The sequence below is a fragment of the Alsobacter sp. P4_H11 genome, assembly GCF_056400925.1.
On record NZ_JBFUKI010000003.1, the window covers coordinates 392812 to 449639 of the forward strand.

Genomic DNA, 56828 nt, shown 5'->3' on the forward strand with positions numbered 1-56828 from the left:
AACCGGCCCGAGGTGATGATCGGCGCCTGCGCAAGCAAGTTCGACGAGGCCGGCAAGCTCACGGACGCGCCGACGCGCGACTTCGTGCGCAAGCTGCTGGAAGCGCTGCAGGCCGAGATCGGCCAGCGCGGCTGAGAGCGCGCCATCATGCCGGGGGCGTTTCGATCGGGCTGGCTCGCGGCGGGGCTGGCCGTTGTGCTCGGTTGCGCCGCGCAGGCGCAGACGGCTGACCCGAAGGCGCCTGAGAACGACGACAAGCCGGCCGCGCAGGCGCAAAAGGCCGCCGCATCCACGCCGGCGGCAGACGCCATCTGCCTGCTGATCGAGGCCGCGGCCGGGTCGCACGGGTTGCCGGTGCCGTTCTTCACACGGCTGATCGGCCAGGAGAGCAGCTTCCGCACCGACGTGGAGGGCCCCGTCACCCGCTCGGGCGACAGGGCGCAGGGCATCGCGCAATTCATGCCGCGCACGGCGGCCGAGCGCGGGCTGCTGGACCCGTTCGATCCCGTGCAGGCGCTGCCGCGCTCGGCCGAGTTCCTGCGCGAGCTGCGCGACCGCTTCGGCAATTGGGGGCTGGCGGCCGCAGCCTACAACGCCGGGCCCAACCGCGTGCAGAACTGGCTCGACGGCTCCGGGGGGCTGCCGTGGGAAACCCGCAACTATGTGGAGTCCATCACCGGCCACCCGGCCGAGGATTGGGCCGCCGCCCGCAAGGGCGAGGCGAAGACGCCCGAGACCTCCGCGGGCGCGGGAGAAACCTGCGAGGCCGTGCGGGCGCTGCTGCGCAACCGGGCCAACACCTATGTGGCGGCCTTGCAGCGGCGCGTGGTGGAAGGCGCGGCCCGGCCCTGGGGCGTCCAGCTCGGCGGCGGCTTCTCGCGCGGGCAGGCGCTCGGCATGTATGCGCGCGCCGAGCGGCGCTTCGCCGCCATCCTGGCCGGGCGCGACACGCTGATTCTCAGCCAGCGCCTGCGCAGCCGCGGCACGCGGGCGTTCTACCAAGTGCGCGTCGGCGAGAACTCGCGCGAGGCGGCCGAGAGCCTTTGCGCCAAGCTGCGCGGCGCCGGCGGCGCCTGCCTGGTGCTGCGCAACAACCTGCCGCGCCGCACCCGGGCGGGGTGATGATTCGTCAGCCCGCGGCCGGCGAAGTCGCCTGGGCGGCTTGGTGGCGCAGATCCAGCACGCGCTGGGCGGCCGCCCCGATGGCCTCTCCGTTGGCCCCCTGCCCGCCCGCGACTTGCACGGTCGGGAAGGCGAAGTGGATGCCGTTTTCCTCGAAGGCGCGCTTCAGCAGCGCGTAGGCCTGCCGACGGATCACGAATTGCTCGCCGGGCTTGGTCATCATCTTGAGCCTGAGCTCGATCGAGAAGTCGCCGAGGTGCTCCACGCCCTGCATCTTCAGCGGCTCGATGATCTGCGGCCCGTACTCCGGATCGGCCTGCAGCTTCTTGCCGATCTCCTTGACGAGCTTCTTCACCTTGTCGAGGTCGGTGTCGTAGGTGACGCCCACCGAGATCTTGTCGATAACCCAGTCGCGGCTGAGGTTCTGCACCGCGCCGAGCACGCCGAACGGCACCGTGGTGATCGGCCCGCGATGGTGGCGCAGCTTCACGGAGCGCAGCGAGAAGGACTCCACCGTGCCCTTGTAGGCCCCGGCCGTGATGTATTCGCCCACCCGGAAGGCGTCGTCGAGCAGGTAGAAGATGCCCGAGATCACGTCCTTCACGAGCGTCTGCGCGCCGAAGCCGACCGCGATGCCGAGCACGCCCGCGCCGGCCAGCAGCGGGCCGATCTGGATGCCCATGGCGTCCAGCACCATCAGGAAGGCCACGCCCAGCAGAATGGCGAAAATGAAGTTGCGCAGGATCGGCAGCAGCGTGTTCAGCCGCGAGCGGCGGCGGCCTTCGGGCGAGTCGTCATGCGCGGTCGCGACCGTCTCGTCGAGCCGGCCGTCGATCACGGCGCGCACCAGCTTCCACACGAGATCGGCCACCAGCATGATGATCACGACGCGGATGAACGCCCGGATTACGCGCGTGAACGGGGATTCGCCCATCGCGATGTCGGTGATGTCGATGCGCCAGATGTTGGCGAGCAGGCTGGCGCCGATCACCACGAGCCCCACGCGGGTCGCGCGCTCGATCACGACCGCCCACGCGATCGCGCTGGTGCGGCCTTCGGCGTTGGAATCCTGCGGCCCCATGATGTTGCGGATGCTGGCCCGGACGGTGCGCATCGTGAGGGGCAGCATCGAGAGCGTGATCAGCGTCCAGAACAGCTGGCGCAGATGCAGGGCGCCCAGCACCCACGCGATCACGATGAGGCTGGAGGTGAGCACCACGGCCAGGCGCGAGGGCGGCTCGGTCGTCATACGGGTGCGCACCACGAGGCGCATCAGCAGCGTCGCGGCGAGCACCGTGATCCAGAGGCTCATCACCACCTGCCGGGAGATCAGCGGCACGTCCATGATGTTGAGCAGGCTGATCGTGGCCCAGATGGTCGCCAGCAGGGCGACCACGATCATCAGCGTGCGATACCAGAACCACGCCACCGGCTGGGTGAGCGGGACGACGCGGAAATAATCGTGCCGCGCGCCCGGCGCGATGATCACCCGGCCGAAGGCCTGCGCGAGGCGCAGGATCACCACCCAGGCCAGCAGGATGATCACGGTTTCGCGGATCACGGGCGGCCAGGGCACCAGCACGAAGCCCGCGATGCTGCCGAGCAGAAAGGCCGCGAGCACGAACAGCCCGAGACTGACACGCATGCCATGCAGCCGCAGCCGCTCCTGCACGGTGTCGCCGGGCGATTCCAGGAGCCGGTTCAGCATGCCGCGGCTGCCCCACCATGCGAGGCGCTGGGCCGCGACGCCGCCGAACAGCAGCAACGCGGAGGCGAGCGCCAGCTGCAGCCAGTCGATGTTGCCGCGGGCCGCCACGAAGCCCTCCGCCGCCGCCGCGATGTCGGCCGGAACGCTGGGCGCCGCCTCGATCAGCGCGCGCGCCCGCTGGCGCAGCTTCTGCAACTCGTCCGCCGCCATGAAGGACATCTCGCTGGACGCGTTGGCGCTCATGATCGACTGCATCGGCGCCGGCTGCGTCGCGGCCGCGGGCGTCACGGCGGGCGCGCCCGCCGGCTGAGCCGCCGTGGATTGCGGCAGGTGCGGCGCGAGCTGGTTGGTGACAAAGTTCCGGCCCGCCTCGTCGTTGGGCACCTCGATGATCACGCGGATCGGCGGGGCAGGGTCCGCGGCCTTGGCTCCGTGGCCTCCAAAGGTCAGGAGCGCCAACGTGAAGGCGACAACAAAGGCGGCGAGACGCATTGGACGTTCCGGCAGGCGCGAAGGGAGGCGACCGCTCTCATATAAGCACAAAACTGCCTTTTGGCGCCGTGACGTTGCAGCTATGCGCCGCACGCCACGCTGCGCGCGCCGGGCGCTTGCGCCAGGGTGGCGCTGCTGGACAAGACGTTGGGTTCCGTTAGACGGGACAGGCCTTGACTATTACGGCGCGCCACAATAGTGAGAATGAACGTTCATTCTCATGAAGGCCTCATGTCCACAGCGCTCAAAGACGCCGCCGAACGCCACAACCGCATCCTGGACGCGGCGGAGCGCTGCTTCGTGCGCTCCGGCTTCCACCGCACCACCATGCAGGACGTGGCCGCCGAGGCGCAGATGAGCGCCGGCAACCTCTATCGCTACTTCCCGTCCAAGGACGCGATCGTGGCGGGGCTCTCCGAGCGCGACCGCAACGAGCTCGCGGCCGACTTCACGGCCCCGGCGGGCCCGGTGGATTTCTTCGGCTTTCTGGAAGCGCTGGGACGCAAGCATTTCGTCGAGGCGCCGCGGGAGAAAGCCGTGATGCTGCTCGAGATTTGGGCCGAGTCCACGCGCAACCCCGCCGTTCGCGACTGCTGCGGCGCCATCGATGGCCTGCTGCAGACGATGATGCTCGACCTGATCGCGGCCGGGAAAAACAGCGGCGCCGTGGTGGCGTCGGTCGATCCCGCCTTTGCGCTGCGGGTCCTGTTCACGATGGCGGACGGCCTGTTCAAGCGCCGCGCCCTCGAGCCGGGCTTCGACGGCGAACAGGAGCTCGCCAACGCCATGGCGGTGTTCCGCGCTGTGTTCACCGGCCAGATCCAACCAACCACATCCGCGCCTTCCGGGGTTTCCGCATGACCGCCGCCCGCCTCCTTCTCGCGTCGCTCGCAACGCTCGTCGCCGCCCCGCTGGCGTCGCCCGCCTGGAGCGCGGACGCCGCGCCCGCCCCCGCGATATTGTCAGTTCCGGCCGTCACGGTGGCGCAGGCCGCCCGGCGCGAGATGATCGACCGGGTCGTGGTGTCGGGCACCCTCACGGCGCGCGACGAGGTGCTGGTCTCGGCCGAAATCGACGGCCTGCGCGTCACCGAGCTGCTCGCCGACGAGGGCGACGTCGTGAAGAGCGGCCAGGTGCTCGCCCGGCTCTCGCGCGACACTCTCAACACGCAGCTCGCCCAGAACGACGCCGCCATGGCGCGCGCCGAAGCCGGCATCGCGCAGGCCCGCAGCCAGATCGCGCAGGCCGAGGCCAGCCAGGTCGAGGCGCAGGCGGCGCTGGGCCGCGCGCAGGCCCTGCTGAAAAGCGGCAACGTCACCCAGGAGGTGCTGGACCAGCGCGTCTCCGTGGCGCGCGTCGCCGATGGCCGGCTCGCCGCCGCGCGCGACGGCCTCGCGGTGGCGCAGGCCGACCGGGCCCAGAGCGCCGCCCAGCGCAGCGAATTGCAGGTCCGGCTCGCCCGCACGGAGATCAAGGCCCCGGCCGCCGGCGTGGTGAGCCGCCGCAGTGTGAAGCTCGGCGGCCTCAGCGCCATGGCGGGCGACCCGATGTTTCGCATCATCGCCAATGGCGACGTGGAGCTCGAGGCCGAGGTGCTGGAAGTGCATCTCGCCAGCCTCAAGCCCGGCGCGCCCGCCATCGTTCGCGTCCGCGACGGCGAGGATCTGCGCGGCGAGGTGCGGCTGCTGCCCGCCGAGGTCGACCGCGCCACCCGCGTCGGCAAGGTCCGCATCCGCCTGCCGCAGGACCCGTCGCTGCGCGTCGGCGCCTTCGCGCGCGGTGAGATCATCGTGGCGCAGCGCGAGGCCGTCGCCACGCCCTCCTCGGCGCTGGTGTTCGGGCAGGACGGCGTTTCGGTGCACGTGGTCAAGGACGACAAGGTCGAGGTCCGGCCGGTGAAGATCGGCATCGTGGCCGGCGGCTATGCGGAAATCGCGTCCGGGCTGCAGGCCGGCGAAACCGTGATCGCCCGCGCGGCCGGGTTCCTGCGCCAGGGCGACGCCGTGCGCGTCGTGGCGGCCACGCAGCCCGTCAAGGGAGCCCAGCAATGACCCTCAACATCTCCGCCTGGGCCATTCGCAAGCCGATCCCGAGCATCGCGCTGTTCGCCGTGATGCTGATCCTGGGCATGGTCAGCTTCGGCAAGCTGCCGATCACGCGCTTTCCCAACATCGACATCCCGATCGTGTCCGTCGCGGTCACGCAGTCGGGCGCGGCGCCGGCCGAGCTGGAGACGCAGGTCACCAAGAAGGTCGAGAACGCCGTCTCGGGCATCAGCGGCGTGAAGCACGTGATCTCGTCGGTGACGGACGGCTCCTCGGTCACCACCATCGAGTTCCGGCTTGAGGTGAACAGCGATCGCGCGCTGAACGACGTCAAGGACGCCATCGCGCGCGTGCGGGCCGACCTGCCGCGCACCATCGACGAGCCGATCACCCAGCGCGTCGACATCGCGGGCCTGCCGATCGTCACCTATGCGGCCTCCGCGCCCACGCTCTCGGCCGAGGAGATCTCCTGGTACGTGGACGACGTGGTGGCGCGCGACCTCCAGTCCGTGAAGGGCGTCTCCAAGGTGGAGCGCATCGGCGGCGTGGACCGCGAGATCCGGGTGGCGCTGAACCCCGACCGCTTGCTCTCCCTCGGAATCACGGCCGCGGACGTCAACAAGCAGCTGCGCGCCACGCATGTGGACCTCGCCGGCGGGCGCGGCGAAGTGGGCGCGCGCGAGCAGTCCATCCGCACCCTGGCGGGCTCTTCTTCGGTCGAGGAGCTGGCCGCCACCACGATCGCGCTGCCGGGCGGCCGCAAGGTGCGGCTCGACGAGCTCGGGACCGTGACCGACAGCGCGGCCGAGAGCCGCACCTTCGCGCGCTTCAACGGCGAGCCCGTGGTGGGCTTCTCGGTGTCGCGTTCCAAGGGCGCGAGCGACGCCGAGCTCTCGGTGGCGGTCGCCAAGCGCATCGAGGCGCTGCAGAAGAAGCGCCCGGACGTGAACCTGCGGCTGATCGACAGCTACGTCACCTACACGCTCGGCAACTACCACTCTGCCATGGATACGCTGGTGGAAGGCGCCGTGCTGGCCGTGCTGGTGGTGCTGATCTTCCTGCGCGACTGGCGCGCCACGCTGGTGGCCGCCATCGCGCTGCCGCTGTCGGTGATCCCCACCTTCTTCGCCATGGACGCGATGGGGTTCTCGCTGAACCTCGTCAGCCTGCTCGCGATCACGCTGGTGACCGGCATCCTGGTGGACGACGCGATCGTCGAGATCGAGAACATCGTCCGCCACATGAACATGGGCAAATCCGCCTACCGGGCCGCCATCGAGGCCGCGGACGAGATCGGCCTCGCCGTGATCGCGATCACGTTCACGATCATGGCGGTGTTCGCGCCCGTGAGCTTCATGGGCGGCATCGCCGGGCAGTACTTCAAGCAGTTCGGCCTCACGGTCGCGGTGGCGGTATTCATCTCGCTGCTGGTCGCGCGGCTGCTCACCCCCATGCTGGCGGCCTATTTCATGCGCGCCAAGCCGCATGTGGAAGAGCGCGAAGGCGCGGTGATGCGCGCCTATACGCGCCTCGTCGGCTGGTCGGCGCGGCACCGCTTCGCCACGGTGGCGATCGGCATCGCGCTGTTCGCGGGCTCGCTCTACAGCACGCAGCTCCTGCCCTCCGGCTTCCTGCCGGGCGAGGATTCGGCCCGCTCGCTTTTCGTGGTGGAGCTGCCGCCAGGTTCGCGGCTGGCCGACACCCAGGCGGTGACGGACGACGTCACCCGCATGCTGCGCGAGCGCCCGGACGTGAAGAGCGTGTTCGTGGACGGCGGCCGCACCCTGCAGGGCGGCGGCGCCTCCAACGGAGGCGAGGTCCGCAAGGCCACGCTGGTTGTGAACTACGTCCACAAGGACGACCGGCCCATCACCCAGAAAGCCATCGAGCGCGAGATCCTGCAGAAGCTCGCGACAGTGCCTGACATCCGCTACTGGCTGCTCAACGAGAACGGCCAGCGCGGCCTGTCGCTGCTGGTCACCGGCGACGACACCAAGGTGGTGAGCGACATCGCGGCGCGCCTGCAGAGCGAGATGCGCACCATCCCGACCCTGCAGGGTCCGATCTCCACGGCGGCGCTGGACCGGCCGGAGATCCGCATCAAGCCGCGCACGGATCTTGCCGCCGACCTCGGCGTCTCCACGGACGCCATCGCGGAGACCATCCGGGTGGCGACCCTGGGCGACATCGCCGCCAACCTGGCCAAGTTCAACGCCGGCGACCGGCAGATCCCCATCCGGGTGCAGCTCGACGAGCGCTACCGGGCCGACCAGGGCATGCTGGAAGCGCTGAAAATCCCCACCACCAAGGGCGCGCCCGTGCCGCTCGCCACCGTGGCGGAGATCGGCTTCGGCCAGGGCCCGACCGCGATCGACCGCTACGACCGCGTCCGCAAGGTGGCGCTCGAGGCCGACATGTACGGCACCGACGCGCTGGGCGAGGTGATCGCCGAGGTCATGAAGCTCCCCACGGCCCGCAACCTGCCGCCGGGGGTGGAGATCAAGACCTCCGGCGACGCCGAGATCATGGAAGAGGTGTTCCAGGGCTTCGCGCTGGCGATGGGCGCCGGGCTGATGATGGTTTTCGGCGTGCTGGTGATCCTGTTCGGCGGCTTCCTGCAGCCGATCACGATCCTGTTCTCGCTGCCGCTCTCCTTCGGCGGCGTCGTGATGGCGCTGCTGCTCACGCACCGGCCGATCAGCATGCCGGTGGTGATCGGCCTCTTGATGCTGATGGGCATCGTCACCAAGAACGCCATCATGCTGGTGGACTTCGCCATCGAGGAGCGCCGCAAGGGCGTGGACCGCGTGCACGCCATCGTGGACGCCGGCCGCAAGCGCGCCCGCCCGATCGTGATGACCACCATCGCGATGGCGGCCGGCATGATCCCGAGCGCGCTCGGCATCGGCGACGGCGGCGAGTTCCGCTCCCCCATGGCCATCGCGGTGATCGGCGGGCTGGTGGTCTCGACCCTGCTATCGCTGGTGTTCGTGCCCGCCGTCTACCTCGTGATGGACGACATCGGCCGCGGCTTCACCTGGCTCTTCGGCCGCTTCGTCGGCGAACGCGACGAGCCGGAGGGGTATGAGGCGGTGAAGCCGGAGCCCGGCCCCGCGACGGCGCAGAGCATGGGCCGGCTGCCGATGGCGGCGGAGTAGAAGAAGTAGTCCAAGGCGCCCTCGTCCCCAGCGCCCTCGTCCCCGGCGCCCTTACCCCTGCCCCTCTCGTTGGCGGGAGAGGGATCGCGCACGGCGATGGCGGCTAGCTGTTCAGGATGCTCCATCTCACCACTACCTCGCGGCCCCCCTCTCCCCCTGGGAGAGGGGCAGGGGTGAGGGCGCCGGGCGTAGAACCCTAACCGCTTCTCTCCACCAACCTCGCCCTGATCACGGCCAGCACAGCGTCGATGTCGTGCAGCACGGCTGTGTTCTCAAAGCGCACCACCTCAAGCCCCTGCGCCTGCAAAAAGCGCGTCCGCTCATCGTCATAGGCCTCGAACCAGCCATGCTGGCGGCCATCGAGCTCGACGACGAGCCGCGCCGAAGAGCAGAGAAAGTCGACGACATAGAGGCCCATCGGGACCTGCCGCCGAAACTTGGCGCCGTCAAGCTGCCGGTTGCGCAACGCCTGCCAGAGGATGAGCTCAGGCTGGGTCGGCGACTTCCGCAGATGCCGCGCGAAGGCGATTTTCTCGGTGGACATGCGACAACGTCGCCGCCTGAATCGGGTTGTGTCTACGCACGTCCGGTGGAAGCGGGTTGCGGCCCGGCCCCGGCGCCCTCACCCCTGCCCCTCTCCCGCAGGCGGGAGAGGGATCGCGCACGTTGATTGCGGCTCCTGGTCCGGGAAGCTCCCCCTACCCACCCCCTCGCGGCCCCCCTCTCCCCTTGGGAGAGGGGCAGGGGTGAGGGCGCCGGGCATAAAGCCCTACGCATCCCCCGCCGGCGCCTGAGCGTTCGCATCACCCAGAAACCCGCGCTTCCTCAGCAGCGCCTGCACGTCCGGGTCGCGGCCGCGGAATGCGCGGTAGGCTTCGGCCGGGTCCTGCTTGCCGCCGGCGGAGTACACGAAGGTCTTCAGCCGCTCGGCCACTCCGGGCGAGAAGATGTCGCCGGCTTCCTCGAAGGCCGCGAAGCCGTCGGCGTCCAGCACCTCCGACCAGAGGTAGGAGTAGTAGCCGGCCGAGTAGCCGTCGCCCGAGAACACGTGGGCGAAGTGCGGCGTGCGGTGGCGCATCACCATGGCGGCCGGCATGCCGAGGCGCTCCAGCACGCCGGCCTCGAACGCGATGGGGTCGACCGCGTCGGCGTTTTCGAGCGAGTGGAAGGCCAGGTCGACCAGGGCCGAGGACGTGTATTCGACGGTCGCGAAGCCCTGGTTGAAGTTGCGCGCCGCCAGCACGCGCGCGAGCAGCGCCTCCGGCATGGGCTCGCCGGTTTCGGCATGCACGGCGAAGCGGCGCAGCACGTCGGGCTGCATCAGCCAGTGCTCGTAGAGCTGCGACGGGAACTCCACGAAATCGCGCGACACGCTGGTGCCGGCGATGGAGGGGTACACCACGTCCGACAGCATGCCATGCAGGCCGTGGCCGAATTCGTGGAACAGCGTGCGGGCGTCGTCGAAGCTGAGCAGGCTCGGCTGCCCCTCCCCGCCCTTGGAGAAGTTCATCACGTTGACGATGATGGGCCGCACCTCGCCGCCGAGCTTGCGCTGGCCCCGATAGCTGCTCATCCAGGCGCCCGAGCGCTTGGAGGGCCGGGCGAAATAGTCGCCCAGGAAAACCGCCACGTGCTCGCCGTCCGCGTCCGTCACCTCCCAGGCGCGCACGTCCGGGTGGTAGACGGGCAGGTCCGGCCGCTCCGTGAAGCGCACGCCGAAGAGGCGCGTGGCCGTGTCGAAGGCGGCCTCGATCATGCGGTCGAGCTGGAAATACGGCTTCAGCTGCGCCTCGTCGAGGTCGTGCCGGGCCTTGCGCACCTTGGCGGCGTAGAAGCGCCAGTCATGCGGGCCGATCTCGATGTTCGCGCCCTCGGCGCGGGCCGCGGCCGCGAGGTCGTCGCGCTCCTCGGCGGCGCGGAGCTTGGCGGGCGCCCAGACGCGGTCCAGCAGGTCCTGCACGTTCCGGGGCGTCTTCGCCATGGTGTTGTCGAGCTTGAAGGCCGCGAAGGTGGGGTATCCCAGCAACCTGGCGCGCTCGGCGCGCAGCCGCAGCGTCTCGGCCACGATGGCGCGGTTGTCGGTCTCGCCGCCCATCTGGCCGCGATGCGTCCAGGCATCGAATGCCTTTTCGCGCAGCGCCCGGTTGGTGGAAAACTGCAGAAACGGCTCGATGCTGGAGCGCGACAGCGTGATCACGGCCTGGCCGGGATGGCCGCCCTCGTCGCCGGCGCGGCGCGCGGCGTCCAGCAGCCAGTCCGGCAGGCCGGCCTTGTCGGCGTCGGTTTCGAGCACGAGCTTGTAGCCGGCCTCGTCGGCCAGCACGTTCTGGCTGAACTGGGTGCCCAGCGCGGCCAGCCGCTCCACGATGGCGGCGAGGCGCTCGCGGGCCGGGCCCTGCAGCCTGGCGCCGGCGCGCACGAAGCGCTTGTGGGTGAGTTCCAGCACGCGGCGCTGCTCGTCGTCGAGGTCGAGATCGTCGAGGCGGCCGAACAGCGCATCGACGCGGCCGAACAGGGCGGCGTTCATGGCGATGTCGCTGAAATGCTTGGCGAGCTTCGGCGACATTTCGCGCTCGATGCCCTGCAGCTCGGGGTTCGTGTGCGCGCCGGCCAGGTTCCAGAACACGCCGCCGACCCGGTCCAGCAGGTCGCCCGAGCGCTCCAGCGCGTCGATCGTGTTCTCGAATGTCGGCTCGGCCGGATCCTTCGCGATGGCGTCGATCTCGGCCCGGTTGCGCTCCAGCGCGGCCTCGAAGGCCGGCCGGTAATGCTCGGGCTTGATGCGATCGAAAGGCGGCAGGCCGAAGGGCGCGGTCCAGGTTTCGAGGAGGGGATTGGCCGTGGCTGTAGTGATGCCGCTCGTCGCGCCGCTCATGGGGATCTCCTCGCCGTTGTGCTGGGGAGAGATATGCGCCGCGGGACCGGGGTGGCAAGGGCGGCCCGGCGCTTGCGACGTCGCCGGCCGCCGGGGTGCGCGTCACGCTCGCGGGAGATGAGCAGCGGTGATGGCGCCGGGCTTGTCCCGTCCAAAGGACGCCTCGTCGTCATTGCGAGCCGGAGGCGAAGCAATCCAGTCTAAATGCCGGGCGCAACGCCCGGCGCCGAGGCCAACCCCAACCAACTGGATTGCTTCGCTGCGCTCGCAATGACGGCGAGGGGCTCAATCGTGGTGCGCGTCCCTCTCCCGCCTGCGGGAGAGGGGCAGGGGTGAGGGCGCCGGGGATTTCCTGCATCTCTCCGTCATTGCGAGCGCCAGCGAAGCAATCCAGCTGATGCCGGGCGCGACGACCAGCGCAGGGCGGAATCCCAACCGCCTGGATTGCTTCGCTGCGCTCGCAATGACGGCGAGGCGCACCTAATTATGAAAATAATCCTTGACAATTTGTCCTGTTTCCCGCACCTTCCGCCTACTCTCGACCTAGGGAGGGGGCGCTTCCGGAGCGGTCCAGAGCGGGGTCGGGGCGCGGCGCCTGCGCGGGTGGGGATACCGGACCCACCCTCCCGGGAGGCCTTTCCGGAGCGGCCGGAGGGTGGGCGCGGGGGTCACAGCCCGCACAAACTCGTCACCCGGCAGTCAGCCCGCCCGCCCCACACTACGGTGGGGCCGTGGACGCGGCCACCTTAACAACCTTGCGGTCGCTGCCCACAAGGAGCGGCCCCGAGGAAGGAGCGCGGGTCGGGAAGGTTTAAAATCGCCGGTCGCGAGGCGTCGGCCCGTCCGAACCCTACGCGTAAAACCAATGATGGGCCGGCGCCTCGCGGCGCCCCTCCACACTGATTGCCTCACCTCCGCGTCGGCGGAGAACGCGGACTCATGCCGTTTAACGCGCGCTCCTTCTCCCCCCGGGAGAAGGTGGCCCGAAGGGCCGGATGAGGGACTAGAGGGAAACCAGATGGCCTCAGTCCGAGCCAGGATCTCGTTCGGCCAGACCCTCATCCGTCAGCTTCGCTGACACCTTCTCCCGGGGGGAGAAGGGGCCGCCGAGCGGGGGAGAGAGGGGCGGAGAGGCTCAACCTTTCCGCCGTCATCCCCGGCGGCGCGCAGCGCCGGGAAGGGGATCCAGGGGACTGGGTCCAGAGCCGGGCGGTGGCCCCTGGATCCCCTTCCCGACCCGCTGCGCGGGTCGCCGGGGATGACGGAGAGAGGTGAGCCTCAGCGCAGGTTGGCGCAGAAGCGCTGGATCTTGTTGCAGGCGTCCTCGAGCAGGGCGTTCGAGGTGGCGTAGCTGATGCGGAAGTTGGGGCCGAGGCCGAAGGCCGAGCCGTGCACGGCGGCGACGCCTTCCTGCTCCAGGAGGCCGGAGACAAAGTCCTCGTCCGTCTGGATCAGCTTGCCGGACGGCGTGGTCTTGCCGATCGCCTCGGCGCAGGAGGGGTAGACGTAAAAGGCGCCCTCGGGCGTCGGGCACTTGAGGTACTTGGCCTGGTTCAGCATCGACACCACGAGATCGCGGCGCTCCTCGAAGGCCTTGCGGGCCGTCGCGATGTAGTCCTGCGGGCCGTTCAGCGCTTCCACGGCCGCCCACTGGGCGATCGAGCAGGCGCCGGAGGTCTGCTGGCCCTGCACCATGTCCATGGCCTTCATGAGCTGCTCGGGCCCGGCCGCGTAGCCGATGCGCCAGCCCGTCATCGCGTAGGCTTTGGAGACGCCGTTCATCGTCAGCGTGCGGTGGATGAGGTTGGGCTCGATCTGGGCCGGGGTGGTGAACTGGAAGTCGCCGAACACGAGGTGCTCGTACATGTCGTCGGTGAGCACCCAGACATGCTCGTGGCGCACCAGCACGTCGGTGATCGCCTTCAGCTCGTCGCGCGTATAGGCGGCGCCGGACGGGTTGGAGGGCGAGTTCAGGATCACCCACTTGGTGCGCGGCGTGATGGCGCGCTCCAGGTCCTCGGCCTTGAGCTTGAAGTCGTTCTCGAGCGGGCAGTCCACGAACACCGGCTTGCCGCCGACCAGCAGCACCATGTCGGGGTAGCTCACCCAATAGGGCGCCGGAATGATGACCTCGTCGCCGGCGTTCAGCGTGCACACGAAAGCGTTGTAGAGCACCTGCTTGCCGCCGGTGCACACGATGGTCTGGCCGACCTTGTAGTCGAGGTCGTTCTCGCGCTTGAACTTCTTGACGATGGCCTCGCGCAGCGGCTGGATGCCGGACACGGGCGTGTACTTGGTCTCGCCGCGCCGGATGGCGTCGATGGCGGCCAGCTTGATGTTCTCGGGCGTGTCGAAGTCGGGCTCGCCCACCGAGAGGCTGATGATCTCGCGGCCCTGCGCTTTCAGGTCCCGGGCCTTCTGCGTCACCGCGATGGTGGCGGAGGGCTTTACGCGGGAAAGAGCGTCGGCGAGAAAGGCCATGATGGGGCTCCGAAAACGGTGTCGGTCAGCGCTGGCGCGGCCCGCGGAAGTGGGGGGCGCTCAGGCGGGCGGACCCTAGTGCGGGCACGCAATCACGGCAAGCCAAAAGCCGTGATCCAAAAGGTCAATGGGAGGAATGATATGGGCTTTTCACGTCGCGCCGCTGTGGCGGCCGCCATCCTGTGCGCCTGCGCGGCGCCGCTGGGCGGCGCATCCGCGCAAGGCTTTCCGAGCCGCACGATCACGCTGGTAGTCCCCTACCCGGCCGGCGGCCCCGTGGACGTGGTGGCGAGGCTGATCGCCCAGGAGGCCGGGGCGGAGCTGAAGCAGTCGATCATCGTGGAAAACCGCGCCGGGGCGAGCGGCATCGTCGGCTCGCAGGCCGTGGCGCGGGCAGAGCCGGACGGCTACACGCTGGTGCTGGGCACCAACCAGACGCACGCCACCAACCAGAGCCTGCTAAAGACCACGCCCTACGACGCTGCGAAGGACTTCGCCCCCGTGGCGGGCGTCGCCGACATCCAGCACGTTCTGGTGGCCCACAAGGACCTCCCCGCCCAGACCGCGGCCGAGCTGGTGAAGCTCGCCAAGGACAAGCCCGGCGCGCTCACCTATGGGTCCACCGGGAACGGATCGGCCTCGCATCTGGCCGCCGAGCTGTTCAAGACTCGGGCGGGGATCGACCTCCTGCATGTGCCGTTCAAGGGCGCGGCGCCGATGACCACCGAGCTCCTGGCCGGGCGCATCGACGTCGCCTTCGCGACGCTGCCGAGCGTGATCTCGCAGATCGAGGGCGGCGAGCTGAAGGCGCTCGCGGTTGCGAGCGCGACGCGCGCCGCCAAGCTGCCCACTGTGGCCACGCTGGGCGAGCAGGGCGTCTCGGGCGTGGAGGCGGACGCCTGGTTCGCGCTGTTCGCGCCGGCCAAGACGCCGGACGCCGTGGTGGAGACGCTCTACAAGGCCGTGGCGGCGGGCCTCGCCAAGCCGGCCGCCCAGGACGCCATGGCGCGGCAGGGCCTGACGGTGGCGATGAAGACGCCGCAGCAGCTCGGCGCCATGATCCCGGGCGAGATCACGAAGTGGGCCGAGGTGATCCGCATCTCGGGCGCGAAGGTGGATTGATGAGCGCCACCGTCATCCCCGGCCGCAGCGGCGAAGCCGCGAAGGGGAAGGGGATCCAGGCGACTGGGCGCAGAATCGATCAAGTGGCCCCTGGATCCCCTTCCCGCGCCTTCGGCGCGCCGGGGATGACGGTGGAGAGCACAAAAAAAGGGCCGGACGTCGCGAGACGCCCGGCCATTTTGGAGTCGTTCCGGATCGAAACCCGAAAACCGTCCAGAGGGGAACGGTCCAACGTGGGCTCAACACCGGGAGGGGGAAGGTGGAGACCACGACCGGAACCACCCCCTATATGCGGGCCGGGAGCCCCTCCATCAACGCATATGCTCTCATATCAGGCATGCGGTGAGCGCGTGTTGAGCAGAAGCTGCACATCCGCCGGGCGCCGCGCCTCAATCCGCCCGCACCGGCGGGTACAGGGCCTCGGCGTCGGCACGGAACGCCCGGCGGGCGTCGTCGCGGGCGTAGAACATGTGTCCGCCGGGGTAGACCTGCAGCTTCAGCCGATCACGCCCGCCCAGCGGCGGCAGTTGCGCCAGGAGGAGCTTGTTCTCGAAATAAGGCGTCACCAGATCGGTCGCGCCGTGCACCACGAGCGCCTTCAGGTTCGGGTCCAGCGCCAGCGCGTCGCGCAGGTCGCCCAGCGCCTCCGGGGCGCTGCGCCGGCCGCCCCACTGCCATTGGGCGTTCACTTCGCGGTTCAGCAGCCGGTAGGGCCGATCGATACGCCAGCCGAGGCGGCGGTAGAGGTCCGTCATCGCGGCCGAGAGCGGCGCCTCGACGGCGTCGAGCACCGGGTCGTCGCCATGGCCGGCCGCCGCCGCAAAGGGCTGCGGGTCGATGCCCGTCACGGTGGCGTCGTACGCGCTGGAGAGGCGCCCGCGTTGCCGCTCCCGCGCGAAGGTCGAAACGTCCACGCGCCCGGCCAGCCGGCGAACGAGGTCCTTAGGCAACCCCGTCAAGGCCGAGACCCGCTCGGTCATGCGTCCCACCGCGGCGTCGTCGTTGGGGCCCTTGAGCAGGTCCGCCATGAACTCGCCGGCGGCGTAGCGCTCGGCCTCTTCCATGGCCTTGGGGTCGAGCGGCCCGTCCTGCCGGGCGGCCGCCATGGAGGGCAATTCGGTGACCCAGCGCAGCGGCGAATGGCGCGGCTGGAAGCGCCAGGCGAAATCCAGCACGGGCGACAGCATCACGACCCCGCGCACGCCGACGCCCTGGCTGCCCTGCAACTCGCGGGCGAGGCGCGGGGCGCGGTAGCCGCCATAGCTTTCGCCGAGCAGCACCTTGGGGGAGGCCTGCCGGCCGTTTTTCTCCACCCATTTGCGCACCACGACGCCGAGCGACGAGATGTCGGCGTCAACGGACCAGAAGCGTCGCCGAAGGTCGTCGCCCCGGGCGGTGGACCAGCTGTAGCCGGTGCCGACCGGGTCGATGAAGACGAGGTCGGTGAAGTCGAGCCAGGTCTCGGGGTTCGGCTCCGTAACGGGGCTGTCAGACGGGGCGGGCTTTTCCATCGGCAGCCGCCAGGGGCCGACCGCGCCGATGTTGAGATAGGCGGAGGCCGCGCCGGGGCCGCCATTGAACGCGAAGGTCAGCGGCCGCTTGGCCGGGTCGCCGCCGACGCGCTGGAAGGCCACGAAGCCGATCTCGGCCAGCAGCGGCCCGCCCTCGCCGTCGAAGAGCGGAATGGAGCCCAGCGTGGCGGTGAATTTCAGGCTGCGGCCCGGCAGGTCCAGCGTGTGCTCGGTCACCGAATCGGCCGGGAACTTGCGGGCGTCGTCCCGCGCCTTGTCGGCCTTTTCGGCCGGTTGCTCGCCCTGCTCGGCCCGTTGCGGGCGCCCCTGCTGGGCCGGCGCGGGCTCGGTGAGCGCGAGGCTGCCGAGCGCGACCGCGATGCAGAGCGCCGGGCCGGCGTGGCGCAGAGGCGAAAGAAAACGCATGAAGGCTCCCGGGCGGCTCAAAGGGACTGGATCGTAGCCGCTTGGCTGCGGCAAAATGGGGGCGACCGTGACATGGAAACCATGTTCGGCCTCAACTCGCTCACAAACGTGCGTCAAACGGAACCGTTGCCGTCAGCGGCGAATTGGTCGGACACGTGGTTTCCGGAGATTTCACCCCCATGATGAGTCGGCGTTTCGTCGCCCTTGGCCTGCCGTTCGTGCTCGGCGGTTGCGTTTCCACCCGCCCGATGCCGATGGTGTCGAACATGACGCGCCGGCCCGGTCTCGATCCGGCCTATTACGCGATGTATGGCGAGCTGCCGGACGAGCGTTTCCCGGTTCCGGCCGTGAACATCGACGAGATCGACCCAACCTACCTGCGCCGCCCCGTGGCGTTTGACGGAGCGGAGCGGCCGGGCACCATCGTGGTCGATCCGGACCAGAAGTTCCTCTACCTCGTCCAGGAAGGCGGCCGGGCCATGCGCTACGGCGTCGGCGTCGGCCGCGAGGGCTTCGGCTGGAGCGGCAATGCGACGATCAAGCGCAAGGCCGAATGGCCGACCTGGACGCCGCCCTCCAGCATGATCCTGCGCCAGCCGGAGCTGGAGGAATACGCCAACGGCATGCCGGGCGGCCCCGAGAACCCGCTGGGCGCCCGCGCGCTCTACCTCTACCAGGGCGACCGCGACACGCTGTACCGCATCCACGGCACCACCGAGCCGCAGACCATCGGCACCCGGGTCTCGTCCGGCTGCATCCGGCTGATCAACCAGGACGTGATCGACCTTCATCGCCGCGTGCCCACCGGCACCCGCGTGGTGGTGCGCGGCAGCAGCGGCGCGTTCGACGAGTTCAGCTGAGCAAGCCAGAGCGGCGCCGCGCTGCCTGTGGAGCGTGGCGCCGGCGCCGCTCACCTCGACGCCGATGCGTGCTAGGTGAGACGTCCGCCCAGAGTCGGGCGCGTGGCGTATGAGGCGTTGATGAAAGCCGGGATCGACATGGGCCAGACGTCCGAGGGGACGGCCGCCCTTCTCGACCTCGAGGAATTGCTCGCGACCCGCCTGCTCGTGCAGGGCAATTCGGGGTCCGGCAAGTCGCATCTGCTGCGCCGGCTGCTGGAGCAGAGCGCCAGCTGGGTGCAGCAGGCGATCATCGACCCGGAGGGCGACTTCGTCACCATGGCGGACCGGTTCGGCCATCTCGTGGTCGACGCCGCCCAGAGCGAGAACGACCTGCAGCGCATCGCCGCGCGGGTGCGTCAACACCGGGCCTCGGTGGTGCTGAACCTCGAAGGTCTGGACGTGGAAGGCCAGATGCGCTGCGCGGCGGCGTTCCTGGGCGGCCTCTTCGACGCCGACCGCGACTACTGGTACCCGATGCTCGTGGTGGTGGACGAGGCGCAGCTCTTCGCGCCAGCCGCCGCCGGCGAGGTCTCGGACGAGGCGCGCAAGCTCTCGCTCGGGGCCATGACCAACCTGATGTGCCGTGGCCGCAAGCGCGGGCTGGCGGGCGTGATCGCCACCCAGCGGCTGGCCAAGCTGGCCAAGAACGTGGCGGCGGAAGCCTCCAATTTCCTGATGGGCCGCACCTTCCTGGACATCGACATGGCGCGCGCCGCCGACCTGCTCGGCATGGAGCGGCGACAGGCCGAGATGTTCCGCGATCTCGAGCGCGGGCGGTTCATCGCGCTCGGCCCCGCCCTGTCGCGCCGGCCGCTGCCGATGCTGATCGGCGACGTCGAGACGCAGGCGCGCAGCGCCAGCCCCAAGCTGCTGCCGCTGCCGGACGCCCCGGCCGAGGGCATGCACGAGTTGATCTTCGAGGCGCCGGACCCGGAGCCCGTGCGCGTCCACCGGCCGCGCGTCGCCCCGCCGCCGACCACGGCCGACATCATGGCGCAGCTCGCCCGCCACCGCCCGGCCGAGCCGGCCGCCGAGGCCGCGCCCGCCATGGCGCCCGAGGAACGCGCCGCGCTGATGGACGACATTCTGCGCGAGATCATGGCGGATCCGGACGCCGCCTTCGCGTCGATCGCGGTGCTTTACCAGGACTTCCTGGTTCGCTGCCGCATCCGGCGGGTGACAGGCGAGCCCATGGGGCTGCCGACATTCCGTCGCCGCCTCGCGGTGGCGCGCGCCGGCGCGCAACCCGGACAGGCGGACGAAAGCTGGGACAAGGCGGTGGCGTTCGCGGCCGAGCTCGAGGAGGACATCCAGGCGGTGTTCCTGCTGATCGCCCGGGCGGCGCTGGAGAAGGAGCCCTGCCCTTCCGACGACGACATCGCCCGCGCGTTCGGCAGCCGCTCGCCGGCCCGGGCCCGGCGCATCATCGCCTATATGGAAAGCCGCGGCATCGTGGTGTGCCGGACGGACCTGCGCGGCAATCGGATCGTGGCGCTGCCCGACCTCGGCTGCGAAACGGCGGCCGCCGACGCGGCGCCCAAGCCTGCAGTCGCCCCGCGCGAAATCGCGGCTGCGCCGGACCTGTTCGCGAGCGGCTGAGAGCGTCGGGCGCTCAGGACAGGAAAGCGAGCTTTCCGAGCCACCCGAGCCCGGCCAACAGCCCCACCAGCAAAAGCCAACCCGAATACATCGTCGCATACTCCGTTAACCACGCCATCGAACGCTGGAGAGAGGTCCATGTTCCCGGCGCGGTCTGGTTTTGGGCGAGCCTCCCAAAATGAATCCGGCACGAAGGCCGTTAAGTCGGCGCGGATTTAAAGAGCGTTCACGAATAACCGGTAACGCTAGAGCCTGACCGCAGAATCAGGGCCGCGCGCCCGGGATGACGCGCAGCAGATTTCCGTTTGCCTGAGGAGCCGCCTCGTGAGCCTCGCCTACGACACTCTCGCCGATTACGGCGCCAACGCGTCCTCCGAGGCCATGCAGCGGATCGTGACCTTCAAGGTCGACAGCCGCAGCTTCGGGGTCGATGTCGCGTCGGTTCGCGAAATCAAGGGCTGGCAGCCGACGACGCCGCTGCCCAACGCCGCCTCGCACGTGCTGGGCGTCATCAACCTGCGCGGCGCCATCATCGCCGTGTATGACCTTCGCCGCCGCCTTGGCCTCGGCGCCAGCGTGATCTCGCGCTCCAGCGTGGTGATCGTTGTGGACCTCGGCGAGCGCCTCGCCGGCCTGCTGGTGGACGCCGTGTCGGACATCGTCGACATCCAGATTTCGTCCCTGCGCCCGGCCCCGGAGATCGCCGGCGAAGGCGACGATATCCTGCAGGCGCTGGTGGTGAAGGGCGACGAAGTCGTGGCCCTGCTGGACCTCGCCTCCGTGGTCCGCGAAAGCGCAAACGTTTTGAACTGAGTTTCGCCGCTCAGGCGCATGTGGAAAGGGGACCCGGCGGGTCCCCTTTTTCGTTGGGCTCAGCCTCGCCGTCATTGCGAGCCGGAGGCGAAGCAATCCAGCCTAAAGCCCTGGCGCTAGACTGAATTGTTTCGCTTCGCTCGCAATGACGGGAGGGTACGACCGCCGTTGTAGCACTCCACCGTCATCCCGGCGACCTGCGCAGCAGGTCGGGATGGGGATCCAGGGCAAAGGCGCTCACCTCTGGATCCCCTTCCCGGCGCTGCGCGCCGCCGGGGATGACGGAGTTCACTCCTCAGCCCCAGACCTCGCGGCTGATGTCGACGATCATCTGCAGCTTGGCCCACTGTTCGTCCTCGGCGAGCGTGTTGCCCTCCTCCGTTGAGGCGAAGCCGCATTGGGGGGAAAGGCAGAGCTGGTCCAGCGGGGCGTGGCGGAAGGCTTCCTCGATGCGGCGCTTGATGTCGTCCTTCTGCTCCAGCACGCCAGTCTTGGAAGTGACGAGGCCGAGCACCACGGTCTTGCCCTTGGGCAGGAAGCGCAGCGGCTCGAAGCCGCCGGCGCGGTCGGTGTCCCACTCCATGAAGTAGGCGTCGACGTTGACCTCGTTGAACAAAAGCTCGGCGATGGGCTCGTAGCCGCCGCTGGCCACGAAAGTGGAGCGGAAGTTGCCCCGGCACAGATGCATGGAGATCACCATGTCGCTGGGCCGGCCCGCGATGGCGGTGTTGATCATGCCCGCATAGATGTGCGGCTGCTGCACCGGGTCGTCACCACGGTCGGCCAGCATCTTGCGCTGCTCGGGATCGCACAGATACGCGAAGCTGACGTCGTCGAGCTGCAGGTAGCGGCAGCCCTCATTGGCGAAAGCCTGCACGGCGCCGTGATAGGCCTGGCCAAGATCGGCGTAGAAATCGTTCATGTCCGGATAGAGGCCCATGTTGATGAGCTTCCGGCCGGAGCGGTAGTGCAGCATGCTGGGCGACGGGATGGTGAGCTTGGGCGTCGAGCCCTTGCCGCTCTTTTCGGCGGTCTCCTTCAGGAAGCGGAAATGCCGCAGGAAGGGGTGGCCCGAGAAGCCGATCTGGCCGGTGACGCGCGGGGCCTCGTTCTTGGTCTGCACGCCGGCGAACTGAATGCCCTGCTCCACCGCCACCTTGGTGACGCCGTCGAGGTTCCAGAGGAAGTCGTAGTGCCACCAGGAGCGGCGGAACTCGCCGTCCGTCACGGCCTTGAGGCCGATCGCCTCCTGCTTGGCCACCACGGCGGCGATCTCGCGATCCTCCACGGCGGTGAGCTCCTCGGCCGAGATTTCGCCGGCGGCGTGCTTGGCGCGCGCATCCTTGAGGGCGGCGGGCCGCAGAAGGCTGCCGACCATGTCGGCGCGGAACGGTGGGGCGGTGCGGCTCGTCATCGGACGTCTCCCTCGGGTGCTTTTCGTGGTTGTCAGGGCCGGCGGCCCGGGCGTCAAGCGGCGCCGCGCCCGCCGGCGCGGCCTGCGACGCCAAGATGCGTTTCGAGCGCGTCGCGATCGGCCGCGAGCGCCGCGCTGGCGCCGGCATAGACCACGAGGCCACGGTCGAGGATCACGGCGTCGTCGGTGACGCCAAGGATCTTCTGGGCGTTCTGCTCGACGATGATGGCGGACACGCCTTCGTCGCGGATGATGCGCTTCAGGGCGCCGAGCAATTCGTCGACGATGATGGGCGCGAGGCCCTCGGTCGGTTCGTCGAGCAGGATCAGGCGCGGGTTCAGCACCAGCGCGCGGCCGACCGCCAGCATCTGCTGCTCGCCGCCCGAGAGCTGGTTGCCCATGTTGCGGCGGCGCTCCTTGAGCCGCGGGAACATGTCGTACACGCGCGCCACCGTCCAGGGCCCGGGGCGGGCAACGGCGGTCATGTTCTCTTCAACGGTGAGCGACTTGAAGATGTTGCGCTCCTGCGGCACCCAGCCGATGCCCGCATGGGCGCGCTGCTCGGGCCGCAGCCGGGTGATGTCGCGGCCGCCGAGGCGGATCGTCCCGCCCTTCAGGGTGGTGACACCCACGATCGTGTTTACCAGCGTGGTTTTGCCCGCGCCGTTGCGGCCGAGCAGCGCCAGCGAGCGGCCATCCGCCAGCGAGAGGCTGATGTCGTTGAGCACCGTCGCGAGGCCGTAGCCGGCCGCGACATGATCCAGCCCGAGCAGCTCAGCCATGCCCGCCCTCGCCCAGATAGACCTCGCGGACGCGCGGGTCGGCGGCCACGTCCTTGGCGGCGCCTTCCATGAAGAGGCCGCCATTCACCAGCACGGCGATGCGCTGCGCGAAGGAGAACACGAGATCCATGTCGTGCTCGATCAGCAGGATGGTGACGTCGTCCGGCAGGCCGCCGACGATGTCGAGGATCTCGTGGCGCTCTTCCTCGGGCACGCCGGCGGCGGGCTCGTCCAGCAGCAGCACGCGTGGGCGGCATGCGATCGCGACCGCGATTTCGAGCAGCCGCTGCTTGCCGTAGGGCAGCACCCTGGTTTCCGCGCCCATCACGTCGGTGAGGCCGAAGCGCTCCAGGATGGCGGCGGCCTCGTCGATGACCTCACGCTTGCCGCCGGCGAGGCGCCACCACTCGCGGCCATGGCCCTGCCGCTCGGACACCGCGAGGCCGACGGTCTGCAGCGGCGTCATCTCGGGGAAGAGCTGGTTGATCTGGAAGGTGCGGGCGAGGCCATTCTGGACGCGCCGATGCGGGGCCATGCCGGTGATGTCCGCGCCCTCCAGCAGCACCGCGCCGCTGGTGGGCCGCAGCACGCCCGTGAGCAGGTTGATCAGCGTGGTCTTGCCGGCCCCGTTGGGGCCGATCAGGGCGTAGCGCACGCCTTTTTCGAACGCGATCGAGACGTCATCGGTGGCGATGAGGCCGCCGAAGCGCTTCACCAGGTTGCGGGTTTCGAGCGCGACCGTCACGCGCGCCTCCAGCGCAGCAGCGGCGCGGCGAGGCGGGCGAGCTGGGCGCCGATGCGCTCGCGCCCGGCCAGCACGAGGACCACGAGCACGAGGCCGATCCAGAACTGCCAATATTGCGGCGTGATGGCGGACAGGTAGTCCTGCATCAGCTTGAAGATCAGCGCGCCGAAGATGCCGCCATAGAGGTAGCCGACGCCGCCCAGCACCAGCACGAGCATGACGTCGGCCGAGCGGATGAAGTCGAACACGTCGAGCGAGACATATTGCGTGGTTTGGGCGCTGAGCGCGCCGGCGACGCCCGCGAATGCGGCCGAGAGCGTGTAGATGGCGACGAGGCGCACGGCGACCGAGATGCCGATGGCGCGGGCGCGGAGCGGGTTCTGCTTCACGGCGCGCAGCGACAAGCCGAAGGGCGAGTGGATGATGCGCCGCGCCAGCAGAAACAGAACGAACAGCACGCCGAGGCTGTAGAGATAGGCGGTGCGCCCATAGAGGTCGAAGTCGAACAGGCCGAGCACCGGGCCGATGGTGACGCCCTGCAAGCCGTCCGCGCCGCCCGTAAGCCAGGCTTCGCGGTTGGCCAGTTCGAGCAGCATCAATGCGATGCCGAGCGTCACCATGAGCCGCGTCAGGTCCGAGCCGCGCAGCAGCAGGAAGGACGTCGCAAAACCGAGCACGGCGGCGACGGCGGCGGCGGCCGCGAGGCCGAGAAAGGGATCGCCATAGCCGAACTTGCCGAGCAGGCCGGCCGCATAGGCGCCGACGCCGAAAAAGGCGGCGTGGCCCAGCGACACGATGCCGGCGAAGCCCAGGATGAGGTCCAGCGACAGCGCGAACAGCGCCAGGATGGCGATTTCGTTCAGCAGCAGCAGGTTGCGCGGAAACACCCAGATGGCGGCCAGCGCCGCGATCCAGACCGCGAACTCCCACCAGCGCCAGCGCGCCGCGGCGGCCAGCATGCGGCGGGCGTCCGTGGAGGGAGGGGCCGAGGCCATGGCGGCGGGGGCGGCGACGTCCGTCATCGGGTCGCGCCCTTTACGAAGAGGCCCTGCGGCCGCCAGATCAGCACCAGCACCATGATGGCGTAGATGATGAAGGCGCCGGCCTTGGGCACGTAGTATTTGCCGGCCACGTCCGCGATGCCGAGCAACAGCGAGGCGAAGAATGCGCCCGTGATGCTGGAGGCGCCGCCCACCGTCACGACGATCAGGAAGTAGATCATGAACTTCACCGGGAAGGTGGGGTCCATGCCGAGCACCTCGGCACCCAGCGCGCCGCCCAGCCCGGCGAGGCCGGAGCCGATCGCGAAGGTGACCGCGAAGACGAGGTTGACGTTGACGCCGAGCCCGCGCGCCACACGCGGATCATCCACGGCGGCGCGCAGGCGGCTGCCGAAGCGGGTGCGCACCAGCGCGAGCTGGAGCAGCAGGGTCAGCAGGCCGCAGATCACGATGATGAAGAGCCGGTAGACGCCGATGCTGCCGCCCAGCATGTCGATGCGGCCGCGCAGGATCGCCGGGATGTTGATCATCTGCTGGCCGGAACCCATCGTGTAATCCACGGCCGAGACGGTCATGAACACGATGCCGATGGTGAACAGCACCTGGTCGAGGTGGCTGCGATCATACAGATGACGGTAGAGGGTGCGCTCCAGCGCCACGCCGATCAGGGCCGAGAACAGGAACGCGATCGGCAGGCACAGAAAGAAGCTGAAGCCCGCCCGGTTCATCAGCGTGGCGGTGATGTAGCCGCCCGCGAGCGCGAAGGCGCCGTGGGCGAGGTTCACGAAGTTCATCAGCCCGAGGGTCACCGACAGGCCGCACGCGAGAATGAACAGGAGCATCCCGTACGCGATGCCGTCAAAGAGGATGGTGACCATGCGGGATGCGGGCTCTTACGATGGCGGTCGTGAACCCTTCTCCCCGGCACGGGGAGAAGGTGGCGCGCAGCGCCGGATGAGGGGAGAACGAAAGGGCGATCCCCTCATCCGACCTCGCTGCGCTCGGCCACCTTCTCCCCGTTTCCGGGGAGAAGGGAGAGCGCTTACTGCTTCTTGGCGGCCTTCACGGGGTCCTTGACCTTTTCGATGGTGGCGAATTCCTGGTTGAAGAGCTCGCCATTCACCTTCTCGACCTTGCGGACATAAATGTTCTGAATGATGTCGCGGGTCTCGGGATCGATCTGCACGGGGCCGCGGACGCTGGTCCAGCTCATGCCCTTCATGGCGTCCAGCAGGGCCTGGCCGTCGGCGTTGCCCTTGGTCTTCTCCAACGCCTTGTAGACGAGCTGCATGCCGTCATAGGCGCCCACCGCCATGAAGTTCGGGCGGAAGTTGTTGGCCTTCTTGAAGGCTTCCACAAAGGCCTTGTTCTCGGGCGAGTCGTGCGAGGCGGAGTAGTGGTGCGTGTTGACGACGCCCAGCGCCGAGTCGCCGAGCTCGTTCAGCACGTCGTCATCCGTCACGTCGCCGGTGGCGATCAGCTTGATGACCGCCTGGGTGAGGCCGCGCTCGGCGAATTGCTTCATGAAGGCCGAGCCGAAGCCCGACGGCACGAACACGAACACGGCGTCCGGCGAGGCGTCCTTCACGCGCTGGAGAAAGGGCGCGAAATCCGGGTTGCGCAGCGGCACGCGCAGCTCGGCCACGACCTCGCCGCCGCCTTTGGTGAATTCGTCCTTGAAGGCCTTCTCGGCGTCGATGCCAGGGCCGTAGTCGGACACCAGCGTGACGACCTTTTTGATGCCGTTCTTGGCGGACCACTGCGCCATCGGCACCGTGGCCTGTGGCAGCGTGAAGCTGGTGCGGACGATAAAGGGCGACTGTTCGGTGATGATCGCGGTGGCGGCGGCCGTGACGATCTGCGGAATCTTGGCCTGCGTGGCGATGGGGGCGACCGCAAGGGCAAGCGGCGTGAGGCCGAAGCCCAGCAGCACGTTGACCTTGTCGTTGACCACGAGCTCCTGCGCGAGGCGCTTCGTGACGTCCGGCGCGCCGGTGTCGTCCTTGACGATCAGCTCGACCTTCTTGCCCGCCACAGTGGCGCCGTTCTGCTGGATCCAGAGCTTGGCGGCGGCCTCGGCCTGCTTGCCCGTGGAGGCGCTCGGCCCCGTCATGGGCAGGATCACGCCGATCTTCACGGTTTCCTGCGCCAGGGCCGGGAAGGCGGAGGCGGCGAGCGCGGCTGCGGCGGCCAGCACCGTCCGTCGGGCGAACACGGGCTTCATGGACATGCGTTACTCCTCCCCGGCTGAGAATTGTTCGTTATGCGAACAACTATTCGTATTGCGAACATAGTAGAGGTGTGAACGGAAACCCGTCAAGATTGGCGCAGCGCGGGCGCGTGTCGATCGCCCAGCGAAACGACGCAGCGCCGCAGACCCGTATGAGCCGTCACGGCGGCCCGGAACGCAAATGGGAAATTCCATCCTTTTATTGAACGAGGTTCAGCAATCGCCGGTTTTCCAGGCTCGCATGGTCGAACAAGGCGCTGGCGGCGACGCGCGGCCGCTCTTATTGTGAGTAGACCACTTTAGAACCAGTTCGGCGCGCCAAGGGCGGCCGCACGCACGGGCGCAGCCGCCCGGGAGGCCGAGATGGAAAGGCTGCTGATCGAGGGCGGGCATCGGCTCGAGGGAACGGTGCAGATCTGCGGGGCCAAGAACGCCGCCCTGCCGCAGCTCGCCGCCGCGATGCTGAGCCCCGAGCCGCTGACGCTCACGAACCTGCCGGACGTCGCCGACATCCGCGCCATGCTGCAGCTGCTGGAGCACTACGGCGCCGTGATTCCGCAGCGCTCCGGCGCCAGCGTCACGGTGAACCCCGCCGGCGTGGTCAACCGCGAGGCGCCCTACGACACGGTGCGGCGCATGCGCGCCACCATCCTGGTGCTGGGGCCGCTGCTGGCGCGCTTTGGCCACGCGCGAGTGTCGCAGCCGGGCGGCTGCGCCATCGGGGCCCGGCCGGTGGACCTCCACATCAAGGCGCTCACGGCGCTGGGCGCGGAGATCACGCTGGATCGGGGCGCCATCGACGCCCGCGCGCCGGACGGGCTGAAGGGCGCGCGCATCGTGTTCGGCTCGCCCTCGGTGGGCGCCACCGAGACCGCCATGATGGCGGCCGTGCTGGCGCGGGGCGAAACCGAAATCATGAACGCCGCTCGCGAACCGGAGGTGGCCGACCTCGCGGCCTGCCTGGTCGCCATGGGGGCGCGCATCGAGGGCGCGGGCACGCACCGCATTCTGATCCAGGGCGACACGGTGTTCCGCAAGGCGCGGCACGAGATCATCCCGGACCGCGTGGAGGCCGGCACCTACGCGATCGCGGCCGCGATCACGGGCGGTCACCTGGAGCTCACGGGCGCGCGGCTGGAGCATCTTTCGGCGGTCGCGGAGGCGCTGGAGGCGGCCGGCGTGCAGATCTGGCCCACGGACCGTGGGCTGATGGTGTCGCGCTCCGGCCGGCTGAAAGGCATCGACATCGCGTCCGAGCCCTATCCGGGCTTTCCGACCGACCTGCAGGCGCAATTCATGGCCCTGATGAGCATCGCGGACGGGGCTTCGGTGATCCGCGAGACCGTGTTCGAGAACCGCTTCATGCATGTGCCCGAGCTGTCGCGGCTCGGCGCCAACATCACGCTGCAGGGCGCGACCGCGCTGGTGCGCGGCGTGCCGGGCCTGAAAGGCGCGCCCGTGATGGCGACGGATTTGCGCGCCTCCGTATGCCTGGTGCTGGCGGCGCTCGCGGCCGAGGGCGAGACGGTGGTGAACCGCATCTACCATCTCGACCGTGGCTACGAGGCGCTGGACAAGAAGCTCGTGCGCTGCGGCGCGCATATCCGTCGGCTGCAGGACTGACGCCATGGCGGACGACCTCCTCTATCTGGGCGTCGACGGCGGCGGCACCGGCTGCCGCGCCCGCATCGAGACGCCGGACGGCGCCATCCTGGGCGCCGGCCTCGCGGGGCCGGCCACGACGCGGCTCGGCGTCGAAGCCTCCGTGGCGGCCATCATGACGGCCGCGACCGCGGCGCTCGACGAGGCGGGCCTCTCGGCAGCGGACTGGCCGCGCGTGCGGGCCGGGATCGGCCTGGCGGGCATCGGCCGCAAGGGCGCGCGCGAGGCGTTGGCGGCGACGCCCCTGCCCTTTGCGTCCGTCCGTTTCGCGAGCGACGGCCTGATCGCCTGCATCGGCGCGCATGGCGGCCAGGATGGCGGCATCGTGATCGTCGGCACCGGCAGCTTCGGGCTGGCGCGCGTCGGCGGACGGGAGGAGCGCGTCGGCGGCTACGGGTTCCCGATCTCGGACGAGGGCAGCGGCGCCGATCTCGGCCTGCAGGCGATCCGGCTGGCGCTGCGGGCGTTCGACGGCCGCGTGGACCGCACCGCCCTGCTGGGCGACGTGCTGGCGCGTTTCGCCGACGACCCCGCCGCCGCGGTTGCGTGGATGGACAAGGCCTCGGCCACCGACTACGCGACCTTCGCGCCGCTGGTGATGCGCCACGCCGACAATGGCGACCCGGCCGGCCGGCGCATCGTGCAGGGCGCGGCCGAGCAGGTGGACGGCCTCTGCCGCGCGCTGTTCGAACGCGGCGCGCCCCGCATCGCGCTGATCGGCGGCCTTTCCAGCGCCATCGAGCCCTGGCTGGCCCCCGACGTGCGCCGCAAGCTCAAGCCCGTGGACGCCGACGCGGTGGCGGGCGCGATCTGGATGGCGAAGCAGGGGTGAGAGGCTTCAGCCAAAGCTCCGTTTAGCCGTCATCCCCGGCGGCGCGAAGCGCCGGGAAGGGGATCCAGGCGACTGGGTACAATCCCCTTCCCGACCTGCTTCGCAGGTCGCCGGGGATGACGGCGGAGAGAGGTGAGCGGCGCGCAGTCACCCTCCCCCGTGACCGCCCTGCCATCAATGCGAACCGAAGGCGAAGCGATCCAAGGGCCACGCGCTCGGTCGAGCGATGTTGAGCTCGGCCCAGCTTCTGGATTGCTTCGCTGCGCTTGCAATGACGGGAGGCTGTCCCGACGGGCTTGCCCCGGCCCGGCATCGGCCTAAACTGGTCCCACATTGGTATTACGCAGGACCGCAAGCCCCATGGCCACCGAGGACGTCAGCGCGCGCTATGTGGACCTGGACGACTGGCCCACGCATGACGCCGTGGAGGCCATGTTCGAGGGTCAGCTGTCCGCCGTGGCGGCCGTGCGCCCGGCGCTGGGCGCCATCGCCAAAGCCGCGGACGAAGCCGCCGAGGCGCTGCGGCGCGGGGGCAGGCTGGTTTATGCGGGCGCGGGAACGTCCGGCCGCGTCGCCGTGCAGGACGGGGCGGAGTTGCCGCCGACCTTCGACTGGCCGCTGGACCAGCTCGTGTTCGCGATGGCGGGCGGGCCGGGCGCGCTGGTGAAGAGCGCCGAGGGCGCGGAAGATGACGCCGCCGACGCGATCGCGAAGGTGGACGCGGCCGGCATCGGCCCGAACGACGTGGTGATCGGCCTCGCGGCCAGCGGCACGACGCCCTACACGGTGGCGTTCGTGCGCCGGGCGACCGAGCGCGGGGCCGTGACGCTCGGCATGGCCAACAACGCCGATGCGCCGCTTCTGGCCGTCGCGCGTCACCCGATCCTGATCGAGACCGGGGCGGAGGTGGTGGCGGGCTCCACCCGCATGAAGGCCGGCACGGCCCAGAAGGCGGCGCTGAACCTGTTCTCCACCGCGGTGATGATCCGGCTCGGGCGCGTGTATCGCGGCCTCATGGTGCATATGCGGGCCAGCAACACCAAGCTGCATCGCCGCGCCGAGGCCATGGTGGCGGCGCTCGCGGGCTGCGACGAGGCCGTGGCCGGCGACGCGCTGCGGCAGGTCGACTGGGACGTGAAGCGCGCCACGCTGGTGGCGCAGGGCCTCGATCCCGACCTCGCGGGCGCGCTGATCGACCGTTCGGGCGGCAGCCTGCGGCGGGCGCTCGCGACCCTGGACGCGGCCGGCGGCGCGGCCGCGGGCGACGCTGTGGCGCCATGACGCTGGAGCAGGGTCGCATCGCGCTCGACGGGGCGAGCCCGACGCCGCTCTACCTGCAACTCGCCGAAAGCCTGCGCGGCATGATCCGCGGCGGCGCGGTGCGCGTCGGCGAGGCGCTGCCATCCGAGCGCGAGCTCAGCGCCATGACGTCGATCTCCCGCGTCACCGTCCGCAAGGCGATCGACGCGCTGTTGCGCGAGGGGCTGCTGTCGCGCCGGCCGGGCTCGGGCACCTATGTGGCCGAGCGCATCGAGCAGCCGGCCTCGGTGCTGGCCGGCTTCTCGGCCGATATGCAGAGCCGCGGCGCGCGGCCGGGCAGCGTCTGGCTGGAACAGCGCGTGGACGCGCCGAGCGCCGAGGAAGCCGCCGCGCTGAACTGCGCGCCGGGCGCCGCCGTGGTGCGGCTGTCGCGCGTGCGAACCGCAGACGGCGAGCCGCTCGCGATCGAGCGCGCGATCGTGCCGGCCGCGCTGTTGCCGCCTGTGGGCGAGATCGGCGACAGCCTGTACGAGGCGTTGCATCGCCGGGGCAATCGCCCGGTGCGGGGCGTGCAGCGGCTGCAATCCTCGCTCGCGACCCCGCAGGAGGCGCAGCTGCTCGACATCCCGGTCGGCGCCGCCATCCTGCGCATCGAGCGCCGCAGCTTTCTCGCCGACGGCGCCCCCGTGGAGCTGACGCGATCGGCCTATCGGGGCGACCGGTATGACTTCGTCACGGAAGTGCGGGAGGCGGCTTATGGGAGCTAGCCTCACGTTCAGGCCCCCTCGCCGTCATTGCGAGCCGAAGGCGAAGCAATCCAGCCTAACGCCGGGCCTTTAGACTGGATTGCTTCGCTGGCGCTCGCAATGACGGCGAGGCGTTGGAATTGGGCGGCTCATCTGTCCGGGCGCGGCGCGCCCTTCTCGTAGAACACGCACGCGTGGACGCCGCCGCCGACGTCGCGGTCGTAGGCGCGGGCGAGGCGCCAGCCGTGGCGTTCGTAGAAGGCGCGGGCGGGGTGGTTGTGGCGGAAGCTTTCCAGCGTGCGGGCGCCGCGGGCCTCAGCGTCGGCCAGCAGGGCGGAGCCGGCTCCGGAGCCCTGCGCGGCGGGGTCGACGAACAGCATGTCGAGGTGGCCAGCCGTCACCATCGTGAAGCCGAGCACGGCGCCGTCGCGCTCGGCGAGCCGCATGCGGTCCAGCGACGCGGTGAAGCGCTCTGCGAAGGTCGCGTGCGTGCGCGAGCCGAGGTAGTCGGCGCTCGCGATCGCCGCGAAGGCGGATCGGTAGGACGCCAGCGCCACCCGGGCGAGGGCCGGGATGTCGACCGGGGCAGCGTTGCGGATGCGAAGATCGCTCATTCCTGCCCCCGCAGGCGCGGGTCGAGCGTGTCGCGCAGGGCGTCGCCGAGCAGGTTGAGGCCGAAGGCCAGCACCAGGATGGCCGCGCCCGAGAACACGGCGCTCCAGGGCGAGAGCATCAGGAAGTTGCGGCCCTCCGACAGCATCAGCCCGAGCGAGGGTGTCGGCGGCTGCACGCCGAGGCCGAGGAAGCTCAGGGACGCTTCCACGAGGATCGCCGAGGAGAGCAGCAGGCTCGTCTGCACCAGCACCACGCTGGCGAGGTTGGGCAGCACGTGCATCAGCATGATGCGGCCGTCGGACGCCCCCACCGCGCGGGCGCCCATCACGTAGTCGCTCTCGCACACCACCAGCGCCGGGCCGCGCAGCAGGCGGGCGAAGATGGGCGTGTACACCACCGCGATCGCGATGGCGGCCGTGGATGATTGGGCCCCGAGCACCGCCACGATGCCGATGGCGAGCAGCAGCACCGGGAACGCGAACAGCACGTCCATGGCGCGCATCAGGATGCGGTCGATCCAGCCGCGGTAGAAGGCGGCGACGATGCCGAGCGATCCGCCGGCAAGCAGCGCCGCCCCGACGGCCGCCACCGAGACGGCGAGCGAGGCGCGCCAGCCATAGATGATGCGCGACAGCACGTCCCGGCCGAACTGGTCCGCTCCCAGCCAATGCGCCGCGCTGGGCCCCTTGAGGCGGGCCAGGATGTCCTGCTTCAGCGGATCATAGGGCGCGACCTGTCCGGCGAAGACCGCCATCAGGGCCTGCACGGCCACGAAGGCGAGCGCAAAGGCGAGCAGCGGGCGGCGGCGCAGCGTGTCCACCGGCTCAGTTCCGCACGCGCGGGTCGATCACCGCGTAGAGCAGGTCGACCAGGAAGTTCATCACCACGAAGCCGCAGGTCACCACCAGGATCGCGGCCTGCAGCAGCGGGTAGTTGCGCTCCGCGATGGCGCCCAGGATCAACCGGCCGAGGCCCGGGATGGCGAAGACCTGCTCGACCACGATGGCCCCGCCGAGCAGGTAGCCGGCGTTGACGCCGACGCTGGTGACGAAGGGAATCAGGGCGTTGCGCAGCGCATGCTTGTAGAGCACGGAGCCCTCGCTCGCCCCCTTGGCGCGGGCGGTGCGGATGTAGTCCTGCCCCAGCGCGTCCAGCATGGCGGAGCGCACGAGGCGCGACAGGTTGGCGAGGATCGGCAGGCCGAGCGCGATGGCGGGCAGCAGCAGGCGGCCGATATTGCCGAGCGGGTCCTCCGAGAACGGCACGTAGCCGAGCGCCTGGAGGTTGGGGGCCAGCGTCGCCAGCGCAAGGATCATCACGATGCCGAGCCAGAAGGACGGGATCGTGAGGCCCGCCACGGTGATCACCCGCATGGCGCCATCGGCGAAACGGCCACGCAGCCGCGCCATCAGCACGCCGGTGGGGATCGCGAGCCCGGCGCCGAGCACGAGGGCCAGAACGGTGAGCTGCACGGTGGGCCAGACCTGCGCGCCGATTTCGGCGATCACGGGCCGGCCGGTCCACAGCGAGGTCCCGAAATCGCCACGCAACGCGGCGCCGATCCAGGCGAGATATTGGGTGACCAGCGGCTGGTCGAGCCCGATGCGGGCCCGCAGCGCGGCGACGCGCTCGGGCGTCACCTCCGTGTTGGCGCCCAGCATGATCGCCACGGCGTCGCCCGGGATCAGCCGGATCATCGCAAACACGATGGCGGACACACAGAACAGCACGAGCGCGAGGTCGAGCAGCCGGTTGGCGAGAAGACGCAGCGGCATGTCAGGCGGCCATGCTCGCCGGTTTCGCATGTGCGCCGCCATCCTGCGGTCGCCGGCATCCCCTCCCCGTCATTGCGAGGAGCGCAGCGACGCGGCAATCCAGGCGCCGGGGGTGAGGCGCGGAGTCCACCGGCCCGGCGTCAGCTGGATTGCTTCGCTGGCGCTCGCAATGACGGCGGGGAGGCTGCGATTTCTCCGTCATCCCCGGCGGCCTGCGCAGCAGGCCGGGAAGGGGATCCAGGGGCAACGCGCGCATGGCCCTGGATCCCCTTCCCGGCGCTGCGCGCCGCCGGGGATGACGGCGGAGGTTCATTTTCCGACCGCGGTCTCGGCGAGGGAGCTTAGCGAGCGGTTGGCCATGATCTCGTAGCCGGAGACGTTGGCGCGCGACGCCGTGAAGAGCTGGCCGTAGGCGAGATGCGCGATGGGGCCGTCGCAGGCCAGGATGGACTGGACCTTGGCGTAGTCGGCCTTGCGGCTGGCTATGTCCGTGTTGGCGCGGGCCTTGTCGAGCAGGGCGTCGAGCTCCGGGTTCGTGTATTTGAACACGTTGGTGGAGCCACCGGTGCGGAAGGTGCGGAAGAAGTAGTCGTCAGGGTCCGGGCTGCCGGCGTTGGTGGAGGCGAACAGGTCGAAGGCGCCGTTGCGCCAGTCCTGGATGAACTGGCCGAGCTCGGGCGTCTTCAGCTCCACCTTGATGCCCACATTGCCGAGCTGCTGCTGCACGACCTGGGCGATGTCCTTGATGTCCTGCCGGGGCAGCACCGTCATGGTGACGCTGATCGGCTGGGCGACGCCGCTGTCCTTCAGGAGCTGCTTGGCCTTGGCGGGGTTGTGCTTGTAGCAGCTGAACTGCTTCACGTCGGTGGCCCAGTCCTTGAGCGCCGGCGAGAGCGGGCCGCCGGGCACGCCCGCGCCGAACAGGGCGGCCTGGATGATCTCGTCGCGGTTCAGCGCCGTGTTCACGGCCTCGCGCACCTTGGCATTGTCGAAGGGCGGCTTGGCGACGTTGAAGCCGATCAGCGTGTAGGCGAGCTCCAGCGTCTCGCTCAGCTTCACGCCGGGCTTGCCCTTGAGCTGCAGCGCCGTGGCGGCGTCGATGTTGGGCAGCATGGCGTATTGGCCGCTGCTGACGCCGACCTGCCGGGTGGCGGACTCGGGCACGATGTTGAACTTCACGCCGTCGAGCTTGGGCAGGCCCTTGCGCCAATAGGCGTCGTTCCTGGCGAGCGCGATGAAGCCGTTGGGCTGCCACTCCTTGAACTTGAACGGGCCGGTGCCGACCGGCTGCTTCTGAAGGCCGTCCTTGTCGGCCTCGAAAGAGCGCGGCACGATCGCGAGCGTCGCCAGCGAGGTGAGCAACGGCGCGGCCGGCTCCTTCAGCTTCAGCTCCACGGTCGTGGCGTCGGGCGCGGACACGCTGTCCACGGCGGCGAGGCGGCTCGCCAGCGGCGAGGCGATCTCCTTGGCCATGACGCGCTTCAGCGACGCTGCCACGTCGGCGGCCTCCATGGGGGCGCCGTTGTGGAAGGAAACGCCCGGGCGGAGCTTGAAATTGTAGGTCTTGCCGTCGGGCGCGACCGTCCAGGACTCGGCGAGGCCGGGGCCGACGCGCAGGTCCTTGTCGATGGCGGTGAGCCCTTCATAAATGGTGCCGTTCACCACCATGAAGGACGCGAAGGCCGTGATGATGTGAGGATCGAGTCCGGCCGGGGACGCATCGATGGCGGCCTCCAGCGTCTGGGCCCGCACGGGCGCAAAACCGGCCGCGCACAAGCTTGCCGCAGCGGTCAGGAGCGCCGCTTTCAAGGCGTTGCGCAGCATCGTTTCCTCCATGGTTTGACGTGGCCGGAGGGTAGGCCGCTATAATACCAATTGCAAGCCGAAGCCCCCAGGCAGGGGTGGCCCGGACGCCGCGCGCAGCCAAGGAAAGCACCATGTCCGACCCCGCTCTTTTCACCGCCATCGGGGCGATCAGCGGCACCTCGATGGACGGGATCGACGTTTCGCTCGTGCGGACGGACGGGGATGCGCAGGTCGAGATCGGGCCCGGCCAGTGCTACCCCTACGCGCCGGCGCTGCGGGACGAATTGCTGGCCCTGATCGCGGACGCGCCGCGGGCCGAGCACGGCGCGCTGGACGCGTTGGAGGCGGCCGTGAGCGACGCCCATGCGGGCGCGATCGCGCAGTTCATGACGGAGTTCTCCATCGACAGGGCGAGCGTGCGCGTTGTCGGCCTCCATGGGCAGACGGTGTATCACCGGCCCGAGAAGCGCTTCACCCGGCAGCTCGGCGTCGGCGCGCGGGTCGCGGAGGCGCTGGGGATCGACGTCGTGAACCGCTTTCGGCACGCCGACGTGGCGGCGGGCGGCGAGGGCGCGCCGTTCGCGCCGCTGTATCACCGGGCGCTGGCCTCGCGGCTGGAGCAGCCCGTGATGGTGCTGAACCTCGGCGGCGTCGGCAATGTCACGTTCATCGACGGCGAGACCGTGATCGCGTTCGACACCGGGCCGGCCTCGGCGCTGCTGGACGACTTCGTGCTGAAGCGCCTCGGCAAGCCTTATGACGAGGGCGGCCGGCTGGCCGGCTCCGGGCAGGCGGACGCCGCCATGGTGGCGTCTCTGATGAAGCACCCGTATTTCGACCGCCCTGCCCCCAAGTCGCTGGACCGCAACGATTTCCACGCCTGGGCCAAGGCCGTGGAAGGCCTCGGCGACTCGGAAGGCGCGGCCACGCTGGCGGCCTTCACGGTCGCGTCGGCGGCCGACGCCGTGCGGCACGTGCCGCGCCCGCCGGTGCGCTGGCTGGTGACGGGCGGCGGGAGGCTCAACGCCACCTTCATGCGGCTGCTGCACGAACAGCTCGGCGTGCCGGTGGAGCCCGTGGAGGCGGTAGGCTGGAACGGCGACTTCATCGAGGCGCAGTGCTTCGGCTATTTGGCGGTGCGTTCGCTGAAGAAGCTGCCGCTCAGCCTGCCCACCACCACGGGGGTTCCGGCGCCGATGACCGGGGGCGAGCTCTGGCGCGCCGTATGACGCCGGCGCTGGAGATCGAGGGCCTGACGCTCGCGGTGGGCGGGCGCAAGCTGGTGGAAGACGTGTCGATTACGGTCGCGCCCGGCGAGATGGTGGGCCTCGTCGGCGAGTCCGGCTGCGGCAAGAGCATCACGGCGCTGTCGGTGATGCGGCTGCTGCCGAGCCCGCCCGTGCGCGTGCTGTCCGGCGCCGTCCGGGTGGGCGGCGTGGACGTGCTCGCGATGGCGCCCGAGGCGCTGCGCGCCATGCGGGGCGACCGGGTCGGGATGATCTTCCAGGAGCCGATGACGTCGCTGAACCCGGTGTTCACGGTGGGCGACCAGATCGCCGAGGCGCTGGAGATCCACCGCGCGCTCACGCGCCGCGCCGCGCTGGCGCGGGCGGCCGAGCTGCTGGCGCTGGTCGGCCTGCCCGCGCCGGCCGAGCAGCTCGGGCGTTACCCGCACCAGATGTCGGGCGGCCAGCGCCAGCGCGTGATGATCGCGATGGCGCTCGCCTGCGAGCCGAAGCTGCTGATCGCCGACGAGCCCACCACGGCGCTGGACGTGACCGTGCAGGCGCAGATCCTGGCGCTGATCGACCGGCTGCGGCGCGAAATGGACATGGGCTGCCTCCTGATCACGCATGATCTCGGCGTGGTGGCGGAAGTCTGCGACCGGGCCGCCGTGATGTATGCGGGGCGGATCGTCGAGGAGGCCGCCGTGGGCGACCTGTTCGCCCATCCCCGGCATCGCTACACGCGGGCGCTGATCGACACGGCGCCGGCCTCCAACCCGCCCGGAACGCGGCTGCCCTCGATCGCCGGCATGGTGCCGCCGCCCGGCGCGCGCGAGCATGGTTGCGCCTTCGCGCCGCGCTGCCCGGCCGCGCTGCCGGTGTGCCGCACGACCACGCCGGCGCTGGAAGGCGACGCCCGCCACCGCGCGGCGTGCTGGAACCCGGCCCCCGCCGAGGCCGCCGCATGACGCCGCTGCTGGACGTGCGCGGGCTCACGAAGCGCTACGCCGGGCCGCATGGCCGCGTACTCCATGCGCTGGAGGATGTGAGCTTCACGGTGGCGCCCGGCGAGGCGCTGGGCGTGGTGGGCGAAAGCGGCTGCGGGAAGTCGACGCTGGGCAAGAGCCTGCTGCGGCTGGTGGAGCCCACGGCCGGGCAGGTGCTGTTCGAAGGCGAGGACGTGCTGCCGCTGTCGCGCCGCGCCATGGCGGCGAAGCGACGCGACATGCAGATGGTGTTCCAGGACCCGTTCGGCTCGCTGAACCCACGCCACACGGTCGGGGCCATCGTGGGCGAGCCGCTCGCCATCCATGGCATGCCCGGCGGCAAGGCGCGCGTGGCAGAGCTGCTGGACCAGGTGGGGCTGCCGGCGGACGCGGCGGGCCGCTATCCGCACGAATTCTCGGGCGGGCAGCGCCAGCGCATCGCGATCGCGCGGGCCCTGGCGCTGGGGCCGAAGTTGCTGGTGGCGGACGAGCCGGTGTCGGCGCTCGACGTCTCGATCCAGTCGCAGATCATCAACCTGATCGGCGACCTGCGCCGCGCCTATGGGCTGGCGATGATCTTCATCAGCCACGACCTCTCGGTGATCCGGCACGTGAGCGACCGGATCGCGGTGATGTATCTGGGGCGGATCGTCGAGATCGGGCCAGCCGCGCAGGTGTTTGAGGCGCCTGCTCATCCCTATACGCGCGCCCTGTTGTCGGCCGTGCCGCGGCGGCCGGGCGCGGCGCGGCCGGCTGGCCAGCCGCGCGAGCGCATCATCCTGCATGGCGACCTGCCGGATCCTTCGAGCCCGCCGCTGGGTTGCGCTTTCCATGGTCGCTGCCCGGCCGCGATGCCGCGCTGTTCCGTAGACCGGCCCGCGCTCGTGAGCCGGCGCGTGGCCGAGACGGGCGGGACGGCGGTGGCGGCCTGCCATCTGCACGAGTCCGTGGACGCGCCCGCGCTGGAGCCGGCATGACGCTCGAAGCCCTCGCCGAGGCGGCCTTTGCGCCCGTGGCGCAAGCTCTCGCCGCCGGGCGCATCCCCGGGGCCGTTCTGGCCGTGGGGGATGCGGCGGGCGGGCGGGCGATCCGGTTCGGCGGCTTCGCGCAAGTCGAGCCCGAGGCGGCGCCCATGCGAGCCGACACGGCGTTCGATCTCGCGTCGCTCACCAAGGTGGTGTTCACGACCACGCGCGTTCTCGATCTCGTTGCGGCCGGGCGGATCGGCCTCGACGATCCTCTGGCGGCAGCCATCCCGGATCTGCGCCAATATGACGTCGCGGGCGCGCCCGAGCGCCGGCTGACGGTGCGGCAATGCCTGGCGCACCAGACGCATCTGCCGGCCGTAGAGCCCTTGTATACGTATGGGCAGGATCCGCATACACTGCGGGCCTTCGTGCTCCAGCGCGCGTGGAAGGCGGGTCCGCCTGTGTATTCGGACATCAATTTCATCCTGCTCGGCATCCTGGTCGAGCGGCTCACGGGCGTGCCGCTGGCCGAACAGCCCCTGCCGCCCGGCCTCACGTTCCGGCCGGAGCCGGACGCGTGCGCCGCCACCGAGAGGTGCACATGGCGCGGCCGCGTGATGCGGGGCGAGGTGCACGACGAGAACGCCTTCGCGCTGGGCGGCGCGTCCGGCCATGCCGGGCTGTTCGGAACGGCGGCGGCCTTGCTGGATTTCGCCGCGGGATTGCTCGCCGCGCCGCAATCTCCCGTGTGGGCGCGGGAGACGCCGACCCGCAGCCTCGGCTGGGAGATGATCTATCCGGGTTGGTCCGGCGGCGACGCGTGCTCGCCGGACACCATCGGGCACACGGGCTTCACCGGCACGGGGCTTTGGCTCGACCCCGAGGCGGGCTTGGCCTGGACGCTGCTGACCAACCGCGTCCATCCCACGCGCCACGCGGACAGCGGCATCGTGGCGCTGCGGCGGGCGGTCGGGGATGCGCTTCAGACAACAATCAAGCGGGCATGAATCGACCGATGCGCAGTCGCAGGATGTAAATTGGTTTAGCCTCCGTATAAGTAGAATATGTCAGCAACGAATCTATATCTCCGACGAAATTCTAGAGCCAAGCTCCGTATTTGAACCGTTTGTAAGTAAATCCCGGGGAGTCTGCCTGTCGCGAGACATCGGACAGGCCGTTTTGACTCACCGCGCCCGGCGGAATGATTCAGGCCGACTCCGGAAAGACTCTCGCACCCGTGTCGATCGCCTCCTGGCGGCGACGTCAGCCAGGTGGTGCCCGAATGGCCAACAGATTGCGCGTGTTCTCGAAATTGTCGTTCAAGGTCCCCGCCATCGTGCTCACGGGCGCGGTGGTGAGCGCCGTCGCGGTCGGCGGCATGGCCTACGAGATCGCGCGGCGCTCGGCCGTCCAGCAATTGGAGGTGAGCCTTCAGGCCACCGTGCAGAACCGGGCCGGGACGCTGGAGCGCTACATGCGCCAGGCGCAGACGAACCTGCGGCTGGTGTCCGAGACGCCGACGATGTTCGAAGCGCTCAGCAACCTGGGCAACGACTACAAGTCCAAGGGCGCCGACGCCGAGACCCTGCTGCAGAAGCTCTATATCGACGACAACCCGTTCAAGGACGGCGAGCGCGCCAAGTACAAGGGCGAGAAGGACGAGACCAGCTACGGGTTCTACCACGAGAAGGTCCACACCATCATCGACCAGTACCGGCGGCAGTTCGAGTTCGCCGACGTGCTGATCATCGATCCGGCCGGGTCGGTCGTGTATTCGACGGTCAAGAACCGCGACTTCGGCACCAACGTCTCCACCGGAAGCCTGAAGGACGGCCCGCTAGGCCGCGCGTTCAAGGACGCCATGGGGAAGGCTAGCGCCGGCGAGGTCGTGTTCGTCGACAACGAGAATTACGCGCCGGCGGGCGGCGCCCCGACCTCCATTCTCGCCAAGGCCCTGGTGACGGACGCCGGCGTTGCGATGGGCGTCGTGGCCGCGACGCTGTCGCCGTCGTCGATTTCGCCGATCATCAACAGCAAGATGGGCGAAACCGGCCAGGTCTTCGCGGTCGGGCCGGACGGCCTGGCGCGCACGCAGCTGGCGCTGAGCGCCCAGCCGACCGCCGGCAAGCTGCGCTTCGACCCGCAGGTCGTGAAGTCGGCCTTGGCGGGCGCGCCGGCGGCCAGCCACGAACTGGGCTCGTCCGGCGAAAGCTCCGCCGTGATCGCGGTTCCGGCCAAGATCCTGGGCCGCACCTGGGCGGTGGTGGCCGAGCAGACCATGCGCGAGGTGGAAGCCCCGCTGGTGGCAATGGGCAAGCTGATCGCCACCGTGGGCGCCGGCATCCTCCTTGCGGTCGGCCTCCTCGGCTGGCTGGCGTCGCGCACCATCTACAAGCCCATCGGCGCCCTGAAGGACGCGGTCGGCCGGCTGGTGAACGGCGAGAGCGTCGAACTCAGCGCGACTTCGCGCGGCGACGAAATCGGCGATCTGGCGCGTTCGCTGAAGCAGATCCACGAGACCGGGCTGGCGGCGGCCCGCATCCGCTCGGCGCTCGACAGCTCGCCCGCCATGATGATGATCACGGACGAGCAGGAGCGCATCGTCTATGTCAGCCAGACGCTGGACCGGTTCCTGCGCACCATCGAGCCGAGCTTCAAGGCCGGCCGCGCGGACTGGTCCGTGGACGGCCTCGTCGGCGCGCCGCTTTCCGAAGCGCGCGACAATCCGGCGATCGAGCGCAGCGTGCTGGGCGAGGAGAACGGCGCGCAGCTGGTCCGCTATCGCATCGGCGGCCATACCCTCAACATCGCGCTGACCGCCATCCAGGGCGCGGACGGCGCCGTGATCGGCCAGACCATCGAGTGGCGCGACGTCACGGCGGAGCTCGCCGTGCAGTCCGAGGTCGCCGCGATGGCGGCGGCGGCGGCCGCCGGCGACTTCACCCAGCGCGTTCCGCTGGACGGCAAGGTTGGCTTCATGCGCGACCTCTCGGCCGCCATGAACCAGATGAGCGCCGGCGTGGACAGCGCCACGAACGACCTCTCGCAGGCCTTGCAGGCGCTCGCGCAGGGCGACCTGACGCATACGATCGGGGCCGACTACGAGGGCCGCTTCGGCGAGCTCAAGGACGCGCTCAACGACACGATGGCGCGGCTTGCCGACACGGTGGTGACCATCCAGACCACCGCGATCGACGTCGGCAGCGCGGCGCGCGAGATCAACTCGGGCGCGGACGACCTGTCGCGGCGCACCGAGGAGCAGGCGTCCTCGCTGGAAGAGACGGCCGCCACCACGGAGGAGCTCGCGGCGTCCGTGAAGGCTTCGGCGCAGTCCTCGCGTCATGCCCTCTCGATGGCCGAGGAGGCCATGTCGGTCGCCATCACGGGCGGCAAGATCGTCACCGAGGCTGTGGACGCCATGGCGCGCATCGAGAGCGCCTCGCAGAAGATCTCCGACATCACCTCGGTGATCGACGACATCGCGTTCCAGACCAACCTCCTGGCCCTGAACGCCGCCGTGGAGGCCGCCCGGGCCGGAGAGGCCGGCAAGGGCTTCGCGGTGGTGGCCTCCGAAGTGCGCACGCTGGCGCAGCGCTCCAGCGAGGCCGCCAAGGACATCACGGGGCTGATCAGCTCCTCCGGGCAGGAAGTTTCGCAGGGCGTCAAGCTGGTGCGCTCGGCCGGCGAGGCGCTCGGCAAGATCGTGACGGCGTCGCAGAAGGTCGCCACCACGGTGGGCGACATCTCGAGCGCCGCCAACGAGCAGGCCAACGGCATCGACGAGATGAGCCAGGCCGTGGCGCACATGGACGAGATGACGCAGCAGAACGCCGCGCTGGCGGAGGAAAGCGCCGCCTCGGCCTCGTCGCTTGCGTCCCAGATCGAGCGGCTCAACGAGATCGTGGCCACGTTCAACACCGGCCGGCAGGTCGCCAGCCGGGCGCCTGCTCCGGCGGAGTTCCGGTCCGCCGCGCCGCCTGCCCGCGCGCCCGCCGCCCGGGCCGCTGCCCCCGCGCAGTCGCGTATGCCGGCTCCGGCCGCCGCGAGCGAGCCCGAGCGGCTGCGCCGCCTCGCCCAGGAGGCTTTCGCGGGCAAATCCGGAGGAGGCTCGCCTGCCGCCGGCGGCAAGAACTCGCCCGCAAAGCCTGTTCCGGCCAAGCGCGCCAGCGCAACGGCCGAACAGCCGGCCCCGCGTCGTCGCGCGGCCGCGGCGGGCGGATCGGCCGCCCAGGGCGGCGGCTGGGAAGAGTTCTGACTGCGCAAGTCAAGCCTCAGCTTGATACAAAGGGTTCGCGCTCCCGTGATCGGCGAGCGCGAACCGATGCCGTTTTCGCACGTTGGGATGCCGAACCCGGGCCATCTTCCCGGGCCCCCCAGCGGAGTTCATTCATGACGAATTCGATCAGGACGGGCGTTTTGGCCCTCGGCGCCCTCGCGCTCTCCACCGGCCTCGCAATGGCGCAGGCCTATCCGCAGCTCGGCTCCGGCGCAGGCGGCGGCGTTCCCAACAACACGGCCTATCCGGGCGGCCGCGCAGGCGGCATGTCGGCGGGTGGCGTCGCGGGCGGCGCGGGCACCCCGCAGCGTTTCGACTCCAACCGGCCGCGCGCCTATGAGGGCTTCGAGACCGGCACGATCATGCGCACCTCGCCGACGACCTCGGCTCCGATGGCGGCCTCGATGGAGTGGAAGTGGGCGCAGTGCGCCAAGCTCTACCCGACCTTCGACGCCGCTTCCGGCACCTTCGTGGGCGAGGACGGCCTGCGGCATCTCTGCCAGTAAGGCCTGAGCGAACCCAAGATGAACCCGCGTCCAGGCGTTTTCGCCCGGGCGCGGGTTTTTCGTTTCAGCGCGTCAGCAGAACGGCCAGAAAGGCCGCAAGCCCGGCGGCGCTCAGCGCGGCCAGCCTCGTGATGGCGGTTCGATGTCCCGCCTGCGAATGCGCCCATGCCCGCAAAGGCTGTTCGCGAAATCCGTGTGCGATGCGCACCGGCCCCTCCCCTGTTTTTTGCTCGGCCCCGACCCGTCGCGCATGCGACCGATCGCCCCCGGACCTCGACTCAACCTTGGGTTGTTCGTCGTGGCGAAGATCAAGCCAGCAGCCGCTTCGGCGCGCAAGGGCCTCGAAGCGTCGAAGGGTCGTTGTGCACGCTATCAACCGTGCAGCAGGGGCGTGGGATCAATCCTCGGCGCGGTTGAGGATGCGCGCCCGCACGTTGCCGGGCAGCCCCCGCAGCTCGTGCACCACGTCGCGCGCGTCGAAGTTGTCGCCGTCCGCGTCGAGGACGACGTAACCGAGTTCGCCGTCGGTCTGGTAGTATTGCGCCGCGATGTTGATGCCGCGCTTGGCGAACACGGAGGCGAGCCGGCCCAGCATGCCCGGCATGTTGCGCTGGACCTGGATGAAGCGGACGCCGGACGGACGCGGCGGCAGCTGGACCTGCGGGAAGTTCACCGCGCCCAGCGTGGAGCCGACATCGCTGTAGTCGATCAGCTTGCGCGCCACCTCGCCGCCGATACGCTCCTGCGCCTCCTCGGTGGAGCCGCCCACATGCGGCGTCAGGATGACGTTTTCGAGCCCCTGCAACGGGCTCACGAAGCGCTCGGCGTTGGAGGACGGCTCCACCGGGAACACGTCAACGGCGGCGCCGCGCAGGTGGCCGGAGCGGAGCGCGGCCGCCAGGGCGTCGAGGTCCACCACGGTGCCGCGGCTGTTGTTGATCAGGTAGGCGCCCTTGCGCATGCGGGCGATCTCGTCGGCCCCGATCATGCCAGCCGTGCCGGGCGTCTCGGGGACATGCAGGCTCACCACGTCGCTGGCGGCCAGCAGGGCGTGGAGGCTTTCCACCGGCTCGGTGTTGCCGTGGCGGAGCTTGTCGGTGAGATCGAAATAGATCACCCGCATGCCCATGGCTTCGGCCAGGGTGGAGAGCTGGCTACCGATATTGCCGTAGCCGACGATGCCGAGCGTCTTGCCGCGCACTTCCAGGCTGTCGGCGGCGGATTTGTCCCAGCCGCCCGCATGGGCCTGCACGGAGCGCGGAAAGATGCGGCGCAGCAGCATCACGATCTCGCCGATCACGAGCTCGGCGACGCTGCGGGTGTTGGAGAAGGGCGCGTTGAACACCGGGATGCCGCGCCGGCGCGCGGCGTCGAGCTCGACCTGGTTTGTGCCAACGCTGAAGCATCCGACCGCCACCAGCCTGTCGGCCTCCTCGAAGACGCGGTCTGTGAGCTGCGTGCGCGAGCGGATGCCCAGGATGTGCGCGCCCTTCAGCGCATCGCTCAGCGCGTCGCCGTCCAGCGCCTTGGCGAGGCGGGTCAGGTTGGAATAGCCAGCCGCCGCGAAGAGCTCGACCGCGCTGTCGTTGACGCCCTCCAGCAGGAGAACGCGGATCTTGTCCTTCGGAAGGGAAAGACGCTCGCTCATCGGCTAAGTCCCACAGCGTGGCGCGACCGACCTTTTGGCCGCCCCCATCGCGTGCGGTCTAGGCGAGGCTGCGCGTCGGCGCAACCCGGCCGGCGGGCCGGGAGGAATCCGGGGTTGAGTCTGCGATTACCGGGCCGCAAGCGCGAGCACGAATCTCGTCACGCTCTACTGTTCTATACTTAGGTACTAACGCGGGTACTTCAGAATATTTGCGCAAAACTGCACCGTGATTCATCTTTGATTCAACCAGTTCTCGAATCCTGCCCCGGCTTTCCAGCTTCCGTTCAAGATCAGAGCGAAAAGCCGACCCGGAGCGGTTGGAACTGGACGGCTCGTGCGACGGCGTCGCGAGGGGCTCAACAATGTTCAAGAATCTACGCATCGGCCAGAAACTCGGGATCCAGGCGATCATCGGCGTCGCGCTCGCCCTGGCGATCACCGCGAACCAGCAGTGGTCGGCGAAACAGGTCGACGACCTGTCCACCACGGCCGAAAAGTCGGCGCTGCTGCTCAACGTCGTCAATGACGCCGAGTCGGCCTTTGCGCAGGTTCAGATCCTGAACCGCGACATCCGCCTCGCCACCAACCCCACGCAGCTCGGCGCCACCACCGCGCCGCTGGCGTCCCTCAAGGACCGCGCCGCCAAATCGTTCGACAAGGCGCTTTCGCTCGCGAGCATGCCCGAAAACGCCGCCGCGCTGAAGGAAACGCGCAGCGCGTTCGAGGTGTACACGGCCGCGGTGTCGGACATGGCCAAGGCCCAGGCCGAGCGGCTGGACGAGCTCAGCAAACAGATGGAAGCCGCCGGCGCATGGGACCGGCAGGTCAGCACCGTTCTGTCGGCCGTGCTCACGGCGGATCCCGTCACCCGCCAGGACATGGAAGTCGGCATCGGCCGGATCAGCGACGCCGTGAAAACCGCCCGCGTGGCGATGTGGCGCTTCGAGGCCACCAATGACGAGACGCTGCGCGCCAGCCTCGAAAAATCGTTCGAGCGCGTGAGCGGCGACCTCGAGCGCCTGCAGAGCTTCCTGACCGATCCGAACCTTCTCGCCAGCCTCGAAAAACTCCCGCCCGTGATCGCCTCGCTGCGCTCCACCATGGAGCGCTGCATGGCGCTGCGCGACGAGCAGGCCAAGATCGTGGCGACGCGCGCCGCGCCCCTGCGGGCGCAGATCGCCGGGTTGTTCACGGCCATCCACCAGCGCGCGGAGGCGCGCGACAAGCTGGTGTCCGAGCAACTCGACAACGCGCTTTCGCGCAGCAATCTGGTCGCGCTGGCGCTGTCGGGCGTGCTGCTGCTGGTGCTGATCGCCAACGCGGTCGCGACCCTGCTGGGCGTTGCCCGTCCCATCGGCCGCATCGCGGAGGTTCTCGAAAAGCTTGTGAAGGGCGACACCGCCGTGAAGGTGCCGTTCACGGAGCGCAAGGATGAGGTCGGCGCCGCCGCCCGGGCCGCCCTCGCCTATCGCGAGAGCCTGGAGCGCACGGCCCTGATGGAGGAGGAGGAGCGCGCCGCCCAGCAGCGCCAGGCCGAAGCGGCCCGCGTGATGGCCGAGGTTGTCGAGAATGTCAGCCAGGTCGTCGCCTATGCGGCGGACGGGGACTTCACGCGCCGCGTCGCGGCCACCAGCGCGGGCGGCGACCTGCAGAAGCTCGTGGACGGCGTGAACGCCATTAACGTGGCGGTGGACCAGGCGACCGCAGAACTCGCATCCGTGCTCGGCAGCGTGGCGGCGGGCGACCTGACGCGCACGATCGACACGACCTATCGCGGCCGGTTCGGCGAGCTGCGCGAGGCCGTGAACGAGACTGTGACCAAGCTCGCCGAAACCGTCTCCACCATCCAGACCACCACGGTGGACGTCTCGGCCGCCGCGACCGAGATCAACACCGGCGCGGACGACCTGTCGCGCCGCACCGAGGAGCAGGCCTCCTCGCTGGAGGAGACCGCGGCCACCACCGAGCAGCTTGCCGCATCCGTGAAGGCGAGCGCCTCGGCCTCTGCCCAGGCGGCCGGCATCGCCGAGCAGGCGCAAAATGTAGCGACCGACGGTGGCGCGATCGTGGCCCGCGCGGTCGACGCAATGGCGCGCATCGAGAGCGCGTCGCAGAAGATCACCGACATCACCTCGGTGATCGACGACATCGCGTTCCAGACCAACCTCCTGGCCCTCAACGCCGCCGTGGAAGCGGCGCGTGCGGGCGAGGCCGGCAAGGGCTTCGCGGTTGTGGCCTCCGAGGTGCGCACGCTGGCGCAGCGCTCCAGCGAGGCCGCCAAGGACATCACGGGACTGATCAACTCCTCCACGGCCGAAGTCGCGCAGGGCGTCGCCCTGGTGCGGTCCGCCGGCGAGGCGCTGGACAAGATCGTGGACGCGTCCCGCAAGGTCGCCGCCACCGTGACGGAGATCTCGGAAGCCGCGCGCGAGCAGGCCAACGGGATCGACGAGATGAGCCAGACCGTCGCCCACATGGACGAGATGACCCAGCAAAACGCCGCGCTCGCCGAGCAGAGCGCCGCCTCGGCGGGATCGCTGACCGGCCAGATCGACCGGCTGAACAGCCTCGTGGCCGGTTTCCAGACTCGCAACGGCGGCGGCCACGCGGGCCGGCGGACCGAGCCGGCGCGCCTGCGTGACCTCGCCGCCCAGGCGTTCACGGCCAAGCCCGCCGCGAAAGCGCCGGCGCAGCGGACGGTCACGCGCGAGACGAAGTCCGCGCCGGCGCCCAAGCGGGTCGCCGCGGGCGGCGGACGCTCGGGCGGGTGGGACGAGTTCTAGAACCCTCGCGCCGACAAAAACCAAATGCACGCATGCCCGGGAGCTCCCCGGGCATGTTGCTTTCAGGCCCGCTCGTTCCGCGAGTTGCGACGGATAACTTGCATTTCTAGGTTGTAAGAGTAGAAATGACTGACTGGTCAGTCATAACAGGATGCCCGGCGTGCCGCGACGCTCTCCTTCCTCCGACGCAACGGGCGATGCCGCGCCGGCCAAGCGCGACGCGATCCTGGCGGCTGCGCTCGACGAGTTCGTCGAGAAGGGCTTCGCGCTCGCCCGCATGGACGCCGTGGCGACGCGGGCCGGCGTCGCGAAGGGCACGCTCTACCTCTACTTCGCGTCCAAGCAGGCGCTGCTGGAAGCGCTGATCCATGTGAACATCGGCGCTCAGGTCGCGGCCATCGGCCAGGCCGCGCTGCAATCCGACAAGCCGACTGGCGACCTGCTTCGCATGATCTTCGGGCGCATCCGCGCCGAGATCCTCGGCACGCGCCGGCGCGAGGTCGCCCGGCTGGTGATCGCCGAGGCGGGGCGCGTTCCCGAGATCGCGGCGCTCTACCACCGCGAGGTGATCACGCCCGGGCTCGCGATGTTGCGCGCGCTCGCCGAGCGCGGCGTCGCGCGCGGCGAGTTCGGGTCCGACGCTCTGGTGCGCTTTCCGCATCTCGCGATCGCGCCCGTGCTGGTGGCGCTCCTTTGGACGAGCTTTTTCGACGGCATCGAGCCGCTCGACGTCGAGGGCATGCTGGACGCCCATGTGGGCGTGCTGATGCGCGGGCTGCGGGGCGAAGCATGAAAGCCCTGCCCGCAATCGCAGCTTTCGCGCTGGTCGCCGCCGCGGCGGGCGGCCTCTACTGGGCGCTCACCCGCGAGCCCGAGGATCCGGCCGGCTGGCAGGGCTATGTGGAAGGCCAGCTCGTTACGATGGCCGCCGAGGAAGGCGGGCGCATCGAGAGCCTGAAAGTCGAGGCCGGCGACGAGGTCGCGCAAGGCCAGCCGCTTTTCGCGCTGGAGGCCTCGTCGCAGGACGCGCAGCTCGCCGAGGCGCAGGCGCGCACGCTGCAGGCCCGGGCGCAGCTGGAAAACCTGCAAGCCGCCCTGCAGCGGCCCGAGCAGGTCGCGGTGCTGAAGGCGCAGGAGGAGCGCGCCCGCGCGACGCTGGACCTGTCCCGTAGCGAGCTCGAGCGCCAGCAGGCCCTCTACGGCCGCGGCATCTCCGCCAAGGCGCGGCTGGACCAGGCGGAGTCCACTTTCGAGCGCGACAAGGCCGCGCTGGAGGAGGCGCAACGGCTCATCCAGGCCGCCCAGATCTCCGGCCGAACCGGCGACATTGCGGGCGCGGAGGCGGCCGTGCGGGCCGCCGAGGCGGCCGTGCGGCAGGCCGAGGCCCGCGTCGCCAAGCGGCGCGTCGCGTCGCCGGCGGCCGGGCGGGTGCAGGACGTATATTTTCGGGCCGGCGAGGTCGTGAACCCCGGCCAGCCCGTGTTGTCGCTGCTGCCGCCCGCCAACCTCAAGGTGCGGTTCTACGTGCCCGAGCCGGCGCTTTCGACGCTCTCACTGGGCCAGACCGTGCAGGTGAGCTGCGACAGTTGCCCGGAGGGGCTGACCGCCACGCTCTCGTTCCTGTCGCGGGAGGCCGAATACACGCCGCCGGTGATCTTCAGCGAGCAGGAACGCGGCAAGCTGGTGTTTCGCGCCGAGGCGCGCCTCGCCGGCGAAGGACTGAAGCTGCCGCTCGGGCTGCCGGTGTCGGTGGAGCCCGCCGAGGCGAGGCCCTGACATGGCGGACGCGCCCGAGATCGTCATCGACGTTCACGGCCTGAGCAAGCGCTTCGGCTCACGCACGGTGGTGCGCGACCTCTCCATGCAGGTCCAGCGCGGGCTGATCTACGGCTTTCTGGGGCCGAACGGCAGCGGCAAGACCACCACGATCCGGATGCTCTGCGGGCTGCTGACGCCCGACAGCGGGCGGGGGACGTGCCTGGGCTTCGACATCCTCACGCAGGCGGCCGAGATCAAGCGCCATGTCGGCTACATGACGCAGCGTTTCTCGCTCTATGCCGACCTGTCCATCCGCGAGAACCTCGAATTCGTCGCCCGCGTGTATGGCCTGCCGGACCCGCGCCGGGCGGCGCGCGACGCCATCGAGCGCCTCGGCCTCGGCGCGCGGGCGGACCAGCTCGCCGGCGAACTCTCGGGCGGGTGGAAGCAGCGCCTCGCGCTGGGCGCCTGCATCCTGCCCAACCCGGAGCTGCTGCTGCTGGACGAGCCCACGGCCGGCGTCGACCCCAAGGCGCGGCGCGACTTCTGGGACGAGATCCACGCGCTCGCGCATGAGGGGCTGACCGTGCTGGTCTCCACGCACTACATGGACGAGGCCGAGCGCTGCCACGAGATCGCCTATCTGGCCTATGGCGAGCTGCTCGCGCACGGCACTGTCCACGACGTGATCGCGGGGGCGCACCTCTCCACCTGGACGGTGACGGCCCCGGACGTCGCCGGGCTGGGGGCGCGCCTGAAAGCCGCCGACGGCGTCGACATGGTGGCGACCTTCGGGTCGGCGCTGCACGTGGCGGGCCGCGACGCCGCCCGGCTGGAGGCCGCCATCGCGCCCTTCCGGCAGGAGCCGGGCGCCGCGTGGCGCCGGGACGAGCCCACCCTTGAGGACGTGTTCATCGACCTGATGGGCCGCGCCCGGGATAATTTCGCATGAGCGGCGCCGCGCCCCGGCCTCCCGCGACGGCCACGCAGGGCCGCGGATGGCGCGCCGCGCTGGGCCGCTGGCGCGCCGTGTTCGTGAAGGAGCTGATCCAGCTGCGGCGGGACCGGATCACCTTCGCGACCATGATCATGATCCCGATCTTCCAGCTTCTCCTGTTCGGCTACGCCATCAACACCGACCCCAAGCACCTGCCGACCGCCGTGCTGTCGCAGGACGATTCGGCGTTCTCGCGCTCGATGGTGTCGGCCATGCGGGCCAGCGACTATTTTCGCATGGTCGCGCTGGCGCACAGCGAGGCCGAGATCGACAGCCTGCTCCTGTCGGGCCGCGTGCAGTTCGCCGTGCAGATCCCGGCCCATTTCGGCCGCGACCTCGTGCGCGGCGAACGCCCTGCCCTGCTGGTTATCGCGGACGCGACAGACCCGGTCGCGACCGGCGGCGCGGTGGCGGCGTTGCAGGGCCTCTCGGCCGGCGTGTTCTCGCGCGAACTCGTGGGGCCGGCGGCCAGCCTCGCCCAGAACCAGGCCCCGTTCGAGATGCGAGTCCACCGGCGCTACAACCCCACCGGGGAGACGCAGCTCAACATCGTGCCGGGCCTGATGGGGGTGATCCTGACGCTCACGATGCTGATCTTCACGGCGCTGTCGGTGACCCGCGAGGTGGAGCGCGGCACCATGGAGAGCCTGCTCGCCATGCCGATCCGCCCCACCGAGATCATGCTCGGCAAGATCGCCCCCTACGCGCTTGTGGGCGGGGTGCAGATGGTGGTGATCCTCGTGATGGGGCGCGTGCTGTTCGGCGTGCCGATCGTGGGCGATCTCGGCCTGCTGGTGGGGCTGACGATGCTGTTCATCGTCGCCAACCTGTCGGTCGGCTACACGTTCTCGACGATCGCGACCACGCAGCTGCAGGCCATGCAGATGTCGTTCTTCTTCTTCATGCCGAACATCCTGCTGTCGGGCTTCATGTTTCCGTTTCGCGGCATGCCGGCCTGGGCGCAATGGATTGGCGAGGTGATCCCGCTCACGCATTACCTGCGCATCGTGCGCGGGATCATGCTGAAGGGCGCCGAGGCGGGCGACCTCCAGTCCGACATCGCCGCCATCGCGGCCTTCACGCTGGCCGCGATGGCGGTGGCGGTGGTGCGCTTCCGCCAGACGCTGGACTAGCGCGTCAGTACTGGCCGGCCCGCCTGGCGTCGACGCTCCACGGGCCCGCGCCGGCGACCATCAGGTACAGGAACACGAAGCAGTACAGGATCGCGGCGTCGCCGCCGTTGTTCACCGGGAAGAACCCGCGCGGCGCATGCGCCATGAAATAGGCCACCGCCATCTCGCCCGCGAGCAGGAACGCCACCGGCCGGGTGAACAGCCCGAGCACGATGAACACGCCGCCGACGAGTTCGAGCAGGCCGCTCGTCCAGCTCAGCGAAAACAGGTCCGGCCCTGGCTTTCCGGACGCCGGGAAGCCGAGCAGCTTCTGCGTGCCGTGCTCCAGGAACAGGAGCCCGGTCATAATCCGCAGCACGCTCAGCATGCGGGGCGCCCAGGCGTTCAGGGCGGACAGGGAATTGCGGGTCGAAAAAGCCATCATGTCTCGCAGTTGCGCGCGGCCGGGCCGGCCGCCGATGCTCCGCAAACGTCAGGGCGGCGCGCAGGTTGCGGCGCCGCACGCAAAGGCGTGTTGGCGAACGCGCAAAGGGCGGGGGCTGCAACTCCCGGCAAAAGGAACACACCCGGAGCATGGCCGCCATGCCGGAGCATGGCCGCCATGGCGCAGCCGCGCTTGCGTTCGGGGCGCGGCTGTCGTGTTCTGCGGCCAGGAGGGCGAAACGCCCCCGCGTGACAACGATCGAGCTGGAGGAATAGCCATGGCCGCACCCGCAACCCCTTATCGCGGGATCTTCCCGGTCGCGCCGACGCCCTTCACGGCCTCTCAGGATCTCGATCTGGACGGCATGAAGCGCGTGCTGGACTGCATGATCGACCAGGGCGTCGACGGCCTCTGCATCCTCGCCAACTATTCCGAGCAGTTCCTCCTGTCGGACGAGGAGCGCGAGACGCTGCTCGACCTCAGCCTGTCGCACGTCGCCGGGCGCGTGCCCGTGATCGTGACCTGCAGCCATTTCAGCACGCGCATCGCGGCGGCCCGCGGCAAGCGCGCCGCGCAGGCGGGCGCGAGCATGCTGATGCTGATGCCGCCCTATCACGGCACGGGCCTGCGGGCGGACGAGAAGGGCGTCATCGAGCACTTCTCAGCCGTGTCGGAAGCCGCCGGCGTGCCCATCATGGTGCAGGACGCGCCGCTGAGCGGCGTGACGCTGTCGGTGCCGTTCCTGGCGCGGCTGGCGCGCGAGGTTCCGGGCGTCACCTATTTCAAGGTCGAGACGCCGTTCGCGGCCGCCAAGCTGCGCGGGTTGATCGCGGCCGGGGGCGACGCCATCGAGGGGCCGTTCGACGGCGAGGAATCCATCACCCTGATGGCCGACCTCGACGCCGGCGCGACCGGCACGATGTCGAGCGCGCTGCTGCCCGACCTGATCAAGCCCGTGGTGCACGACTTCCTGGCCGGCCGCCGCGACGACGCCAAGGCTGCCTATGGGCGCATCCTGCCGCTGATCAACTACGAGAACCGCCAGTGCGGCCTGCGGGCGACCAAGACGGTGATGATGGAGGGCGGCGTGATCAAGAGCGACGCCGTGCGCCACCCGCTGGAGCCGCTGCACCCCGAGACCCGCAAGGGCCTGCTGGAACTCGCCCACGACCTTCAGCCGCTGGCGCTGCGCTGGGGGCGTTGAGGCCGGACTGACGGACGATCGACCCCGACGGCCTAACGGCCGCCTGGCGTCTGGACAGATTTCGGCCGGCGTGCGACCCAACGGTTCTCGGCCGGCGGGGGCGCGGCTCAAGGCAAAAACAACGGGAGCGCCATGACGGACCGCAGCAATGATCGCACAGCCCTTCTGGCCGCCTTGCGGATGGCGGCGGCTTCCCGCCCGGCCATCGCGGAGCTGTTCGAGCAGGACCCTGCCCGCTTCGGGGCCTTCTCGCGCAGCGCGGCGGGGCTGACGCTCGACTATTCCAAGACGGCGCTCACGGCCGCGACCCGCGACCAGCTGCTCGCGCTCGCCCAGGCGGCAGACGTGGAGGGCCGCCGCGACGCGATGTTCACGGGCGCGCCGATCAACCTCACGGAAGGCCGCAGCGTGCTCCACACGGCGCTGCGCGCCCCGGCCGACCGGCCCATCCTGGCGGACGGCAAGGACGTGATGCCGGACGTGGCGCGCGAGCTCGGCCGCGTCTGCGCCTTCGCGGAAGCGGTGCGTGGCGGCGGGGTTAAGACGGCGGGCGGGGGGCGTTTCACCGACGTGGTGAATATCGGCATCGGCGGCTCGGACCTCGGCCCCGTGATGGCCACGCTGGCGCTCGCGCCCTACCACGACGGCCCGCGCACGCATTTCGTCTCCAACGTCGATCCCGCGCATCTCGCCGACACGCTGAAGACGCTGGACCCGGCCTCGACGCTGTTCATCATCGCGTCCAAGACCTTCACGACCGCCGAGACCATGGCCAACGCCCAGGCGGCGCGCGCCTGGCTGGCGAGCGCGATCGGCGAAAAGGCCGTGGCCGACCATTTCTGCGCGGTCTCGACGGCGCTGAAGCACGTGGAAGCCTTCGGCATCGCGCCGGACCGCATGTTCGGCTTCTGGGACTGGGTCGGCGGGCGCTATTCGCTCTGGTCCAGCATCGGGCTTTCGATCGTGATGGCGGTCGGCGAGCGGAATTTCCGCGCCTTTCTGGGCGGCGCACGCGCGATGGACGAGCATTTCCGCACGGCGCCGCTGGCCGAGAACCTGCCCGTGCTGATGGGCCTGGTCGGCGTTTGGCACCGCAACGGCTGCGGCTTTCCGGCCCGGGCGGTGCTGCCCTACGAGCAGCGGCTCGTGCGGCTGCCGGCCTATCTCCAGCAGCTCGAGATGGAGAGCAACGGCAAGAGCGTGAAGCGCGACGGCTCCCCCGTCGACGGGCCGACCGGCCCGCTGGTGTGGGGCGAGCCCGGCACCAACGGCCAGCACGCCTTCTATCAGTTGCTGCACCAGGGCACGGACGTGATCCCGGCGGAATTCCTGGTCGGCGCAGAAGGGCACGAGCCCGAGCACGCCGACATGCACGCCATGCTGGTGGCCAACTGCCTCGCCCAGTCGGAAGCGCTGATGCGCGGCCGCACGCTGGAGCAGGCGCGCAGCCAGCTGCTCGCGATGGGGCGCAGCGCCGAAGATGCTGACCGCATCGCGCCGCACCGGGTATTCCCGGGCGACCGGCCGTCGGTGACGATCCTGTATCGACGGCTCGATCCGGCGACGCTGGGCGCCATCGTGGCGCTCTACGAGCACCGCGTCTTCGTGGAAGCCGCCATCTACGACATCAACGCCTACGACCAGTGGGGCGTGGAGCTCGGCAAGGAGCTCGCCACCGCCTTCCTGCCGCTGGTGACGGGCGAGAGAACCGACGCGCCGGCCAGCACGGTGGGTGTGGCGAACGCTCTGAAAGCGTTGCGCGGCCAGAGCTAGACGTACGAAGCCCGAGCGCTTCCCTCTCCCCACCAGGGGAGAGGGGCAGGGGTGAGGGCCGCCGGGCTCAAGGCGCCTAACAACAAGACACTCAGGGAGAAACCGCCATGCTGATGCGCCGCTTCACGACCTCGCGCGGGGCCGAGCTCGATGTCAGCCTGATGGGGTTCGGGGCCGCGCCGCTGGGCGACCTCTACGCGAAGCTGGACGAGCGCGAAGCGCTCGCCACCGTGGAGGCCGCGCACGAGGCGGGCGTTACGTTGTTCGACGCCTCGCCGCATTACGGCAACGGCCTTGCGGAAGCGCGTTGCGCCGCCGTGCTGCGGCGTTTTCCGCGCGACAGCTTCGTGTTCTCCACCAAGGTCGGGCGCGTGATGGAGCCTTTCGCGCCCGTCGAGAAGCCGCGCGACGACGTCGTCGCGCCGGGCTTCGCGGGCGGCTTCCCGCACCGGGCGCGCATCGACTACTCGTATGACGGCACGATGCGGGCCGTGGAGCAGTCGCTGCTGCGCACCGGCTTCGACCGCATTGACATCCTCCTCATCCACGACGTGGACGTGTGGACGCACGGCGCCGACTTCGAGCGCCGCTATGGCGAGGCCATGGAGGGCGCCTACCGGGCGCTGGACGAGCTGCGCCGCACCGGCTTCACCAAGGCGATCGGGGTCGGCATCAACGAGGCCGACGTGGCGTCGCGCTTCCTGCGCGAGGGCGACTTCGACGTGACGCTGCTCGCCGGGCGCTACTCGCTGCTGGAGCAGCCCGCGCTGGCCGAGTTCCTGCCGCTGGCGCTGGAGAAGAAGGTCGGCGTGATGCTGGGCGGAGTTTTCAACTCCGGCATCCTGGCCACCGGCCCGGTGGAGGGCGCAAAATTCAACTACGCCCCTGCCCCCGAGGACGTGATGGAGCGCGTTCGCCGGATCAAGGCCGTGTGCGTCCGCCACGGCGTCGGCCTGCGCTCAGCCGCGCTCGCCTTCGCGGCCGCCCACCCGGCCGTGATCTCGGTGGTGATCGGCGCCGTGCGCCCCGAGGAAGTGCGCTTCAACGCCGCCGACATGGCGGCGGCGGTTCCGTCGGGGCTGTGGGCGGACCTGAAGCGCGAGGGCCTGCTGGCCGAGGGCGCGCCGACGCCGGCGTAATGACAGGAAGCCCGCAGATGAGCCGCGTCGTCCCTTCTCCCCCTGGGAGAAGGTGTCGGCGAAGCCGACGGATGAGGGACTAGCGCCGGGCGTGTTGCCGGCGGCCAGCCTCATCGATGGCCGCCAGTCCCTCATCCGGCCCTTCGGGCCACCTTCTCCCGAGGGGAGAAGGGGACGCACGTTAGGCAACAATCGTTCGCCCCGCCGCCCCGCCGCGTCACATCTGGCATGCGCGGCTGGCCGCGGCTTGCAATTCCCTTTCGGGCGGCCTTGGTGTAGTCGTCGCCGAAACGACAGCCCGACGAGATCACCCGAGGATCGCCCCGTGCCGCATTATCGCTCCCGCACCACCACCCACGGCCGCAACATGGCGGGCGCGCGCGGCCTCTGGCGCGCCACCGGTATGAAGGACGGCGATTTCGGCAAGCCGATCATCGCGGTGTCGAACTCGTTCACGCAATTCGTGCCCGGCCACGTGCACCTCAAGGATCTCGGCCAGCTCGTGGCGCGCGAGATCGAGAAGGCGGGCGGCGTCGCCAAGGAGTTCAACACCATCGCGGTCGACGACGGCATCGCGATGGGGCATGACGGCATGCTCTACAGCCTGCCCTCGCGCGAGATCATCGCCGACAGCGTCGAGTACATGGTCAACGCGCATTGCGCCGACGCCATCGTGTGCATCTCCAACTGCGACAAGATCACGCCCGGCATGCTGATGGCCGCCATGCGGCTCAACATCCCGGTGGTGTTCGTGTCCGGCGGCCCCATGGAGGCCGGCAAATACATCGCCGAGCCGGTCGGAAACGCCGCCGGCGTCACCAAGAAGGTCGACCTGATCGACGCCATGGTGGCGGCCGCGGACGACCGCGTCTCGGACGCCGAAGT

The 56828-nt window shown here is 69.8% G+C and carries 46 protein-coding genes (2 of these 46 only partly in view); 28 read left to right on the plus strand and 18 right to left on the minus strand.

Annotated elements, in window-relative coordinates:
- Both AC1DSZ_RS07510 and AC1DSZ_RS07515 read left to right on the plus strand, forming a co-directional pair.
- Positions 1 to 135: the 3' portion of an NADPH-dependent FMN reductase gene (locus AC1DSZ_RS07510; protein ID WP_476837746.1), read on the plus strand. Its footprint begins 417 nt before the window's first position; only the last 135 of its 552 coding nucleotides appear in the window; its start codon lies off the left edge, out of view; the stop codon is at positions 133 to 135.
- A 12-nt stretch (positions 136 to 147) separates the two neighbouring features.
- The gene (locus tag AC1DSZ_RS07515) at positions 148 to 1122 is read left to right on the plus strand and encodes a transglycosylase SLT domain-containing protein (protein ID WP_476837747.1); all 975 of its coding nucleotides are present in this window, start codon (positions 148 to 150) and stop codon (positions 1120 to 1122) included.
- A gap of 7 nt (positions 1123 to 1129) precedes the next feature.
- Here AC1DSZ_RS07515 and AC1DSZ_RS07520 read toward each other — a convergent pair whose 3' ends face one another.
- Complete coding sequence (locus AC1DSZ_RS07520) at positions 1130 to 3322, minus strand: mechanosensitive ion channel family protein (protein ID WP_476837748.1); 2193 nt, start codon at positions 3320 to 3322, stop codon at positions 1130 to 1132.
- A gap of 231 nt (positions 3323 to 3553) precedes the next feature.
- Between AC1DSZ_RS07520 and AC1DSZ_RS07525 the strand changes: the two genes are divergently transcribed.
- From AC1DSZ_RS07525 to AC1DSZ_RS07535, 3 genes are read left to right on the plus strand one after another with little or no spacing between them, the layout of a single operon-like run.
- Entirely contained in the window at positions 3554 to 4183 is a 630-nt protein-coding gene (locus tag AC1DSZ_RS07525; protein ID WP_476837749.1) for a TetR/AcrR family transcriptional regulator, read from the plus strand.
- Positions 4180 to 5373 (plus strand): efflux RND transporter periplasmic adaptor subunit, encoded by a 1194-nt coding sequence (locus AC1DSZ_RS07530; RefSeq protein WP_476837750.1) that lies wholly within the window; start codon positions 4180 to 4182, stop codon positions 5371 to 5373. Before AC1DSZ_RS07525 ends, AC1DSZ_RS07530 begins: the two co-directional genes overlap by 4 nt.
- On the plus strand, positions 5370 to 8525 hold the full coding sequence (locus tag AC1DSZ_RS07535) for an efflux RND transporter permease subunit (protein WP_476837751.1): 3156 nt from the start codon (positions 5370 to 5372) through the stop codon (positions 8523 to 8525). Before AC1DSZ_RS07530 ends, AC1DSZ_RS07535 begins: the two co-directional genes overlap by 4 nt.
- 196 nt (positions 8526 to 8721) lie before the next feature.
- Here the strand turns inward: AC1DSZ_RS07535 and AC1DSZ_RS07540 are convergent, their stop codons facing one another.
- The 3 genes from AC1DSZ_RS07540 to AC1DSZ_RS07550 form a co-directional block, all read right to left on the minus strand.
- Positions 8722 to 9069 (minus strand): endonuclease domain-containing protein, encoded by a 348-nt coding sequence (locus tag AC1DSZ_RS07540; RefSeq protein ID WP_476837752.1) that lies wholly within the window; start codon positions 9067 to 9069, stop codon positions 8722 to 8724.
- 225 nt (positions 9070 to 9294) lie between these two features.
- Positions 9295 to 11400: a M3 family metallopeptidase gene (locus tag AC1DSZ_RS07545; protein ID WP_476837753.1), complete on the minus strand. Its 2106-nt coding sequence runs from the start codon at positions 11398 to 11400 to the stop codon at positions 9295 to 9297.
- A gap of 1278 nt (positions 11401 to 12678) precedes the next feature.
- Positions 12679 to 13881, minus strand: coding sequence for a pyridoxal phosphate-dependent aminotransferase (locus tag AC1DSZ_RS07550; protein ID WP_476837754.1), 1203 nt, complete (start codon positions 13879 to 13881; stop codon positions 12679 to 12681).
- A 141-nt stretch (positions 13882 to 14022) separates the two neighbouring features.
- Here AC1DSZ_RS07550 and AC1DSZ_RS07555 point away from each other — a divergent pair, with 141 nt between their 5' ends.
- On the plus strand, positions 14023 to 15003 hold the full coding sequence (locus AC1DSZ_RS07555; RefSeq protein ID WP_476837755.1) for a Bug family tripartite tricarboxylate transporter substrate binding protein: 981 nt from the start codon (positions 14023 to 14025) through the stop codon (positions 15001 to 15003).
- Positions 15004 to 15392: 389 nt separating this feature from the next.
- Here the strand turns inward: AC1DSZ_RS07555 and AC1DSZ_RS07560 are convergent, their stop codons facing one another.
- A complete protein-coding gene (locus AC1DSZ_RS07560; RefSeq protein WP_476837756.1) occupies positions 15393 to 16940 on the minus strand; it encodes a S10 family peptidase in 1548 nt (515 codons plus the stop codon).
- 182 nt (positions 16941 to 17122) lie between these two features.
- Between AC1DSZ_RS07560 and AC1DSZ_RS07565 the strand changes: the two genes are divergently transcribed.
- The 3 genes from AC1DSZ_RS07565 (at position 17123) to AC1DSZ_RS07575 (ending at position 20254) form a co-directional block, all read left to right on the plus strand.
- Complete coding sequence (locus tag AC1DSZ_RS07565; RefSeq protein ID WP_476837757.1) at positions 17123 to 17800, plus strand: L,D-transpeptidase; 678 nt, start codon at positions 17123 to 17125, stop codon at positions 17798 to 17800.
- Positions 17801 to 17920: 120 nt separating this feature from the next.
- The gene (locus AC1DSZ_RS07570) at positions 17921 to 19441 is read left to right on the plus strand and encodes a helicase HerA domain-containing protein (protein ID WP_476837758.1); all 1521 of its coding nucleotides are present in this window, start codon (positions 17921 to 17923) and stop codon (positions 19439 to 19441) included.
- A 324-nt stretch (positions 19442 to 19765) separates the two neighbouring features.
- Positions 19766 to 20254, plus strand: a complete 489-nt coding sequence (locus AC1DSZ_RS07575; protein WP_476837759.1) for a chemotaxis protein CheW — start codon at positions 19766 to 19768, stop codon at positions 20252 to 20254.
- Positions 20255 to 20549: 295 nt separating this feature from the next.
- Here the strand turns inward: AC1DSZ_RS07575 and AC1DSZ_RS07580 are convergent, their stop codons facing one another.
- The 6 genes from AC1DSZ_RS07580 to AC1DSZ_RS07605 form a co-directional block, all read right to left on the minus strand.
- A complete protein-coding gene (locus AC1DSZ_RS07580; protein WP_476837760.1) occupies positions 20550 to 21668 on the minus strand; it encodes a 5-methyltetrahydropteroyltriglutamate--homocysteine S-methyltransferase in 1119 nt (372 codons plus the stop codon).
- 53 nt (positions 21669 to 21721) lie between these two features.
- A complete protein-coding gene (locus tag AC1DSZ_RS07585) occupies positions 21722 to 22450 on the minus strand; it encodes an ABC transporter ATP-binding protein (protein ID WP_476837761.1) in 729 nt (242 codons plus the stop codon).
- Positions 22443 to 23195, minus strand: a complete 753-nt coding sequence (locus AC1DSZ_RS07590) for an ABC transporter ATP-binding protein (protein WP_476837762.1) — start codon at positions 23193 to 23195, stop codon at positions 22443 to 22445. The genes AC1DSZ_RS07585 and AC1DSZ_RS07590 overlap by 8 nt, the downstream gene beginning before the upstream one ends.
- Positions 23192 to 24190 carry a branched-chain amino acid ABC transporter permease gene (locus AC1DSZ_RS07595; protein WP_476837817.1) on the minus strand — a complete coding sequence of 333 codons (999 nt, stop codon included), beginning with the start codon at positions 24188 to 24190 and terminating at the stop codon, positions 23192 to 23194. The genes AC1DSZ_RS07590 and AC1DSZ_RS07595 overlap by 4 nt, the downstream gene beginning before the upstream one ends.
- Before the next feature lie 23 nt (positions 24191 to 24213).
- Positions 24214 to 25074, minus strand: coding sequence for a branched-chain amino acid ABC transporter permease (locus AC1DSZ_RS07600; RefSeq protein WP_476837763.1), 861 nt, complete (start codon positions 25072 to 25074; stop codon positions 24214 to 24216).
- A gap of 164 nt (positions 25075 to 25238) precedes the next feature.
- On the minus strand, positions 25239 to 26411 hold the full coding sequence (locus AC1DSZ_RS07605) for an ABC transporter substrate-binding protein (protein WP_476837818.1): 1173 nt from the start codon (positions 26409 to 26411) through the stop codon (positions 25239 to 25241).
- Between the two features lie 378 nt (positions 26412 to 26789).
- On the opposite strand from AC1DSZ_RS07605, the gene murA reads away from it, so the two are divergent.
- From murA to AC1DSZ_RS07625, 4 genes are all read left to right on the plus strand, one after another.
- On the plus strand, positions 26790 to 28049 hold the full coding sequence (gene murA / locus AC1DSZ_RS07610; RefSeq protein WP_476837764.1) for a UDP-N-acetylglucosamine 1-carboxyvinyltransferase: 1260 nt from the start codon (positions 26790 to 26792) through the stop codon (positions 28047 to 28049).
- A gap of 4 nt (positions 28050 to 28053) precedes the next feature.
- On the plus strand, positions 28054 to 28920 hold the full coding sequence (locus AC1DSZ_RS07615) for a glucosamine kinase nucleotide-binding domain-containing protein (protein WP_476837765.1): 867 nt from the start codon (positions 28054 to 28056) through the stop codon (positions 28918 to 28920).
- A 360-nt stretch (positions 28921 to 29280) separates the two neighbouring features.
- On the plus strand, positions 29281 to 30201 hold the full coding sequence (locus tag AC1DSZ_RS07620) for an N-acetylmuramic acid 6-phosphate etherase (RefSeq protein ID WP_476837766.1): 921 nt from the start codon (positions 29281 to 29283) through the stop codon (positions 30199 to 30201).
- Positions 30198 to 30947, plus strand: coding sequence for a GntR family transcriptional regulator (locus tag AC1DSZ_RS07625; protein ID WP_476837767.1), 750 nt, complete (start codon positions 30198 to 30200; stop codon positions 30945 to 30947). The genes AC1DSZ_RS07620 and AC1DSZ_RS07625 overlap by 4 nt, the downstream gene beginning before the upstream one ends.
- A 128-nt stretch (positions 30948 to 31075) precedes the next feature.
- On the opposite strand, the gene AC1DSZ_RS07630 is transcribed toward AC1DSZ_RS07625, so the two are convergent.
- The 4 genes from AC1DSZ_RS07630 to AC1DSZ_RS07645 form a co-directional block, all read right to left on the minus strand.
- Positions 31076 to 31540, minus strand: coding sequence for an N-acetyltransferase family protein (locus AC1DSZ_RS07630; protein WP_476837768.1), 465 nt, complete (start codon positions 31538 to 31540; stop codon positions 31076 to 31078).
- Positions 31537 to 32361 (minus strand): ABC transporter permease, encoded by an 825-nt coding sequence (locus AC1DSZ_RS07635; protein ID WP_476837769.1) that lies wholly within the window; start codon positions 32359 to 32361, stop codon positions 31537 to 31539. The genes AC1DSZ_RS07630 and AC1DSZ_RS07635 overlap by 4 nt, the downstream gene beginning before the upstream one ends.
- Before the next feature lie 4 nt (positions 32362 to 32365).
- Positions 32366 to 33316, minus strand: a complete 951-nt coding sequence (locus AC1DSZ_RS07640) for an ABC transporter permease (RefSeq protein WP_476837770.1) — start codon at positions 33314 to 33316, stop codon at positions 32366 to 32368.
- 309 nt (positions 33317 to 33625) lie between these two features.
- On the minus strand, positions 33626 to 35140 hold the full coding sequence (locus AC1DSZ_RS07645; protein ID WP_476837771.1) for an ABC transporter substrate-binding protein: 1515 nt from the start codon (positions 35138 to 35140) through the stop codon (positions 33626 to 33628).
- 113 nt (positions 35141 to 35253) lie between these two features.
- On the opposite strand from AC1DSZ_RS07645, the gene AC1DSZ_RS07650 reads away from it, so the two are divergent.
- The 6 genes from AC1DSZ_RS07650 to AC1DSZ_RS07675 all read left to right on the plus strand — a co-directional run bounded on the left by AC1DSZ_RS07650 (position 35254) and on the right by AC1DSZ_RS07675 (position 43084).
- A complete protein-coding gene (locus tag AC1DSZ_RS07650) occupies positions 35254 to 36351 on the plus strand; it encodes an anhydro-N-acetylmuramic acid kinase (protein WP_476837772.1) in 1098 nt (365 codons plus the stop codon).
- Positions 36348 to 37316, plus strand: a complete 969-nt coding sequence (locus AC1DSZ_RS07655; protein WP_476837773.1) for an ABC transporter ATP-binding protein — start codon at positions 36348 to 36350, stop codon at positions 37314 to 37316. The genes AC1DSZ_RS07650 and AC1DSZ_RS07655 overlap by 4 nt, the downstream gene beginning before the upstream one ends.
- Positions 37313 to 38311, plus strand: a complete 999-nt coding sequence (locus AC1DSZ_RS07660) for an ABC transporter ATP-binding protein (protein WP_476837774.1) — start codon at positions 37313 to 37315, stop codon at positions 38309 to 38311. Before AC1DSZ_RS07655 ends, AC1DSZ_RS07660 begins: the two co-directional genes overlap by 4 nt.
- The gene (locus AC1DSZ_RS07665; protein WP_476837775.1) at positions 38308 to 39309 is read left to right on the plus strand and encodes a serine hydrolase domain-containing protein; all 1002 of its coding nucleotides are present in this window, start codon (positions 38308 to 38310) and stop codon (positions 39307 to 39309) included. Before AC1DSZ_RS07660 ends, AC1DSZ_RS07665 begins: the two co-directional genes overlap by 4 nt.
- Before the next feature lie 275 nt (positions 39310 to 39584).
- Entirely contained in the window at positions 39585 to 42557 is a 2973-nt protein-coding gene (locus tag AC1DSZ_RS07670) for a methyl-accepting chemotaxis protein (protein ID WP_476837776.1), read from the plus strand.
- Between the two features lie 134 nt (positions 42558 to 42691).
- Positions 42692 to 43084 (plus strand): hypothetical protein, encoded by a 393-nt coding sequence (locus AC1DSZ_RS07675; protein WP_476837777.1) that lies wholly within the window; start codon positions 42692 to 42694, stop codon positions 43082 to 43084.
- Between the two features lie 64 nt (positions 43085 to 43148).
- Here AC1DSZ_RS07675 and AC1DSZ_RS07680 read toward each other — a convergent pair whose 3' ends face one another.
- Positions 43149 to 43292 (minus strand): hypothetical protein, encoded by a 144-nt coding sequence (locus tag AC1DSZ_RS07680; protein WP_188516146.1) that lies wholly within the window; start codon positions 43290 to 43292, stop codon positions 43149 to 43151.
- A 189-nt stretch (positions 43293 to 43481) separates the two neighbouring features.
- Positions 43482 to 44732 (minus strand): phosphoglycerate dehydrogenase, encoded by a 1251-nt coding sequence (gene serA / locus AC1DSZ_RS07685; RefSeq protein WP_476837778.1) that lies wholly within the window; start codon positions 44730 to 44732, stop codon positions 43482 to 43484.
- A gap of 362 nt (positions 44733 to 45094) precedes the next feature.
- On the opposite strand from serA, the gene AC1DSZ_RS07690 reads away from it, so the two are divergent.
- From AC1DSZ_RS07690 to AC1DSZ_RS07710, 5 genes are all read left to right on the plus strand, one after another.
- Complete coding sequence (locus AC1DSZ_RS07690) at positions 45095 to 47515, plus strand: methyl-accepting chemotaxis protein (protein WP_476837779.1); 2421 nt, start codon at positions 45095 to 45097, stop codon at positions 47513 to 47515.
- Between the two features lie 160 nt (positions 47516 to 47675).
- Positions 47676 to 48308, plus strand: a complete 633-nt coding sequence (locus AC1DSZ_RS07695) for a TetR/AcrR family transcriptional regulator (RefSeq protein WP_476837780.1) — start codon at positions 47676 to 47678, stop codon at positions 48306 to 48308.
- On the plus strand, positions 48305 to 49291 hold the full coding sequence (locus AC1DSZ_RS07700) for an HlyD family secretion protein (RefSeq protein WP_476837781.1): 987 nt from the start codon (positions 48305 to 48307) through the stop codon (positions 49289 to 49291). The genes AC1DSZ_RS07695 and AC1DSZ_RS07700 overlap by 4 nt, the downstream gene beginning before the upstream one ends.
- Before the next feature lies 1 nt (position 49292).
- Complete coding sequence (locus AC1DSZ_RS07705; protein WP_476837782.1) at positions 49293 to 50225, plus strand: ABC transporter ATP-binding protein; 933 nt, start codon at positions 49293 to 49295, stop codon at positions 50223 to 50225.
- The gene (locus AC1DSZ_RS07710) at positions 50222 to 51403 is read left to right on the plus strand and encodes an ABC transporter permease (RefSeq protein ID WP_476837783.1); all 1182 of its coding nucleotides are present in this window, start codon (positions 50222 to 50224) and stop codon (positions 51401 to 51403) included. The genes AC1DSZ_RS07705 and AC1DSZ_RS07710 overlap by 4 nt, the downstream gene beginning before the upstream one ends.
- Before the next feature lie 4 nt (positions 51404 to 51407).
- On the opposite strand, the gene AC1DSZ_RS07715 is transcribed toward AC1DSZ_RS07710, so the two are convergent.
- Positions 51408 to 51824: a DoxX family protein gene (locus tag AC1DSZ_RS07715; protein WP_476837784.1), complete on the minus strand. Its 417-nt coding sequence runs from the start codon at positions 51822 to 51824 to the stop codon at positions 51408 to 51410.
- A gap of 280 nt (positions 51825 to 52104) precedes the next feature.
- Here AC1DSZ_RS07715 and AC1DSZ_RS07720 point away from each other — a divergent pair, with 280 nt between their 5' ends.
- From AC1DSZ_RS07720 to ilvD, 4 genes are all read left to right on the plus strand, one after another.
- On the plus strand, positions 52105 to 53031 hold the full coding sequence (locus tag AC1DSZ_RS07720; RefSeq protein ID WP_476837785.1) for a dihydrodipicolinate synthase family protein: 927 nt from the start codon (positions 52105 to 52107) through the stop codon (positions 53029 to 53031).
- A gap of 132 nt (positions 53032 to 53163) precedes the next feature.
- Positions 53164 to 54804 (plus strand): glucose-6-phosphate isomerase, encoded by a 1641-nt coding sequence (pgi, locus tag AC1DSZ_RS07725; protein WP_476837786.1) that lies wholly within the window; start codon positions 53164 to 53166, stop codon positions 54802 to 54804.
- Positions 54805 to 54911: 107 nt separating this feature from the next.
- A complete protein-coding gene (locus tag AC1DSZ_RS07730; RefSeq protein WP_476837787.1) occupies positions 54912 to 55943 on the plus strand; it encodes an aldo/keto reductase in 1032 nt (343 codons plus the stop codon).
- A 325-nt stretch (positions 55944 to 56268) separates the two neighbouring features.
- On the plus strand, positions 56269 to 56828 hold the 5' portion of the coding sequence (ilvD, locus tag AC1DSZ_RS07735) for a dihydroxy-acid dehydratase (RefSeq protein WP_476837788.1). Its footprint extends 1300 nt past the window's final position; the window shows 560 of its 1860 coding nt (coding positions 1-560); it begins with the start codon at positions 56269 to 56271; its stop codon lies beyond the right edge, outside the window.

What these genes read in the sequence shown, in the direction of transcription:
- AC1DSZ_RS07730 (WP_476837787.1), top strand. Translation starts at nt 54,912, where the DNA reads ATGCTGATGCGCCGCTTCACGACCTCGCGCGGGGCCGAGCTCGATGTC.
- AC1DSZ_RS07615 (WP_476837765.1), top strand. Translation starts at nt 28,054, where the DNA reads ATGGCGGACGACCTCCTCTATCTGGGCGTCGACGGCGGCGGCACCGGC.
- AC1DSZ_RS07675 (WP_476837777.1), top strand. Translation starts at nt 42,692, where the DNA reads ATGACGAATTCGATCAGGACGGGCGTTTTGGCCCTCGGCGCCCTCGCG.
- AC1DSZ_RS07660 (WP_476837774.1), top strand. Translation starts at nt 37,313, where the DNA reads ATGACGCCGCTGCTGGACGTGCGCGGGCTCACGAAGCGCTACGCCGGG.
- AC1DSZ_RS07710 (WP_476837783.1), top strand. Translation starts at nt 50,222, where the DNA reads ATGAGCGGCGCCGCGCCCCGGCCTCCCGCGACGGCCACGCAGGGCCGC.
- AC1DSZ_RS07665 (WP_476837775.1), top strand. Translation starts at nt 38,308, where the DNA reads ATGACGCTCGAAGCCCTCGCCGAGGCGGCCTTTGCGCCCGTGGCGCAA.
- AC1DSZ_RS07655 (WP_476837773.1), top strand. Translation starts at nt 36,348, where the DNA reads ATGACGCCGGCGCTGGAGATCGAGGGCCTGACGCTCGCGGTGGGCGGG.
- AC1DSZ_RS07720 (WP_476837785.1), top strand. Translation starts at nt 52,105, where the DNA reads ATGGCCGCACCCGCAACCCCTTATCGCGGGATCTTCCCGGTCGCGCCG.
- AC1DSZ_RS07690 (WP_476837779.1), top strand. Translation starts at nt 45,095, where the DNA reads ATGTTCAAGAATCTACGCATCGGCCAGAAACTCGGGATCCAGGCGATC.
- AC1DSZ_RS07705 (WP_476837782.1), top strand. Translation starts at nt 49,293, where the DNA reads ATGGCGGACGCGCCCGAGATCGTCATCGACGTTCACGGCCTGAGCAAG.
- AC1DSZ_RS07525 (WP_476837749.1), top strand. Translation starts at nt 3,554, where the DNA reads ATGTCCACAGCGCTCAAAGACGCCGCCGAACGCCACAACCGCATCCTG.
- AC1DSZ_RS07580 (WP_476837760.1), bottom strand. Translation starts at nt 21,668, where the DNA reads ATGACGAGCCGCACCGCCCCACCGTTCCGCGCCGACATGGTCGGCAGC.
- AC1DSZ_RS07535 (WP_476837751.1), top strand. Translation starts at nt 5,370, where the DNA reads ATGACCCTCAACATCTCCGCCTGGGCCATTCGCAAGCCGATCCCGAGC.
- AC1DSZ_RS07670 (WP_476837776.1), top strand. Translation starts at nt 39,585, where the DNA reads ATGGCCAACAGATTGCGCGTGTTCTCGAAATTGTCGTTCAAGGTCCCC.
- AC1DSZ_RS07600 (WP_476837763.1), bottom strand. Translation starts at nt 25,074, where the DNA reads ATGGTCACCATCCTCTTTGACGGCATCGCGTACGGGATGCTCCTGTTC.
- AC1DSZ_RS07715 (WP_476837784.1), bottom strand. Translation starts at nt 51,824, where the DNA reads ATGGCTTTTTCGACCCGCAATTCCCTGTCCGCCCTGAACGCCTGGGCG.
- AC1DSZ_RS07630 (WP_476837768.1), bottom strand. Translation starts at nt 31,540, where the DNA reads ATGAGCGATCTTCGCATCCGCAACGCTGCCCCGGTCGACATCCCGGCC.
- AC1DSZ_RS07570 (WP_476837758.1), top strand. Translation starts at nt 17,921, where the DNA reads ATGAAAGCCGGGATCGACATGGGCCAGACGTCCGAGGGGACGGCCGCC.
- AC1DSZ_RS07595 (WP_476837817.1), bottom strand. Translation starts at nt 24,190, where the DNA reads ATGGCCTCGGCCCCTCCCTCCACGGACGCCCGCCGCATGCTGGCCGCC.
- AC1DSZ_RS07560 (WP_476837756.1), bottom strand. Translation starts at nt 16,940, where the DNA reads ATGCGTTTTCTTTCGCCTCTGCGCCACGCCGGCCCGGCGCTCTGCATC.
- AC1DSZ_RS07530 (WP_476837750.1), top strand. Translation starts at nt 4,180, where the DNA reads ATGACCGCCGCCCGCCTCCTTCTCGCGTCGCTCGCAACGCTCGTCGCC.
- AC1DSZ_RS07585 (WP_476837761.1), bottom strand. Translation starts at nt 22,450, where the DNA reads ATGGCTGAGCTGCTCGGGCTGGATCATGTCGCGGCCGGCTACGGCCTC.
- murA (WP_476837764.1), top strand. Translation starts at nt 26,790, where the DNA reads ATGGAAAGGCTGCTGATCGAGGGCGGGCATCGGCTCGAGGGAACGGTG.
- AC1DSZ_RS07520 (WP_476837748.1), bottom strand. Translation starts at nt 3,322, where the DNA reads ATGCGTCTCGCCGCCTTTGTTGTCGCCTTCACGTTGGCGCTCCTGACC.
- AC1DSZ_RS07620 (WP_476837766.1), top strand. Translation starts at nt 29,281, where the DNA reads ATGGCCACCGAGGACGTCAGCGCGCGCTATGTGGACCTGGACGACTGG.
- AC1DSZ_RS07700 (WP_476837781.1), top strand. Translation starts at nt 48,305, where the DNA reads ATGAAAGCCCTGCCCGCAATCGCAGCTTTCGCGCTGGTCGCCGCCGCG.
- serA (WP_476837778.1), bottom strand. Translation starts at nt 44,732, where the DNA reads ATGAGCGAGCGTCTTTCCCTTCCGAAGGACAAGATCCGCGTTCTCCTG.
- AC1DSZ_RS07650 (WP_476837772.1), top strand. Translation starts at nt 35,254, where the DNA reads ATGTCCGACCCCGCTCTTTTCACCGCCATCGGGGCGATCAGCGGCACC.
- AC1DSZ_RS07540 (WP_476837752.1), bottom strand. Translation starts at nt 9,069, where the DNA reads ATGTCCACCGAGAAAATCGCCTTCGCGCGGCATCTGCGGAAGTCGCCG.
- AC1DSZ_RS07545 (WP_476837753.1), bottom strand. Translation starts at nt 11,400, where the DNA reads ATGAGCGGCGCGACGAGCGGCATCACTACAGCCACGGCCAATCCCCTC.
- AC1DSZ_RS07550 (WP_476837754.1), bottom strand. Translation starts at nt 13,881, where the DNA reads ATGGCCTTTCTCGCCGACGCTCTTTCCCGCGTAAAGCCCTCCGCCACC.
- AC1DSZ_RS07645 (WP_476837771.1), bottom strand. Translation starts at nt 35,140, where the DNA reads ATGCTGCGCAACGCCTTGAAAGCGGCGCTCCTGACCGCTGCGGCAAGC.
- AC1DSZ_RS07515 (WP_476837747.1), top strand. Translation starts at nt 148, where the DNA reads ATGCCGGGGGCGTTTCGATCGGGCTGGCTCGCGGCGGGGCTGGCCGTT.
- pgi (WP_476837786.1), top strand. Translation starts at nt 53,164, where the DNA reads ATGACGGACCGCAGCAATGATCGCACAGCCCTTCTGGCCGCCTTGCGG.
- AC1DSZ_RS07640 (WP_476837770.1), bottom strand. Translation starts at nt 33,316, where the DNA reads ATGCCGCTGCGTCTTCTCGCCAACCGGCTGCTCGACCTCGCGCTCGTG.
- AC1DSZ_RS07555 (WP_476837755.1), top strand. Translation starts at nt 14,023, where the DNA reads ATGGGCTTTTCACGTCGCGCCGCTGTGGCGGCCGCCATCCTGTGCGCC.
- AC1DSZ_RS07625 (WP_476837767.1), top strand. Translation starts at nt 30,198, where the DNA reads ATGACGCTGGAGCAGGGTCGCATCGCGCTCGACGGGGCGAGCCCGACG.
- AC1DSZ_RS07565 (WP_476837757.1), top strand. Translation starts at nt 17,123, where the DNA reads ATGAGTCGGCGTTTCGTCGCCCTTGGCCTGCCGTTCGTGCTCGGCGGT.